General features: G+C 65.5%; 54 protein-coding genes, 1 pseudogene and 1 riboswitch (2 of these 56 only partly in view). Of the genes and pseudogenes, 27 read left to right on the top strand and 28 right to left on the bottom strand.

Annotated elements, in window-relative coordinates; all coding sequences use genetic code 11:
* The 4 genes in view from BMY03_RS22500 to BMY03_RS22485 are tightly spaced (at most 8 nt apart) and all read right to left on the bottom strand, a layout consistent with a single transcriptional unit that may run on beyond the window.
* Positions 1–22, bottom strand: partial view of a DUF3299 domain-containing protein gene (locus BMY03_RS22500; RefSeq protein ID WP_371041537.1) — the beginning only. It extends 533 nt beyond the left edge of the window; only the first 22 of its 555 coding nucleotides appear in the window; it begins with the start codon at positions 20–22; its stop codon lies off the left edge, out of view.
* An 8-nt stretch (positions 23–30) separates the two neighbouring features.
* Entirely contained in the window at positions 31–1,296 is a 1,266-nt protein-coding gene (locus BMY03_RS22495) for an ABC transporter permease (protein ID WP_094012313.1), read from the bottom strand.
* Complete coding sequence (locus tag BMY03_RS22490; RefSeq protein ID WP_046857325.1) at positions 1,296–2,006, bottom strand: ABC transporter ATP-binding protein; 711 nt, start codon at positions 2,004–2,006, stop codon at positions 1,296–1,298. Before BMY03_RS22490 ends, BMY03_RS22495 begins: the two co-directional genes overlap by 1 nt.
* Positions 2,007–2,570, bottom strand: coding sequence for a DUF2796 domain-containing protein (locus tag BMY03_RS22485; RefSeq protein ID WP_023632922.1), 564 nt, complete (start codon positions 2,568–2,570; stop codon positions 2,007–2,009). It lies immediately after the preceding gene.
* Positions 2,571–2,704: 134 nt separating this feature from the next.
* Between BMY03_RS22485 and BMY03_RS22480 the strand changes: the two genes are divergently transcribed.
* Positions 2,705–3,049, top strand: coding sequence for a hypothetical protein (locus BMY03_RS22480; protein WP_023632921.1), 345 nt, complete (start codon positions 2,705–2,707; stop codon positions 3,047–3,049).
* A gap of 26 nt (positions 3,050–3,075) precedes the next feature.
* Here the strand turns inward: BMY03_RS22480 and trxA are convergent, their stop codons facing one another.
* From trxA to BMY03_RS22465, 3 genes are read right to left on the bottom strand one after another with little or no spacing between them, the layout of a single operon-like run.
* On the bottom strand, positions 3,076–3,948 hold the full coding sequence (gene trxA / locus BMY03_RS22475; protein WP_038707255.1) for a thioredoxin: 873 nt from the start codon (positions 3,946–3,948) through the stop codon (positions 3,076–3,078).
* A gap of 31 nt (positions 3,949–3,979) precedes the next feature.
* Positions 3,980–4,639, bottom strand: coding sequence for a class I SAM-dependent methyltransferase (locus tag BMY03_RS22470; protein WP_094012312.1), 660 nt, complete (start codon positions 4,637–4,639; stop codon positions 3,980–3,982).
* Positions 4,640–5,092 carry a YbaY family lipoprotein gene (locus tag BMY03_RS22465; RefSeq protein ID WP_094012311.1) on the bottom strand — a complete coding sequence of 151 codons (453 nt, stop codon included), beginning with the start codon at positions 5,090–5,092 and terminating at the stop codon, positions 4,640–4,642. It lies immediately after the preceding gene.
* 105 nt (positions 5,093–5,197) lie between these two features.
* On the opposite strand from BMY03_RS22465, the gene nrdR reads away from it, so the two are divergent.
* From nrdR to BMY03_RS22405, 12 genes are all read left to right on the top strand, one after another.
* On the top strand, positions 5,198–5,662 hold the full coding sequence (gene nrdR / locus BMY03_RS22460; protein WP_009685710.1) for a transcriptional regulator NrdR: 465 nt from the start codon (positions 5,198–5,200) through the stop codon (positions 5,660–5,662).
* Positions 5,663–5,664: 2 nt separating this feature from the next.
* Positions 5,665–6,792, top strand: coding sequence for a bifunctional diaminohydroxyphosphoribosylaminopyrimidine deaminase/5-amino-6-(5-phosphoribosylamino)uracil reductase RibD (gene ribD, locus BMY03_RS22455; protein ID WP_094012310.1), 1,128 nt, complete (start codon positions 5,665–5,667; stop codon positions 6,790–6,792).
* Positions 6,793–6,834: 42 nt separating this feature from the next.
* Entirely contained in the window at positions 6,835–7,500 is a 666-nt protein-coding gene (locus BMY03_RS22450; RefSeq protein WP_023632720.1) for a riboflavin synthase, read from the top strand.
* 18 nt (positions 7,501–7,518) lie between these two features.
* On the top strand, positions 7,519–8,610 hold the full coding sequence (gene ribBA, locus BMY03_RS22445) for a bifunctional 3,4-dihydroxy-2-butanone-4-phosphate synthase/GTP cyclohydrolase II (RefSeq protein WP_038707258.1): 1,092 nt from the start codon (positions 7,519–7,521) through the stop codon (positions 8,608–8,610).
* A 91-nt stretch (positions 8,611–8,701) separates the two neighbouring features.
* Positions 8,702–9,178, top strand: coding sequence for a 6,7-dimethyl-8-ribityllumazine synthase (gene ribH / locus BMY03_RS22440; RefSeq protein ID WP_023631199.1), 477 nt, complete (start codon positions 8,702–8,704; stop codon positions 9,176–9,178).
* Positions 9,175–9,675 (top strand): transcription antitermination factor NusB, encoded by a 501-nt coding sequence (gene nusB, locus BMY03_RS22435; RefSeq protein ID WP_023631200.1) that lies wholly within the window; start codon positions 9,175–9,177, stop codon positions 9,673–9,675. Before ribH ends, nusB begins: the two co-directional genes overlap by 4 nt.
* Before the next feature lie 18 nt (positions 9,676–9,693).
* Positions 9,694–10,650: a thiamine-phosphate kinase gene (gene thiL / locus BMY03_RS22430; protein WP_094012309.1), complete on the top strand. Its 957-nt coding sequence runs from the start codon at positions 9,694–9,696 to the stop codon at positions 10,648–10,650.
* Positions 10,647–11,150, top strand: coding sequence for a phosphatidylglycerophosphatase A family protein (locus BMY03_RS22425; RefSeq protein WP_023632630.1), 504 nt, complete (start codon positions 10,647–10,649; stop codon positions 11,148–11,150). Before thiL ends, BMY03_RS22425 begins: the two co-directional genes overlap by 4 nt.
* A gap of 46 nt (positions 11,151–11,196) precedes the next feature.
* Complete coding sequence (locus tag BMY03_RS22420) at positions 11,197–11,913, top strand: substrate-binding periplasmic protein (protein ID WP_371041539.1); 717 nt, start codon at positions 11,197–11,199, stop codon at positions 11,911–11,913.
* Between the two features lie 149 nt (positions 11,914–12,062).
* Positions 12,063–12,680: a GTP cyclohydrolase II gene (gene ribA / locus BMY03_RS22415; RefSeq protein WP_023631163.1), complete on the top strand. Its 618-nt coding sequence runs from the start codon at positions 12,063–12,065 to the stop codon at positions 12,678–12,680.
* Positions 12,677–13,096: a hypothetical protein gene (locus tag BMY03_RS22410; RefSeq protein WP_023631164.1), complete on the top strand. Its 420-nt coding sequence runs from the start codon at positions 12,677–12,679 to the stop codon at positions 13,094–13,096. The genes ribA and BMY03_RS22410 overlap by 4 nt, the downstream gene beginning before the upstream one ends.
* The gene (locus BMY03_RS22405; RefSeq protein WP_094012307.1) at positions 13,096–13,908 is read left to right on the top strand and encodes a cobalamin-binding protein; all 813 of its coding nucleotides are present in this window, start codon (positions 13,096–13,098) and stop codon (positions 13,906–13,908) included. Before BMY03_RS22410 ends, BMY03_RS22405 begins: the two co-directional genes overlap by 1 nt.
* Here BMY03_RS22405 and BMY03_RS22400 read toward each other — a convergent pair.
* From BMY03_RS22400 to BMY03_RS22385, 4 genes are all read right to left on the bottom strand, one after another.
* On the bottom strand, positions 13,886–15,736 hold the full coding sequence (locus BMY03_RS22400) for a TonB-dependent receptor domain-containing protein (RefSeq protein ID WP_094012306.1): 1,851 nt from the start codon (positions 15,734–15,736) through the stop codon (positions 13,886–13,888). The two genes, BMY03_RS22405 and BMY03_RS22400, sit on opposite strands and share 23 nt — an antisense overlap.
* A gap of 117 nt (positions 15,737–15,853) precedes the next feature.
* Positions 15,854–17,749: a 1-deoxy-D-xylulose-5-phosphate synthase gene (gene dxs, locus BMY03_RS22395; protein WP_094012305.1), complete on the bottom strand. Its 1,896-nt coding sequence runs from the start codon at positions 17,747–17,749 to the stop codon at positions 15,854–15,856.
* 134 nt (positions 17,750–17,883) lie between these two features.
* The gene (gene ispA / locus BMY03_RS22390) at positions 17,884–18,771 is read right to left on the bottom strand and encodes a (2E,6E)-farnesyl diphosphate synthase (protein WP_094012304.1); all 888 of its coding nucleotides are present in this window, start codon (positions 18,769–18,771) and stop codon (positions 17,884–17,886) included.
* Entirely contained in the window at positions 18,768–19,010 is a 243-nt protein-coding gene (locus BMY03_RS22385; RefSeq protein WP_011531978.1) for an exodeoxyribonuclease VII small subunit, read from the bottom strand. Before BMY03_RS22385 ends, ispA begins: the two co-directional genes overlap by 4 nt.
* Positions 19,011–19,226: 216 nt before the next feature.
* Between BMY03_RS22385 and BMY03_RS22380 the strand changes: the two genes are divergently transcribed.
* From BMY03_RS22380 to BMY03_RS22370, 3 genes are read left to right on the top strand one after another with little or no spacing between them, the layout of a single operon-like run.
* A complete protein-coding gene (locus tag BMY03_RS22380) occupies positions 19,227–20,642 on the top strand; it encodes an MBOAT family O-acyltransferase (RefSeq protein ID WP_052062238.1) in 1,416 nt (471 codons plus the stop codon).
* Positions 20,629–21,792: an SGNH/GDSL hydrolase family protein gene (locus BMY03_RS22375; protein ID WP_232888215.1), complete on the top strand. Its 1,164-nt coding sequence runs from the start codon at positions 20,629–20,631 to the stop codon at positions 21,790–21,792. Before BMY03_RS22380 ends, BMY03_RS22375 begins: the two co-directional genes overlap by 14 nt.
* A gap of 1 nt (position 21,793) precedes the next feature.
* Complete coding sequence (locus BMY03_RS22370) at positions 21,794–22,987, top strand: SGNH/GDSL hydrolase family protein (RefSeq protein ID WP_094012303.1); 1,194 nt, start codon at positions 21,794–21,796, stop codon at positions 22,985–22,987.
* Between the two features lie 88 nt (positions 22,988–23,075).
* Here the strand turns inward: BMY03_RS22370 and ribB are convergent, their stop codons facing one another.
* Together ribB and rtcR are read right to left on the bottom strand one after the other, a co-directional pair.
* Entirely contained in the window at positions 23,076–23,726 is a 651-nt protein-coding gene (ribB, locus tag BMY03_RS22365; RefSeq protein ID WP_094012302.1) for a 3,4-dihydroxy-2-butanone-4-phosphate synthase, read from the bottom strand.
* A gap of 80 nt (positions 23,727–23,806) precedes the next feature.
* Positions 23,807–23,948, bottom strand: a riboswitch (FMN riboswitch).
* A 36-nt stretch (positions 23,949–23,984) separates the two neighbouring features.
* Positions 23,985–25,568, bottom strand: a complete 1,584-nt coding sequence (gene rtcR, locus BMY03_RS22360) for an RNA repair transcriptional activator RtcR (protein ID WP_094012301.1) — start codon at positions 25,566–25,568, stop codon at positions 23,985–23,987.
* A gap of 1,225 nt (positions 25,569–26,793) precedes the next feature.
* Between rtcR and BMY03_RS22355 the strand changes: the two are divergent.
* From BMY03_RS22355 to BMY03_RS22345, 3 genes and pseudogenes are all read left to right on the top strand, one after another.
* Positions 26,794–27,702, top strand: a pseudogene (locus BMY03_RS22355) (slipin family protein); the annotation flags it as partial.
* Between the two features lie 39 nt (positions 27,703–27,741).
* The gene (locus BMY03_RS22350) at positions 27,742–28,947 is read left to right on the top strand and encodes an RtcB family protein (protein WP_038707268.1); all 1,206 of its coding nucleotides are present in this window, start codon (positions 27,742–27,744) and stop codon (positions 28,945–28,947) included.
* A 216-nt stretch (positions 28,948–29,163) separates the two neighbouring features.
* A complete protein-coding gene (locus tag BMY03_RS22345) occupies positions 29,164–30,618 on the top strand; it encodes a hypothetical protein (protein ID WP_094012300.1) in 1,455 nt (484 codons plus the stop codon).
* A 321-nt stretch (positions 30,619–30,939) separates the two neighbouring features.
* On the opposite strand, the gene BMY03_RS22340 is transcribed toward BMY03_RS22345, so the two are convergent.
* Positions 30,940–31,869: a FecR domain-containing protein gene (locus BMY03_RS22340; protein WP_094012299.1), complete on the bottom strand. Its 930-nt coding sequence runs from the start codon at positions 31,867–31,869 to the stop codon at positions 30,940–30,942.
* A complete protein-coding gene (locus BMY03_RS22335) occupies positions 31,862–32,401 on the bottom strand; it encodes a sigma-70 family RNA polymerase sigma factor (protein ID WP_023629462.1) in 540 nt (179 codons plus the stop codon). The genes BMY03_RS22340 and BMY03_RS22335 overlap by 8 nt, the downstream gene beginning before the upstream one ends.
* A gap of 170 nt (positions 32,402–32,571) precedes the next feature.
* Between BMY03_RS22335 and BMY03_RS22330 the strand changes: the two genes are divergently transcribed.
* Complete coding sequence (locus BMY03_RS22330; protein WP_094012298.1) at positions 32,572–35,511, top strand: TonB-dependent receptor; 2,940 nt, start codon at positions 32,572–32,574, stop codon at positions 35,509–35,511.
* Between the two features lie 253 nt (positions 35,512–35,764).
* On the opposite strand, the gene BMY03_RS22325 is transcribed toward BMY03_RS22330, so the two are convergent.
* The 9 genes from BMY03_RS22325 to exaC all read right to left on the bottom strand — a co-directional run bounded on the left by BMY03_RS22325 (position 35,765) and on the right by exaC (position 45,028).
* Positions 35,765–36,463, bottom strand: coding sequence for a LexA family transcriptional regulator (locus BMY03_RS22325; RefSeq protein ID WP_023629649.1), 699 nt, complete (start codon positions 36,461–36,463; stop codon positions 35,765–35,767).
* A gap of 184 nt (positions 36,464–36,647) precedes the next feature.
* Positions 36,648–37,175 (bottom strand): inorganic diphosphatase, encoded by a 528-nt coding sequence (gene ppa / locus BMY03_RS22320; protein WP_003255365.1) that lies wholly within the window; start codon positions 37,173–37,175, stop codon positions 36,648–36,650.
* A 91-nt stretch (positions 37,176–37,266) separates the two neighbouring features.
* Complete coding sequence (locus BMY03_RS22315) at positions 37,267–38,082, bottom strand: M90 family metallopeptidase (RefSeq protein ID WP_094012297.1); 816 nt, start codon at positions 38,080–38,082, stop codon at positions 37,267–37,269.
* Between the two features lie 7 nt (positions 38,083–38,089).
* A complete protein-coding gene (locus BMY03_RS22310) occupies positions 38,090–38,737 on the bottom strand; it encodes a DedA family protein (RefSeq protein ID WP_094012296.1) in 648 nt (215 codons plus the stop codon).
* Between the two features lie 309 nt (positions 38,738–39,046).
* On the bottom strand, positions 39,047–39,505 hold the full coding sequence (locus BMY03_RS22305) for a GNAT family N-acetyltransferase (RefSeq protein ID WP_023629652.1): 459 nt from the start codon (positions 39,503–39,505) through the stop codon (positions 39,047–39,049).
* Between the two features lie 107 nt (positions 39,506–39,612).
* Entirely contained in the window at positions 39,613–40,431 is an 819-nt protein-coding gene (gene eutC, locus BMY03_RS22300) for an ethanolamine ammonia-lyase subunit EutC (RefSeq protein ID WP_094012295.1), read from the bottom strand.
* A gap of 8 nt (positions 40,432–40,439) precedes the next feature.
* Positions 40,440–41,834 carry an ethanolamine ammonia-lyase subunit EutB gene (locus BMY03_RS22295; protein WP_038707272.1) on the bottom strand — a complete coding sequence of 465 codons (1,395 nt, stop codon included), beginning with the start codon at positions 41,832–41,834 and terminating at the stop codon, positions 40,440–40,442.
* A gap of 49 nt (positions 41,835–41,883) precedes the next feature.
* Entirely contained in the window at positions 41,884–43,332 is a 1,449-nt protein-coding gene (gene eat / locus BMY03_RS22290; protein WP_023631529.1) for an ethanolamine permease, read from the bottom strand.
* 175 nt (positions 43,333–43,507) lie between these two features.
* Entirely contained in the window at positions 43,508–45,028 is a 1,521-nt protein-coding gene (gene exaC, locus BMY03_RS22285; protein ID WP_023631530.1) for an acetaldehyde dehydrogenase ExaC, read from the bottom strand.
* A 267-nt stretch (positions 45,029–45,295) separates the two neighbouring features.
* Here exaC and BMY03_RS22280 point away from each other — a divergent pair, with 267 nt between their 5' ends.
* From BMY03_RS22280 to BMY03_RS22265, 4 genes are all read left to right on the top strand, one after another.
* Entirely contained in the window at positions 45,296–47,215 is a 1,920-nt protein-coding gene (locus BMY03_RS22280) for a sigma-54-dependent Fis family transcriptional regulator (protein ID WP_094012294.1), read from the top strand.
* Between the two features lie 66 nt (positions 47,216–47,281).
* On the top strand, positions 47,282–48,631 hold the full coding sequence (mpl, locus tag BMY03_RS22275) for a UDP-N-acetylmuramate:L-alanyl-gamma-D-glutamyl-meso-diaminopimelate ligase (RefSeq protein ID WP_038707274.1): 1,350 nt from the start codon (positions 47,282–47,284) through the stop codon (positions 48,629–48,631).
* Positions 48,628–49,257: a flavin prenyltransferase UbiX gene (gene ubiX / locus BMY03_RS22270; protein WP_011532009.1), complete on the top strand. Its 630-nt coding sequence runs from the start codon at positions 48,628–48,630 to the stop codon at positions 49,255–49,257. The genes mpl and ubiX overlap by 4 nt, the downstream gene beginning before the upstream one ends.
* A complete protein-coding gene (locus BMY03_RS22265) occupies positions 49,254–49,541 on the top strand; it encodes a YceK/YidQ family lipoprotein (RefSeq protein WP_038707275.1) in 288 nt (95 codons plus the stop codon). The genes ubiX and BMY03_RS22265 overlap by 4 nt, the downstream gene beginning before the upstream one ends.
* Positions 49,542–49,643: 102 nt before the next feature.
* On the opposite strand, the gene BMY03_RS22260 is transcribed toward BMY03_RS22265, so the two are convergent.
* The 3 genes from BMY03_RS22260 to BMY03_RS22250 form a co-directional block, all read right to left on the bottom strand.
* Entirely contained in the window at positions 49,644–50,288 is a 645-nt protein-coding gene (locus BMY03_RS22260) for an oxidoreductase (protein ID WP_023631663.1), read from the bottom strand.
* 27 nt (positions 50,289–50,315) lie between these two features.
* Entirely contained in the window at positions 50,316–52,049 is a 1,734-nt protein-coding gene (locus tag BMY03_RS22255; RefSeq protein WP_094012293.1) for a C13 family peptidase, read from the bottom strand.
* Between the two features lie 106 nt (positions 52,050–52,155).
* Positions 52,156–52,611 (bottom strand): MaoC family dehydratase, encoded by a 456-nt coding sequence (locus BMY03_RS22250; protein WP_023631661.1) that lies wholly within the window; start codon positions 52,609–52,611, stop codon positions 52,156–52,158.
* A 151-nt stretch (positions 52,612–52,762) separates the two neighbouring features.
* On the opposite strand from BMY03_RS22250, the gene BMY03_RS22245 reads away from it, so the two are divergent.
* The 3 genes from BMY03_RS22245 to BMY03_RS22235 are packed head-to-tail and all read left to right on the top strand — an operon-like array spanning position 52,763 to position 54,438.
* The gene (locus tag BMY03_RS22245; protein WP_023631660.1) at positions 52,763–53,125 is read left to right on the top strand and encodes a CidA/LrgA family protein; all 363 of its coding nucleotides are present in this window, start codon (positions 52,763–52,765) and stop codon (positions 53,123–53,125) included.
* Positions 53,122–53,838, top strand: a complete 717-nt coding sequence (locus BMY03_RS22240) for an LrgB family protein (RefSeq protein ID WP_023631659.1) — start codon at positions 53,122–53,124, stop codon at positions 53,836–53,838. The genes BMY03_RS22245 and BMY03_RS22240 overlap by 4 nt, the downstream gene beginning before the upstream one ends.
* Before the next feature lie 9 nt (positions 53,839–53,847).
* The gene (locus BMY03_RS22235) at positions 53,848–54,438 is read left to right on the top strand and encodes an LON peptidase substrate-binding domain-containing protein (protein ID WP_094012292.1); all 591 of its coding nucleotides are present in this window, start codon (positions 53,848–53,850) and stop codon (positions 54,436–54,438) included.
* Positions 54,439–54,484: 46 nt separating this feature from the next.
* Here BMY03_RS22235 and BMY03_RS22230 read toward each other — a convergent pair whose 3' ends face one another.
* Positions 54,485–55,309: the 3' portion of a bifunctional DedA family/phosphatase PAP2 family protein gene (locus BMY03_RS22230; RefSeq protein ID WP_094012291.1), read on the bottom strand. 492 nt of this gene lie beyond the right edge of the window; only the last 825 of its 1,317 coding nucleotides appear in the window; the start codon falls outside the window, past its right edge; the stop codon is at positions 54,485–54,487.

The raw sequence follows: 55,309 nt of genomic DNA, 5'->3' as shown, positions 1-55,309 counted from the left end.
TGTCCATGGACGTCGCGCTCATGAAGGTTCTCAAAGATGAATCGACAGGCCATCGGCCAGCGACTGTCGGTAGGCGCGCCAGGCCGGCACGCTGCCCATCAGCAGCGCCGCGCCAAGGATGATAGCCAGCAGCGTCCACTCATGGGCGCTTGGCCAGGCCAATGGCAGGTACAGCCCGTAATTGGCCTGCACATAGCCCTGTGCCAGGGCTATGCAGGCATACAGCAAGCCAAGCCCGGCGGCGATGCCCGACAATGCCAGGGCCAGTGCCTCGAGCACCAGCAGCCCGGCGATGTGCCAGGGACGGGCCCCCACCGAGCGCAGGATGGCCATTTCCCGGCGGCGTTCGTTGAGGCTGGTGAGAATCGCGGTGAGCATGCCGATCAGGCCGGTGAGCACGACGAACAACGACACCACGAACAGTGCCTGCTCGGCCGTGCCCATCAGGCTCCACAGCTCCTGCAGGGCCACACCGGGCAGGATCGCAAGCAGGGGCTCGGCACGGTACTCGTTGATCTCGCGCTGCAGGCTGAAAGTGGCGATCTTGCTGTTGAGCCCGAGCATGAAGGCGGTGATGGCGGTGGGTTGCAGGTCCATGGCGCGGGCCTGCTCGGCACTGATGCGTCCGGCGCCACGGGCCGGGACGCCGTTGTGCCAGTCGATGTGAATCGCCTCCATCCCTGCCAGGCTGATGTGCAGGGTGCGGTCCACCGGGGTGCCGGTGCGCTCGAGCACGCCGACCACGGTGAATGGCTTGTCGTCATGCTTGACCAGGCTGATGGCGGCCACGCCGTGCGCCAGCACCAGCTTGTCACCCAGTTTGTAGTGCAGCGCCTCGGCGACTTCGGCACCCAGCACCACTTCGAACGGATCGTCGGCGAACGCCCGGCCCTGGTCGAGTGCCAGGTGCTGGCGGCGACCGAACTGGTAATGGCTGAAGTAGTCGGCGCTGGTGCCCATCACCCGGTAGCCGCGGTGCGAATCGCCCAGGGAAATCGGGATCGCCCACTTCACCCGTGGATCCTTGGCGTAATGCTCGTAGCTGTCCCAGCGGATATTGTTGGTGGCATTGCCGATGCGGAACACCGAGTACAGCAGCAGATTCACCGACCCCGAACGGGCGCCGACGATCAGGTCGGTGCCGCTGATGGTGCTGGCGAAACTGGCGCGGGCTTCGGTGCGTACCCGCTCGACGGCCAGCAGCAAGCACACCGACAGGGCGATGGCGAACGCGGTGAGCAGGGCGGTGAAACGGCGGTTGGCCAGGCTGGCCAGGGCAAGGCGAAGCAGGTACATCAGGCCTCCCGGGGCTTGGCGGCGCGATTGAGCTCGGCCAGGGACAGATGGCGGTCGAACAGCGGCGCCAGGCTCTGGTCATGACTGACGAACAGCAGGCTGGCGCCGGCGTCGCGGCATTCGTCGAACAACAGGCGGATGAACGCCTCGCGGGTGTCGGCGTCGAGGGCCGAGGTCGGCTCGTCGGCGATCACCAGCTCGGGCTGGCCGATCAGCGCCCTGGCCGCGGCGACTCGCTGCTGCTGCCCGATCGACAGGCTGTCGGCGCGGCGGGCGAGCAGGGCCGGGTCGTCCAGACCCAGGTGGGCGAGCAACTGGGCAGCGGCCTGGTCGATGCTGCCGTGGCGCTGGGCGGCGCGAGCGGCACGGCTTTTCGAGAAGCGGCAGGGCAGCTCGACGTTTTCGCGCACCGAGAGGAACGGCAGCAGGTTGAACTGCTGGAAGATGTAGCCGGTGTGATCGACCCGGAAGCGGTCGCGCGCGCCCTGGCCCAAGGTCGCCAAGTCCTGGCCGAGCAGGCGGATGCTGCCCTGGCCTGGGCGGTTGACCCCGCCCAGCAGGCCGAGCAGGGTGGTCTTGCCACTGCCGCTGGGGCCCTTGAGGAACAACGCCTCGCCGGGCTCCAGGCGAAACGCCGGGATCTCCAGCAGCGGCGCCTGGCCAGGCCAGGCGAACACCAGGTCATGCAGTTCGATCAGCGGCTGGCTCATTCAGAACTCGACCACGGCCTTGGCGGGGGTGGCTTCCACGCCTTTCTGGCCATTCGGGCCGATCAGTTGCACGTTGATCTTCTGGGTTTGCGGGAAGGTTTTGAACAGGCGGCCGAGGTCGATCTGGGTGAGTTTGCCCGGGGTGGCGCAGGTCAGTTGGTAACGGGCATTGATGTCGGCGTGCTGGTGCGCGTCGCCGCCAGCCTCGGGGGCATTACCGAACAGCGGGCTTTCCAGGTCCTGGGCCTCCTCCTTGCAACCGGCGGCCTGGGCGATGGCGAACAACTTCAGGGGTTGTTCTAGCTGCTGGCGGGCGGCGGCGACCTTGGCTTTGTCGGCGTCGCTGCTGGCGGCGTGTTCGAAGCCCACCAGGTTCATTGCCGGGCTGTCCAGCGCCAGCTCGAGGACGTTGCCGTCGAGTACCGCGTTGAGCTTGGCCACGCCGTGCTCATGGGCGCCGAGGGTGCCATGGGCGTGATCGTGATCATGGTCGTGATCGTCGTGGGCATGGGCCACGGCCAGGGGAAGCAGGGCAAAGGGCAGGGCGAGCAACAGACGACGCATGGACGGCTCCACAGGCGGCTTAGGATGAATTTGTGATGTTATAACAATTTGCATTTGCCCCGCCAGCCTGCCTGGCACAGGTTTCATGTTCGTGGGAGCATGGCGTAATCGAGCCTGGAAACAAGGAAATAATCGTGAGAATTCGTGGGCAGATCGGCGCGTGGCCGGTGGACCTGACTGTCGAGCTGGAGCCGCATGAGTGGGCGCAGCTGGGGCGTAGGATGGATGTCCAGGCCCCGGTGGAAGCTGCGCCGGTCAGCGCCAGCCCCGTACCCCGACAGGATGACGGACAGTGGGTGGCGGCGCGTGAAGTGCTGCGTCAGGCGGGGCAGATGGGTGGTCCGGAACTGCTGGAGCGTCTGGAAGGTTTGGCCGGAAGCGTGGCGGCAGGCAAGCGGCTGCTGGTGCGGTTGCGCCATAGCAGTGAGGTGAAGGTGGAAAGTGGCGTGGATGCGCCGGTGTATCGCTGGGTGGGATGAGGGGCTGCATAGCAGCCCCAGCAGCCTCAGAACAACGCTGAGGACAGCTTGCGGCGGTACACACTGACCAGCGGATGCTCGTTGCCCAGCAGCTCGAACACCTGTAGCAGCGCCTTCTGCGGCAGGCCGTTCTCGTAGGCGCGGTTGCGCTGAAACAGCTTCAGCAATCCATCCATTGCGGCCTCGTACTGCTGGCGTGCCAACTGTTGGATGCACAGCTGGTAGGTTGCTTCGTCATCCTGCGGATTCTGCGCCAGGCGGCTCTTCAGCTCCGCGGCTTCCGGCAGGCTGGCGGCCTGGCGCAGGAAGGTCAGCTGGGCCTTGGCGCCGGCCAGTGCGGCCTTGTGCTCGTCGGTCTTGACCGCGTCGAGCACCACCTGGGCCTCGCCCAGCTCGCCACGCTCGGCCAGGCAGCGGGCGTAGAGGATCAGCGCCTCGGCATTGCTGTTGTCTTCACCCAGCAGCACCTGCAGCAGGGCCTCGGCCTCGCTGAAGCGACTTTCGGCGAACAGCGCCTTGGCCTGCTCCAGCGGCGCGGCGGCGGGCGGCGCGGGCATCTGCACATGGGGTTCGAGCATGGCGCGGATGGCCGACTCGGGCTGCGCGCCGGCAAAGCCGTCGACCGGTTGGCCATCCTTGAACAACACCACGGTCGGCAGGCTGCGGATGCCGAACTGGGCGACGACCTGCTGCTCGACGTCGCAGTTGATCTTGGCCAGCAGCAGCTCGCCCTGGTAGCCCTCGGCGATCTTCGCCAACAGCGGCATCAGCGCCTTGCACGGCGCGCACCATTCGGCCCAGAAGTCGACCAGTACCGGCTTGTGGAAGGAGTTCTCGATGACCAACTGCTGGAAGGTGGCATCGGTGGCATCGAAGATAAATGGTGTTTCCTGGCTCATCGTGACTCTCGCAAATCCGTGAATGCCCCCACTATAAGGGCTCGCGGCTGGCGTGGTACAGGCTGACCCGGCGGAATTCGTGCGGCTCGGCCAGATCCGGCAGGGTCAGCGCCTCCAGCACGCCGAGCGGACGGTACAGCGGGTGGCTGAAATCGCGCACCCGCGAGTCGGCCACCAGCGCCTGGCGGCCACGGCCGAGGAATGCGTCCAGCAACGGCAGGTTGGCGCGGTCGTAGAGCACATCGGCGACCAGGATCAGGTCGAAGCGGTCGGCCTCGGCGAAGAAGTCGCTGCTGTAGCCCAGTGTCACGTTGTTCAGTGCGGCGTTGGCGCGGCAGGCGTCCAGGGCCAGCGGGTCGAGGTCGCAGGCCACCACCTCCAGCGCGCCGGCCCGGGCGGCGGCGATCCCGGCGATGCCGGAGCCGGCGCCGAAGTCCAGCACGCGCTTGCCACGCACCCAGTGCGGTTGCTCGGCCAGGTAGCGCGCCATGGCCAGGCCGCTGGCCCAGCAGAAGCTCCAGTAGGGAGGCTCTTCGAGAATGCGCCGGGTTTCCTCGCTGCTGAATGCGCGATCCATGTTCTGGTCGTCGATCAACCAGAGTTTCAGGTCGCACTCGGGCAGTTCACTGACGATCAGGCGTGCTTCGCCGATCAGGCCGCTCAAGGCCTGTTGCAGGGCCAGCGGGGCCATCTATGGTGCCTTTTCGAAACGCAGCGGGCCGGTGGCCTGGGTCTGGGCCTGGGCGATGGGTACCGGAGGCAGGTGCAGGATCAACTGGCCGGAGCGGCTGGCGCGGCCGCGCAGTTCGACCCGCGCGCCGGCCGGGAAGGCTTCGGGGTTGAAGCGCAGTCGGTAGGGCAAGGCCTGGCCGGTGCCGCTCAGGGTGCTGCTGGCCAGCAGTTGCTGCGGGCGGCCACGCTCGTCGATTACCAGCAGGGCCAGCTCCACATCGGCACCTGCCGGGATTTCCATCAGGGTACCGCTCAGCTCGCGCTGGTAGGCCGGCAGCGGGCCCAGGGGTTCGGTCTTCTTTGCCACCTTGGCCGGCACCGGGGCCGGGGCTTGCTCCGGATTTGGGCGGTCGCTGCCGCAGGCGGCGAGCAGGGCGGCGCAACACAGCACGACGAGCGCTCGAGGGTACATGGGGTCGTCCTTCACGGGCAGATTTGCATGGATGGTAACCCCTTTGGCTTGTCTTGCCAGTGCAATGCGCTACCATGGCCCTCCCTTTTTTTGTTGCCTGTCACCATGCACTGTCCGTTTTGCGGGGCCAACGACACCAAGGTCATCGACTCGCGCCTGGTCGCCGAGGGCGAACAGGTGCGTCGCCGTCGCGAGTGCGTCGCCTGCGGCGAACGTTTCACCACCTTCGAAACCGCCGAGCTGGTGCTGCCGCGGCTGATCAAGCAGGACGGCACGCGCCAGCCCTTCGATGAAGACAAGCTGCGCGCCGGCATGCAGCGCGCGCTGGAAAAGCGCCCGGTCAGCGTCGAGCGCCTGGAAGCGGCGTTGGCGCACATCAAGAGCCGCCTGCGTGCCACCGGCGAGCGCGAAGTGAAATCGCTGGTGGTCGGCGAGATGGTGATGGCCGAGCTGCGCAAGCTCGACGAAGTGGCCTACATCCGATTCGCCTCGGTCTACCGACGTTTCCAGGACCTCGACGAATTCCGCGAAGAAATCGACCGCCTGGCCCGCGAGCCAGCCAAAGAGTAAGCATGTCCAGCCAAGCCATTCTCGACGCCCACTACATGGCCCGGGCCGTGGAACTGGCCCGCAAGGGCCTGTACAGCACCCACCCAAACCCCCGCGTGGGCTGCGTGATCGTGCGCGATGGCGAGGTGGTCGGCGAGGGCTGGCATGTGCGTGCCGGCGAGCCGCACGCCGAGGTCCATGCCCTGCGCCAGGCCGGCGAGCGCGCCCGAGGCGCCTGTGCCTACGTCACCCTCGAACCCTGCAGCCACCATGGCCGCACGCCGCCGTGCGCCGAAGCCCTGGTCAACGCCGGGGTGGCGCGGGTGGTCGCGGCCATGCAGGACCCCAACCCGCAAGTGGCCGGCAATGGCCTGCGCCGTCTGCGCGAGGCCGGCATCGAGGTCGCCAGCGGGGTGCTCGAAGCCGAGGCTCGCGCCCTCAACACAGGCTTCTTCAAGCGTATGGAGCACGGCCTGCCATTCGTGCGCGCCAAGCTGGCGATGAGCCTGGACGGTCGCACCGCCATGGCCAGCGGCGAGAGCCAGTGGATCACCGGCCCCGCCGCTCGTGCCGCGGTCCAGCGCTTGCGCGCCCGGTCCAGCGTGGTGCTGACCAGCGCCGAGAGCGTGCTGTTCGACAACGCCCGCATGACCGTGCGTGGCGAGGAACTTGGCCTGGATGAGGCGCTCACCGCCCTGGCCGTGTCGCGCCCGCCGCTGCGCGTGCTGATCGACGGGCGCCTGCGCCTGCCACTGGACGCGCCGTTCTTCCAGGCCGGCCCGGCGCTGGTGGTGACCGCCACCGGCGAGGACCCTCGTTATGCCGCCGCCGGCCATGAGTTGCTTGACCTGCCCGGCAGCGACGGCCGCGTCGACTTGCCGGCCCTGCTGCGGGTGCTGGCCGGGCGGGGCGTCAACGAAATTCTCCTGGAAGCCGGCGCCGGTCTGGTCGGCGCCTTCGCCCGCCAGGGCCTGGTCGACGAGTACCAGTTGTTCGTCGCCGGCACCTTCCTCGGTTCCGACGCCCGTCCGCTGCTGGACTGGCCGCTGTCGAAAATGAGCGAGGCACCGCGGCTGAAGATCACCGACATGCGCGCGGTCGGCGATGACTGGCGAGTCACTGCCATCCCCCTGCCGGCCCCCGGCGTATAATGCCTGGCTTGCTTCGCGCAGCCCGTACTTGAGGAGAACAGTATGTTCACCGGCATCATCGAATCCATCGGCACCATCCGCAGCCTCACCCCCAAGGGCGGTGATGTGCGCGTCTACGTTGAAACCGGCAAGCTCGACCTGGCCGACGTCAAGCTTGGCGACAGCATCGCGGTCAACGGCGTGTGCCTGACCGCCGTCGAGCTGCCTGGCGACGGCTTCTGGGCCGACGTCAGCGTCGAGACCCTCAAGCGTACCGCCATGGTCGACCTCAAGAGCGGCAGCCGGGTCAACCTGGAAAAGGCCCTGACCCCGACCACTCGCCTGGGCGGACACCTGGTCAGCGGCCACGTCGACGGTGTCGGCGAAATCGTTTCGCGCGCTGATAACGCCCGCGCCATCCAGTTCCGCGTGCGTGCGCCCAAGGAGCTGGCCAAGTACATCGCCCACAAGGGCTCGATCACCGTCGACGGCACCAGCCTGACGGTCAACGAAGTCGATGGCGCCGAGTTCGAGCTGACCATCGTCCCGCACACCCTGTCTGAAACCATCATGGCCGACTACCGCGCAGGGCGTCGGGTGAACCTTGAGGTCGACCTGCTGGCCCGTTACCTGGAGCGTCTGCTGCTGGGCGACAAGGCCGCCGAGCCGAGCAAAGGCAGTGGCATCACCGAAAGCTTCCTGGCCGCCAACGGCTTCTTGAAATCCTGATTGAGAAGGGGGTGCCGCGTGGCGCTCAACAGCATCGAAGAACTGGTCGAAGACATCCGCCAGGGCAAAATGGTCATCCTCATGGATGACGAAGACCGCGAGAACGAAGGCGACATCATCATGGCGGCCGAGTGCTGCCTGCCCGAGCACATCAATTTCATGGCCAAGCACGCCCGCGGCCTGATCTGCATGCCGATGACCCGCGAGCGCTGCGAAACCCTGAAGCTGCCGCTGATGGCGCCGCGCAACGGTTCGGGCTTCGGCACCAAGTTCACCGTGTCGATCGAAGCCGCCGAAGGCGTCACCACCGGCATCTCCGCCGCCGACCGCGCCCGCACCGTGCAGGCCGCCGCGGCCAAGGACGCCAAGGCCGAAGACATCGTCAGCCCTGGGCATATCTTCCCGCTGATGGCCCAGCCCGGCGGCACACTGGCCCGCGCCGGCCATACCGAGGCCGCCTGCGACCTGGCGCGCATGGCCGGTTTCGAGCCGAGCGGAGTGATCTGCGAGGTGATGAACGACGACGGCACCATGTCGCGCCGCGCCGAGCTGGAAGTGTTCGCTGCCGAGCATGGCTTGAAGATCGGCACCATCGCCGACCTGATCCACTACCGCATGATCCACGAGCGCACCGTGCAGCGCGTTTCCGAGCAGCCGATCGAGAGCGAGCTGGGCGAATTCAACCTGGTCACCTACCGTGACGCGGTGGAAGGCGACGTGCACATGGCCCTGACACTGGGCAAGATCTGCGCCGAAGAGCCGACGCTGGTGCGGGTGCACAACATGGACCCGCTGCGCGACCTCCTGCTGGTCAAGCAGCCGGGGCGCTGGAGCCTGCGCGCGGCCATGGCCGCGGTGGCCGAGGCCGGCAGCGGCGTGGTCCTGCTGCTGGGCCACCCGCTGGACGGCGACGTGCTGCTGGCGCACATCCGCGAAAGCGCGGGCGATGCGCAGCCCAAGGCACCCACCACCTACAGCACCGTCGGTGCCGGTTCGCAGATCCTGCGCGACCTCGGTGTGCGCAAGATGCGCCTGATGAGTTCGCCGATGAAGTTCAATGCGATATCCGGATTCGATCTGGAAGTTGTAGAATACGTGCCCTCCGAGTGACTTGAGGCGGCCTGATCGCCCCTAAGCTCGAGTCAAAACCCTCCCGAGGCCGCCACAGCGCGGCCTCGCTCTTGAAGATGAGAACTCCGGAATGACCCTGAAGACCATCGAAGGTACCTTCATCGCCCCCAAAGGTCGCTATGCTTTGGTGGTTGGCCGCTTCAACAGCTTCGTCGTCGAAAGCCTGGTAAGCGGTGCAGTCGATGCCCTGGTACGCCACGGCGTCAGCGAAAGCGACATCACCATCATCCGTGCCCCGGGCGCGTTCGAAATCCCGCTGGTGGCACAGAAAGTCGCCCAGCAGGGCGCTTATGACGCGATCGTCGCCCTGGGCGCGGTGATCCGTGGCGGTACCCCGCACTTCGAATACGTGGCGGGCGAGTGCACCAAGGGCCTGGCCCAGGTGTCCATGGAGTTCGGTGTTCCGGTGGCCTTCGGCGTACTGACCGTCGACTCCATCGAACAGGCCATCGAGCGTTCCGGCACCAAGGCCGGCAACAAAGGTGCCGAAGCTGCCCTGTCCGCTCTGGAAATGGTCAGCCTGCTGGCGCAGTTGGAGGCCAAGTGATTAGCGACGAAAGCGATCGTTTCAACCCGCGCGATCCAAAACCCGCGGATGCCGGCAAGCCCTCGAAGAGCGCCAAGCGTCGCGAAGCCCGCAAGCTCGCCACGCAAGCGCTCTACCAGTGGCACATGGCCAAGCATTCGCTGAACGAGGTCGAAGCGCAGTTCCGGGTCGACAACGATTTCACCGATATCGACGGCGCCTACTTCCGCGAGATCCTGCACGGGGTCCCAGCGAAGAAGGCCGAGATCGACGAGGCGCTCAAGCCTTGCCTGGACACGCCACTGGAAGAGCTCGACCCGGTCGAACTGGCCGTGCTGCGCCTGTCCACCTGGGAGTTCATGATGCGCGTCGACGTACCGTACCGCGTGGTCATCAACGAAGGTGTGGAACTGGCGAAAGTCTTCGGTGCCACCGACGGGCACAAGTTCGTCAACGGCGTGCTCGACAAGCTGGCTCCGCGTCTGCGTGAGGCGGAAGTCAAGGCGAACAAGCGCTGATCGCGGCGCTGACCAGCCATGGGTGAGTTCGAGCTGATCCGTCACTACTTCGCCGCCGCGCCCTGTGCGCAGGGCGGCGTGGGTGTGGCCCTGGGGATCGGCGACGACTGTGCCCTGCTGGACCTGCCTGCCGGCGAGCAGCTGGCGATCTCCACCGACACGCTCGTGGCCGGTGTGCATTTCCCCGCAGTCTGCGACCCGTTGCTGCTCGGCCAGCGCGCGCTGGCCGTGGCGGTCAGTGACCTGGCGGCCATGGGCGCCACGGCCATCGGCTTCACCCTTGCCCTCACCTTGCCCCAGGTCGGCGCGCAATGGCTTGCCGGCTTTGCCGACGGGCTCGGCCGCATGGCCGCGCGCTGCGCTATCAGCCTGATTGGTGGCGATACTACACGCGGCCCGTTGAGCATTACCGTGACCGTGTTCGGCCGGGTGCCGACCGGCCAGGCGCTGCGCCGTAGCGGCGCGCAGCCGGGCGACCTGCTGTGTGTTGGTGGTTTCCTTGGTAATGCGGCAGGGGCCTTGCCGTTGGTGCTGGGCGAACGCGAGGCGGCAGCCGATGTGGCCGGGCCATTGCTCGAGCATTACTGGTCGCCCGTGCCGCAACTGCAACTGGGCGAGCGCTTGCGCGGCCTGGCCACGGCGGCGCTGGATATTTCCGATGGCCTGCTGGCGGACTGCGGGCATATCGCCAAGGCGTCCGGCGTGGCGCTGCAGGTGAACCTGGCGCAGGTCCCCGTGTCTGCTCCTTTACAGGCTTTCCTCGGTCGAGAAGCGGCCTTGCATGCAGCGCTCACTGGTGGTGACGACTACGTGCTGGCGTTCACCGTGCCGGAAAGTGCACTGACGACCCTGGCCCGCGAGGTGCACGTCATCGGTCGTGTATTGGAAGGCCAGGGCGTGACCTTGCGTGACCCGCAAGGCCAGGACATCACCCCCGTGCAACGGGGCTATCAACATTTCAGGGAGACACCGTGACCGACCACCCCAACCAGGTGCCTGCGGAGTTCGTTCCGCCTTCGGTCTGGCGCAACCCGTGGCACTTCATCGCCTTCGGCTTCGGCTCGGGCACCCTGCCCAAGGCACCGGGGACCTGGGGTTCGCTGGTGGCGCTGCCGTTCATCCCGCTGTGGCAGATGCTGCCCGACTGGGGCTATTGGCTGTTGCTGGGCATCAGCATGCTGTTCGGCGTGTGGTTGTGCGGCAAGGTGGCCAACGACTTGCGCGTGCACGACCATGAGGGCATTGTCTGGGACGAGATCGTCGGCATGTGGATCACCCTGTGGCTGGTGCCGGAAGGTTGGCAGTGGCTGCTGGCGGGGTTCCTGATGTTCCGCTTCTTCGACATCCTCAAGCCGTGGCCGATCCGCTGGGTCGACCGCCATGTGCATGGGGGGTTCGGGATAATGCTCGACGATATCCTGGCCGGCGTGTTCGCCTGGCTGGGCATGCAGGTTCTGGTGTGGGCGGTGGCCTGATACAGGGAGCGTTGCGATGGGCCTGAAGGCTGTGGTGCTGGCATCGATGCTGTTGGTCACGGGGCCGGGTGCGATGGCCCAGGAGGCGCCGGCGCAGGTGCGTCTGGTCAGCGAGGCGTGGGTCGACTACACCAATGCCGATGGCACCGGGCTGGCCTGGGACGTGTTGCGCAAGGTGTTCGAGCCGGCCGGGGTCAAGGTCGTGGTCAAGAGCGCGCCCTACAGCCGCGCCGTCGGGCTGGTGAAGCGCGGCGAGGCGGATGCCTGGGTCGGCTCCTACAAGGAAGAGAACGCCGACAACCTGTATCCGCAGTGGTACTTCGACCAGGACCATATCTATGCCCTGGGCCTGGTCGACAAGCCGGTGCCAACGCTCGAGACCATCGGCCAGTACCGGCTGGCCTGGGTGCGCGGGTACGACTATGCCAGCTATCTGCCCGAGGTCCACAACTTCCGCGAGATCCAGCGTCGCGAGGGCATCCTGCCGATGCTCGAGCATGACCGGGTCGACTTCTACATCGATGCGCTCGCCGAGGTCGACTATGTGCTTGGCCAGGCGCCCGATGCCACGCGCTTTCGCCGCACCCACGTCGCCGAGCTGCCGTTGTACCTGGCCTTCACCCACAGTGAACAGGGCAAGGTCCTGCGCGACCTGTTCGACCGGCGCATGGAGCAACTGGTGCGCAGCGGCGAGCTGAAGCCGATCTTCGAGCGCTGGAAGCAGCCTTACCCGTTTACGGTTGATCACCTGCCTCATCAGTAAGTACCCGCAGTCTGCTCCCGCAGGGGCCGGTGTGGGGCCATATGCATCTAACTTTTCGATCTTAAGCCACGATATTCCTCCTGCGCACCTGCGCCGGGCTGCTGATACAATCGGCCGATCTGAAAAAACCTACTGCCCAGGAGCACAACGTGCCCGTCGTCTTTGTTGCCGCCTCGAAACTCCCGACTCCCTTTGCGACCTTCACCATGCATGGCTTCCTCGACGAAGCCACTGGCCGCGAGCACGTGGTGCTCAGCCTGGGTGATATCGCCGACGGCGAGCCGGTGCTGGGGCGTCTGCACTCCGAATGCCTGACCGGCGATGCGCTGTTCAGCCAGCGTTGCGACTGCGGCTCGCAGCTGGAGGCTGCATTGCAGGCCATCGCCCGTGAAGGCCGTGGCGTACTGCTGTACCTGCGCCAGGAAGGCCGTGGCATCGGCCTGCTGAACAAGATCCGCGCCTACGAGCTGCAGGACGGCGGTGCCGATACCGTCGAGGCCAACGAGCGCCTGGGCTTCGCCGCTGATCAGCGTGACTACGCCATGTGCCTGCCGATGCTCGAGCACCTGGGCGTGAAGTCGCTGCGTCTGATGACCAACAACCCGCGCAAGGTAAAGGCCCTGACCGACATGAGCATCAAGGTCGCCGAGCGCGTGCCGCTGCACACTGGCCACAACCCGCACAACCGCCTGTACCTGGCCACCAAGGCCGACAAGCTCGGCCACATGATGGGCAACAAGCACCAGGGCGAGGTGCCCCAGGCGTGACGCGCACAGAGGTGAAGCGGCGGCTGGCGCTGGCCTGGTGGCAGTACCTGGCCGTGGGATTGCTGCCGCTGCCGGTGATGGCCTGGGCCTTCGGTGGCGGCGAGGCGCTGATCCCGGTGTTGGCCATGCCGCTGTTCATCGCCGGTGCCGCCAGCATGTTCCTCAGCCTGCCGCGCTTCAGCGCGTACAAGCGGGCGTTGATCGCCACCGACAAGGCGCTGGGCAGCGCCGAAGAGCCGGCCGCCTGGATCGAGCTGGCGCGGGTGCGCCGCCTGGCCATGCTGTTCGCCTGCTTCCCGGCCTGGGTTGCCGCGCTGTCGGTGCTGGTCGGGCTGGAGGCAGTGCCGCAGATTCTCCTCGCCCTGTCCACCGTGGTGCTGCTGTACCTCTATCGCATCCCGCGCCAGCTCGGTTGATGCGGGCGCTGCTCGCCGGTTTTTCGCTGTTGTGCCTCGGTGCTTTGGCCGAGGCTGCGCCGCGGGTAGTCAGCCTGGCGCCATCGATGACCGAGATCGTTCTGGAACTGGACGCCGGCGAGTTGCTGGTCGGTGTGCTCGATGGCGGCGAGCGTCCGCCGGCGCTGGCCCGGTTGCCTTCCGTCGGCCGTCATGGCCAGCTCGACATGGAGCGTCTGTTAAGCCTCGAGCCCGACCTCTTGCTGCTGTGGCCCGGCAGCGTGCCTCCGGCCCAGCGCGACCAGCTCAGGCGCCTGGGCATCGCCACGTTCAGCGGCGAGCCCGGCAACCTCGACCAGTTGATCGACCAGATCGAAGCCATCGCCCAACGTATTGGCCGTGACCAGCAAGGCCGCGCCTATGCCGCCAGCCTGCGTGAGCGGTTGCAGGGGCTGCGTGACCGCTACCGGCGGGAGGCGCCGCTACGGGTGTTTTACCAGGTCTGGGACAAGCCGCTGTACACCTTGGGTGGCCGCCAGGTGGTCAGCGACGCCTTGCGTGTGTGTGGGGCACGCAATGTGTTCGACGACCTGGCCCAGCCCGCCCCGCAGGTCAGCGTGGAGTCGGTGCTGCTGCGCGACCCCGAGGTGATCCTGGCGGGCGATGAGGCGCAACTGGCGAGTTGGCGCAACTGGCCGCGGCTGAGCGCGGTGAAGGGCGAGCGCTTACTGGTGGTGCCGGACAAAGGCCTGGAGCGGCCCAGCGGGCAGATGATCGAGGCGACTGCTCGGCTGTGCGCGTTGCTCGATGCTAAAGCGCCGGTGTCCAGGTAAGGCTCAACAGCCAGGTGCGTCCTTCTTCGCGGTAGCCGTAGTCATTGCCCTGGTAGTTGTAGAGGTTGCGGCTGTAACGCTTGTCCAGCAGGTTGTCGAGCTTCAAGTCGAGCCTCAGCTCGCGAGTGGCAGCCCAGCCACCGCGAACGCCCAGCAGCCCGTAGCCGCCGATGGGGGCGTTGTTGGTTTCGTCGTTGTAGCTGCTGCTCACGGCCTGCCAGCTGGCGCCAACATTGAAGCGGTCGTATTGACGGTCGATATCCAGGCTCAGCGTACGCCGCGCGCGCCGGGACAACGTGTGGCCACTCTTCCGGTCACGCGGGTCGATCAATGCCAGGCCCAACGTCGATGTCCAGGCCCCCCATTGCTGGTCCAGCGCCATCTCGAAGCCGTTGATACGGGCCTGGGCAACGTTGCCCATGGTATTGGCATCTGCGTCGTAGCTGATGGCGTCTCGCAAGTCGGTGCGATAGAGCGAGGTCTCCAGGCGGCTGCTGTCGGTCAGTTGACTGCGCCATTGCACCTCATAGGATTTCGAGTGTTCCGGCTTGAGATCGGGGTTGCTGAAGCCGGGGTAGTACAGGTCGTTGAACGTGGGGGCGCGGAACCCCTCGCTGTAGGAAAACAGCAAGTCATTACGGGCGTTCAATGGCAGGGTCAGGCTGCCGCTCCAGGTGGTCTGGCCGCCGAACTGCTGGTTCTCGTCGTGGCGTACGCCCAGTTCGGTCGAGAAGTGCTCGTTGTGGAAGCGATGCTGGGCGAACACTGCGCGGTTCCAGCGGCTGTCCTCATTGAAATCGGTACTCGAATGCACCCGGTCCTCGTACCACTCGCCACCCAGTAGCACGCTGTTGTCGTCATCGATGGTCAGATCGTTCTGCCAGGTGACTTGGTCGCGGTAGGTGTTGAATGGCGAGCTTTGGTGCGTGAGCTTGTCGCGGCTGTCGTCGCGGTTCTCGCTGTGGGCCATCTCCAGTCGGGAATGCCACAGATCGGTAAGTTGGGCATCGAAGTAACTGCCCAGGCTGCTGACGGCGAAGTTCGAGTAGGGCACTTGCGGGCTGCTACCACGAGGTTCGTCGAACTCACGACGCCCACGGCTGTCGAGCAGGTTCAGGCCCGCTTCGAAGCGCTCGTTGAAGCTGTGGCTCAAGCTCAGGTTCAGCGAGCGGTTGCGATAGGCGTCATGGTCGCCATCGCTGGCATACGACGGCCCGGTCGAATCGATGCCGGCCGTCTCGTCCAGGCTGGCGCCGAGGTTGAAGCGGGTCGCGCCATCGCCACCGGACAGGCCCAGGCTGCGCTGCCAGGTCTGGTTGCTGCCGGCCGCCAGGCGCAGGCGCGGTTGCAGGCCCTGGCCCTCGCCACGCCGGGTGAAGATCTGGATCACCCCGCCGATGGCGTCGCTGCCGTAAATCGCCGAGCGCGAACCGCGCAGCACTTCCACCCGTTCGATCTGGTCGATGCCGAGAAACTGCAGGCCGCTGTCGCCGGATGTGGCGTTGGCGATGCGCACGCCATCAACCAGCACCAGGGTCTGGGCGGCCTTGGTGCCGCGCACGAAGATGCCCGGCAGACTGCCGCGACCGCCGGTGGGCGCGACCTGCACGCCGGGCACGCGGGCGAGCAGATCGGTGACGCTGCTGGGTTGCAGGCGGTCGATGTCGGCACGGGTGAACACCGTATTGGCCGCACTGGTGGCGGTACGCGACTCGACCTGGCGATTGGCGCTGATCAGCACGTCGGGAAGCTTCAGGGCGTTGTCGCGTTCAGCGGCCATTAGCGGGAGGGGCAGGCAGAGCAGGGTGGTGAGGCTTGGGAGTTTCATGGCTAGTTCCAGCGCAATCGCCGGCAAGCCGGCTCCCACAAGGGACTGCGATCCCTGTGGGAGCCGGCTTGTCGTGGCGACGAACCGCGGCGATGGGCCGCAAAGCGGTCCCAGGGATTACAGGCCGAGCTTGGCCATTCGGGCTTTGACGGAGGCTTCGATCCCTGCCACATCGAGCCCGCACTCGGCCAGCATCTGCGCAGGCTTGGCATGCTCGACATAGATATCCGGCAGGCCCAGGTGCAGCAGCGGCTTGACCACCGCTTCGCGGGCGAGGAACTCGCCCACCGCTGCGCCGGCGCCACCCATGATGGCATTCTCTTCGATGGTCACCAGCAACTCATGGTTGGCGGCCATTTCCAGCACCAGCGCCTCGTCCAGAGGCTTGACGAAACGCATGTCGACCACGGTGGCATCGATCTGCTCGGCTACCTGCAGGGCTTCGGCCAGCTGTACGCCGAACACCAGCAGGGCGACCTTGCCACCCTGGCGGCGGACCACGCCCTTGCCGATCTCCAGTGGCTCCAGGTCGCCGCTGATCGGCGCGTTGGGGCCGGTGCCGCGTGGATAACGCACGGCGGCCGGGCCCTTGTAGTGGTGGCCGGTGCTGAGCATCTTGCGCAGCTCGTTCTCGTCGCTAGGGGTCATCACCAGCATGCCGGGGATGCAGCGCAGATAGGACAGGTCGTAGGCACCGGCGTGGGTCGGGCCGTCCTCGCCGACCAGGCCGGCGCGGTCGATGGCAAACAGCACATCGAGGTCCTGCACCGCCACGTCATGGATCAGCTGGTCATAGGCGCGCTGCAGGAAGGTCGAGTAGATCGCCACCACCGGCTTGGCACCCTCGCAGGCCATGCCCGCGGCCAGGGTGACCGCGTGCTGCTCGGCGATGGCGACGTCGAAGTAGCGCTCCGGGTAGCGTTCGCTGAAGTCGATCAGGTCCGAGCCTTCCTTCATCGCCGGGGTGATGCCCACCAGGCGATTGTCGGCGGCGGCCATGTCGCACAGCCACTGGCCGAACACCGAGGCGTATTTCGGGCCGCTGGCCTTCTTCGGCGCGACCGGCTTGTCGGCCGGCTCCAGCTTGGTGATGGCGTGGTAGCCGATCGGGTCGACCTCGGCCGGGGCGAAGCCCTTGCCCTTCTTGGTCACCACGTGAAGGAACTGCGGGCCCTTGAGGTCGCGCATGTTGCGCAGGGTGGCGATCAGGGTCGGCAGGTCGTGGCCGTCGATCGGGCCGATGTAGTTCCAGCCCAGCTCCTCGAACAGCGTGCCCGGCACCAGCATGCCCTTGGCGTACTCTTCGGTGCGGCGGGCGATTTCCCAGGCACCGGGCAGGCGCGACAGCACTTTCTTGCTGCCTTCGCGCATGCTCGCGTAGGTGCGGCTGGAAAGGATCTTGGCCAGGTAGTTGGACAGGCCGCCGACATTGCGCGAAATCGACATGTCGTTGTCGTTGAGGATCACCAGCATGTCGGCGTTGACTTCCTGGGCGTGGTTCAGCGCCTCGAAGGCCATGCCGGCGGTCAGCGCGCCGTCGCCGATCACCGCGATCGACTTGCGCGGGTCGTTCTGCAGGCGGGCGGCGATGGCCATGCCCAGCGCGGCGCTGATCGAGGTGCTGGAGTGGCCGACGCCGAAGGTGTCGTACTCGCTCTCGCTGCGGCGCGGGAAGGCGGCGATGCCGTCTTTCTGGCGCAGGCTGAGCATTCGCTCGCGCCGGCCGGTGAGGATCTTGTGCGGGTAGGCCTGGTGGCCGACGTCCCACACCAGCCGGTCATCCGGGGTGTCGAAGACGTAGTGCAGGGCGATCGTCAGCTCGATGACGCCCAGGCCCGCACCAAAATGCCCACCGGTCTGCCCAACGGTATAGAGCAGGTCCTGGCGCAGCTCGTCGGCCAGGGTCTCCAGGTCGGCTTCGGCCAGCCGGCGCAGGCCGGCGGGCGTGTCGGCGCGGTCCAGCAACGGCGTGACCGGGCGTTCGCGGGGGATCTCTTGAAACGTCGTGGGCATCAGGCGAGTCGTTATAGGTGTGAAGACGCGGCAGTTTACCCCATTGTAGGAAAAGCTGCCCATTCAGTCGGGTGTGGTGAAGGTGTCGTTGATCAACGTGGGAGCGGCGGTGCGCCAATGCTCCCACGGGTGCCTCAGTGGCGGCGCTCGACGATGTAGCGAGCCAGCGCCCGCAGTGGCTCGGCATTGTCGCCAAAGCCTGCCAGCGCGGCCAGCGCCTGGTCGCGCAGCTCCAAGGCATAGGCTTTGGCCGCCTCCATCCCGAGCAGCGCTGGGTAGGTTGGCTTGTCGCGGGCGATATCGGCCCCCTGGCGCTTGCCCAGGGTGGCGGTGTCGCTCTCCACGTCGAGGATATCGTCCTGCACCTGGAACGCCAGACCAATGGCCTGTGCATAAGTCTGCAGCAAATCGAGTTGGACCTGCCCGGCGCGGGCGCTGGCCAGGGCGCCGAGGCGCACGCTGGCTTCGATCAGCGCGCCGGTCTTGTGCCGGTGCATGTACTCCAGGGCTTTTTGGTCGAGCTTCAGGCCCACCGAGCCGAGGTCGATGGCCTGGCCGCCGACCATGCCCGCGGGGCCGGCCGCCTTGGCCAGGGCCTGGACCATCTGCAGGCGGATGGCGTCTGGCTGCGGGCTCAGGCGCGGGTCGAGCAAGGCGTTGAAGGCCAGGCTTTGCAAACCGTCGCCGGCGAGGATTGCGCAGGCTTCGTCGAAGGCCTTGTGAGTGGTGGGCTGGCCGCGGCGCAGGTCGTCGTCGTCCATGGCCGGCAGGTCGTCGTGTACCAGCGAGTAGGCGTGGATCAGCTCCACTGCGCAGGCAGCGCCGTTGGCCTGCTCCGCCGGCACGCCGAAGGCCTCGCAGGCGGCGTAGGCCAGCAGCGGGCGCACGCGCTTGCCGCCGTTCATCACGCTGTAGCGCATGGCCGCGTAGAGGCGCTCGAGCTCCTTGGAGGGGGCTTGGAACAAGGGTTCCAGGGCCGCGTCGACCCGAGCCTGGGCACTTGCCTGGTACTGGGCGATCATGCCTCGGGCTCCGCGTCGAACGGCTGCGCGGCCAGCTCGCCGTCACGCTCCAGGAGGATCTGCACCTTCTGCTCGGCCTGGGCCAGGGCGCCCTGGCAATCGCGGGTCAGGGCAATGCCTTGCTCGAAGGCGGCCAGCGACTCTTCCAGCGACAGTTCGCCGTTCTCCAAGCGCTCGACCAGGGCTTGCAGGTCGGCGAGGGATTGTTCGAAATCGATGGAGGCTTTTTTGCGGGCCATGGCGACAGTCTCGGTGGTGTCCAGAACGGCGCGACACTAGCAGAGCGGGGCAGGGGGAGCAAATTGCAGGGGGAGTTCGTCGCATTTTGTTGCACTTGTCCCCAGCGGCCCGTCTTGCAATCTGCGGAGCAATCGAATTGTGGGGGTGGCGGCCCTCTGCCATAATCCGCGCGCTCTGGCCCGCGGGCCAGCGGCTTCCCTCCCCGACGTCATGTAATGGACTACGTTGTGAGCTTCCTCTCGATCGAATTCGGCCTCTGTTTCACGCTGTTCTTCCTGCTTTATTGGAGCCTGTGCTGGAGTGTCCGGCTGCAGAACCTGCTGCTGCTGACGGCCAGCTATGGCCTGGTAGCCAGTTTCAGTCTGCAGTCGCTCTACATCCTGCTGGGCTACAGCGTGTTGGTGTACTTGCTCGGCCTGCTGGCGGGGCGCTACCCCGGGCGCTGGTTCAGCCGCGTGCTGCTGTTGACGCTGGTGCTGGGCTGTTTCTACCTGTTCAAGTACCAGGCGTTCTTCGTCGAAGGCGCGCAGGCCGCGCTGGCCACCGCCGGGTTCGACGTGGCGCTGCCGCTGCTGGAAGTGCTGGTGCCGATCGGGCTGTCGTTCTATACCTTCCATTCGGTCAGCTACCTGGTGTCGATCAACCGGCGCGAGCTGGCGCCGTCGGCGCCGCTGGACCTGGCCTTATACCTGGCGTTCTTCCCCAGCCTGGTGGCCGGGCCGGTCAACCGCGCCCTGCACATGCTGCCGCAGATCCGCCCGCCAGCCATGCGCCAGGTGCTGGAGCCGCAGCGGGCACTGGGGTTGATCGCGATGGCGGTGGTCAAGCTGTTCTTCCTCAGTGCCTGGCTGGGCAGCGAGTGGGTGGACCCGGTGTTCGACACCCCGGGCAGCGCCACCCCCGAGCAGGTGCTGCTGAGCGTGTACGGCTACAGCCTGCTGATCTACTTCAACTTCAGCGGCTACACCAACCTGGTCACCGGCATCGCCCTGTTGCTGGGGTTCCGTCTGCCGGACAACTTCGACGCGCCATATGCCGCGCACAACCTCAAGGAATTCTGGGGGCGCTGGCATATCAGCCTGTCACGCTTCATCCGCGACTACGTCTATATCCCGCTGGGCGGTAACCGCCAGGGGGTATGGCGCGGCAACCTGAACATGCTGCTGGCGATGCTGGTGTCCGGGCTGTGGCACGGGGCGAGCGTGAATTTCATCATCTGGGGCGCGCTGCACGGCGTGGGCCTGGCCATCTCCAAGCTGTTCAGCCAGTGGTGCCCGGGGTTTGCCCGCCTGCCGGGATCGGGCTTGCTGGCGCGGTTGATGACCTTCCACTACGTGGCGTTCGCCTGGATCTTCTTCCGCAGCCCGACGCTGGAGGGCGCGCTGGAGATGCTCGGTGACATCGCCCAACTGAGCCTGGCGGGCCTGAACAGTGCCACGGGCCTGATGCTGCTGGCCTGCGTGCTGTTCGTGGCCAGTTATCCACAATGGCTGGTGCTGCTGCGCCAGAGCGGCGCGGCCTTCCAGCGCCTGCCGTGGCAGCTGTACCCGATCCCGCTCGGGGTCGGCGTGTCGCTGGTGATTTTCGCTTCGCAGTCGGGCGTGCCGGGGTTCATCTATGCAAGCTTCTGATAGCAAACAGCTGTTCCAGGTGCAGATGGGCGCCGCCCGTGGCCTGTACGCGATCGTGGTCACAACCGCGCTGTTGTTCTGGCTGAACCAGGATTCGATCAAGCTCTACTGCCAGCAGAAGTACCACCAGAGCTGCGAAATCCCGCTGCTGGGCCAGATGCCGGCCTGGCGCACGGGCGCGCAACTGACGGCACTGCTCGAGGCGCGCCGCGACGACCTGCTCGAGCGCCTGCAGCCAGCGCCGCAGGTGGTCGAAGCGCCGCTGCCCGAGGTGCTGCCCGCACCGATACCGGTGGTCACGGTCGACCTGCAGACCCCGGCGGCACTGGCCAAGCCGCTGCCGCACGGTGCGGCACACACGCCGGCGCCGGCTACTGTGCCCGCGCCCGTCGCTGTCGCCCAGCCCGTCGCGGCAGTGCCGGCGTCAGCGCCAATGCCAGCGGCAACTCCGGCACCAGTCCCGGCGCCGGCATTGCTGCAACCCGGCACCGTGGCCTCCCTGGCCGCCGGTGACGAGGTGTTCCTGGTCGGCGATTCGCTGATGCAGGGCGTTGCCCCGCACCTGGCCAACAGCTTGCGCAAGCGCTACCAGATCCGCACCGTCAACCTCAGCAAGCAGAGCACCGGCCTTGCCTACCCGGGCTTCTTCAACTGGCCGAAGACCGTGGCCGAGACCCTCGACCACGAACCGAACGTGCGCCTGATGGTGGTGTTCCTCGGCCCCAACGACCCGTGGGACATGCCTCAGGGCAAGGGCAAGCCGTTCCTGCGCTTCAAGTCGCCGGAATGGGAGGTGGCCTATCGCGCGCGGATCGATTCGATCCTCGAACAGGCCCGCTCGCATAACGTGCAGGTTATCTGGGTCGGGCCGCCGAACATGGAGAAGGCGCGGCTGTCCACCGCCATGGGCTACCTCAGCGGGCTCTATCAGGAGCAGACCGCGCTGTACGGCCAGCACTACGTGTCGGCCAACCCGATCCTCGGCTACGCCGACGCCAGCTTCTCGTACACGGTGCAGACCGCGCAGGGCAAGCGGGTGAAGGTGCGGGTCGACGACGGCATTCATTTCACCATCACAGGCCAGAAGATGATCGCCGAACAGGTACTGTCGCTGATCAGCTTCCCTGGCCTGACCGTAACAGGACATTGAGATGCGCCAATGGCATCACCTGCTGGGCCTGGCCCTGCTGATCAGCGCCGCGCCGGGTTGCAGCACCGGCGCCAACAGCGTGAGCGCCCAGCCCGCGGCGCGGCCCACCGCCACGCCCGTCACTCGCCAGGACGGCAACGTCGCCCTGCTCGCGAGCAAGCTGCGCAATGCCAGGCGTGCCCCGGTCGGCATCGTCCAGCTGGGTGACTCGCATACCGCCGCCGACCTGTTTAGCGGCGAACTGCGCAAGCTGTTACAGGCGCGCTACGGCGATGGCGGCATCGGCCTGGTGCCAGCCTCGCCGGTGCCGGGGATTCGCAACGACCGGGTGATCATCAAGAGCGAGAAGCGCCAGTGGGAGCTGGTGTCGGCGCGCAACCAGCAGAGCCAGCAGTTTCCCCTGGGTGGCTACCTGTCGCTGCCGCAGGCCAACCGCTCCAGCGTGATGCTGCAGGCGCGTGACGAGGACCGCCAGCGCTACAAGGTCTCGGCGCTGTACCAGTCCAGCGGGACTGCCAGCCTGCTGGTCAATGGCGGCCAGCGTCGGGTGCTGCCGGCCAGCAATGGCCAGTGGCGCTTCAGCCCGGCGTTCGCCAATGTCGGCCTGCCGGTGCACCTGACGATGGAGGGTGGCCGTGGCGTCGCCTTGGGTGGCTGGTACCTGCAGGGGCAGAAGAATGCCGGTGTGACCTATTCGACGCTGGGCATCAACGGCGCGCGCCTGGAGGTGGTGGACAAGTGGCAGGCGGGTTGGCGCGACAGCCTCAAGGCCGTGCGGCCGGACCTGGTGATCCTGGCCTACGGCACCAATGAGGCGTTCGACGACAAGCTCGACCTGGCGCTGTACCAGACGCAGTTGGAGGCGACCCTCACGGGCTTGCGCAAGGACCTGCCGCAGACGGCGATCCTGCTGGTCGGCCCACCGGACTCGATCAAGCAGCGCAAGGCGCGCAGTTGCGCGGCGCGCCAGCCGCAACCGCTGGCCTCGGTGATCCGTATCCAGAAGCAGATGGCGCGCAAGCACAAGGCGCTGTTCTGGGATTGGCAGGGGTTCATGGGCGGGCCGTGCTCGATCGCCGGCTGGCAGGCGCAGGGGCTGGCGCGGCCTGATCTTGTCCATCTGACAGCCGATGGCTATCGCAAGAGTGCGGCGGGCTTGTATGAGTTTCTGAAGGGACCGTTGGGGTTGCGTTGAGGCCTGGCCTGATCGCGGGGCAAGCCCGCTCCCACGAAGCACCTTGGTACTTGGCGTGGGAGCGGGCTTGCCCCGCGATGCCTTTGGATCAGGCCGGCTCGGCCTCCAGCTCAACCATCGCCTCGCGATAGCGCGCCAGCTCCTCGATGGTTAGCACCGGCAGGTTGTACTGCCGCGCATACACCGCCACCTGTTCGCCGCGGGCCATGCTGCCATCGGGGTTCATCAACTCGCACAGCACCGCCGCCGGGCGCAGGCCGGCCAGGCGGGCCAGGTCCACCGAGCCTTCGGTGTGGCCGCGACGGATCAGCACGCCGCCGTCACGGGCGCGCAGCGGGAATACATGGCCGGGGCTGACGATGTGGCGCTGTTGCGCGGTGGAGCGCAGCGCGGCTTCGATCGTGGTGATGCGGTCCTGCGCCGACACGCCGGTGCTGACGCCCTCGGCGGCTTCGATGGTGACGGTGAAGCCGGTGCCGTGGCGGGCCTGGTTGTTCTGCACCATCGGCGCCAGCTGCAGGGCGTCGACGGTGGCTTCGTCCAGGCACAGGCAGACGATGCCGCTGCAATCGCGGATCATCATGGCCATGGTCTGCAGCGACAGGTTCTCGGCGGCAGCGACGATGTCGGCTTCGTCCTCGCGGTCGTCGTCGTCGAGCAGCAGCACCGGGCGCCCGGCCTGGAAGGCGGCGATGGCGGCACTGACGTTGGGGAATTGCTTGTTAAGCGGGGTGGACATGAAACGCTCCTCGTGAATGATCGATGAACGTCTCGGGGCGAACAAAATGCGCGCGCAAGGGCGCCTGGGCGGCCCCTGCCAAACGCCTTCTTTCATCCGGACTATGACCGTCGGCCCTGGAATCTCACCAGATCTGCTGACCCCCGGCATGGCCGGGGCGCTCGCGGGCTCATCTTTCGATTTACCGCCGGTGGGGACTTTCACCCCGCCCTGAAGACCGGGCAAGCATACCCCACGGTGGCGGACTGCTGGCAAGCCCTACGACTTTAGTTGCTGCCAGTCGAGTCCGAACCGCGCCAGGTACTTGCGCAGGCGGTCGGCGTCGTTGGGGTTGGCCTTCTCCTGCCGCGACACCGCGAACAGCTGGCGCCCGGCCTCGGACAGGCTAGGGGTGCGGCGGCACACATCGATCACCGCCTGCAGTTGCACCTGGTCGAACAGGTCCAGTTCGCGGCCGTCCAGCAGCGGCTCGGTTGCCGATTCCAGGCCCCAGGCATAGCGCAGCCGTTCGATCTCTTCCTCGACCAGTGCCTCGTCGATGCGCCCGCTGTCGGCCAGGGTCGCCATGCGCGTGATCGATGCCGACAGCTCGCGGAAGTTGCCGGCCCAGCGTGCTTCGCTGGCGTGGGCAAAGGCCAGGTAGCGGCGCTTGGCTTCGAGGTTGAAGCGCACCTGGCGGCCTTGCTCACGGGCGTGGCGCTGCAGCTCGAAATCCAGGTTCGGCTCGATGTCTTCGCGCCGCTGGGCCAGGCCCGGCAGGGCGAAGGTCCACAGGTTGATGCGGGCGAACAGATCTTCGCGGAACGAGCCGTCGGCGACCTTGGCGCGCAGGTCGCGGTGGGTGCCGGCGATCAGTTGGAAGTCGCTTTCCACCTCACGGTCGGCGCCCAGCGGGAAGAAGCGCTTTTCTTCGATGGCCTTGAGCAGCATGGCCTGTTCGTCGGCGCCCAGCTCACCTATTTCGTCGAGGAACAGCATGCCGCCGTCGGCGGCGCGCAGCAGGCCGTCGCGGGCGTTCTGCGCGCCGGTGAAGGCGCCTTTGGCGTGGCCGAACAGGGTCGACATGGCGCCGTCACCGCGCAGGGTGGCGCAGTTCACCTCGATGAAGCGACCGCCCAACTGGTGACGACCGCGCTTGAGCTCATGGACGCGCCGGGCCAGGAACGACTTGCCGGCGCCGGTCGGGCCGACCAGCAGCATCGGCGCCTTCGAGCGCAGGGCGACCCGTTCGATCTGCTCGATGGTGCGGTTGAAATCCGGGTTGCGCGTGGCGATGCCTGACTTGAGCAGCGACTGCCCCTCGACCTGTTCGCGGCGAAAGCGCGAGGCGATCGGGTCGTAGCGCGACAGGTCGAGGTCGATCAGCGTGGCGATGCCGGCCGGGTCGCTGTTTTCGTCGTGCTTGCGCGAGGGCGAGGTCTGCACCAGGCGCGCCGGCAGGTAGCGCGCCTCGGTGAGCAGGAACCAGCAAATCTGCGCGACGTGGGTACCGGTGGTGATATGCACCAGGTAGTCCTCGTGCTCGGTGTCGAAGCTGTAGCCGCTGGCGAAGTCGTGCAGGGCGCCGTAGACCTCCTCGAAATCCCACGGGTTGCGCAGCGCCAGCGGGTGCAGGCGCACCTCGGTGCCGGGCGAGACCTGCTGGATGTCGGCGCGGATGCGCTCGGCCAGGCCGAGGTCGCGTGCGTCGGGGCCGTGGATAAGTTCCAGGCGGTCCAGGGGCAGGTCGGATTGCTGGCACAGGCCGATGGTTGGCCGCCACCTGTTCCAGCGCGCCGCACCCTTGCCGTTGCGGTCGAGGGTGGTGCCGAGAAAACCGATGGCAACGAGGGGCTTGGTCATCCGTGATTATCCAAAAAGATAAATATGTATCTCAGGATATACGAAAAGTGAAATAGGTATGACACGTTGCAATGTGCAGCTTAACGCGCAATAAAAAATAAATTCTTATAAATCAGATAATTAAAAGATTTTTCAAGAACGAATGAAAACCTGGCACGCCGCTCGCTATATCCCTCTCGACCGCATCGCCAGGCAGGCCCTCGGGACAGGGGAACCCCCCGCCGGTGCACGTACCCACCTTCAGGTGTCGGTGTCGTGCATGCCGCCGCCGCAACGACCGGTCATTGCTGCGCTGGGCCCCTGGAAAGGCCGGCGCAGACGCTCGCCGGGCAAAGCCCCGGCACTACCCTCCTAAGGTAGCTGTAACCGCAACACCCGCCGGGTGGGCACAGGCAACGCAAGCAGGGCCAGGACGGCCCGTCACTGCGAAGGACGCCTGGCCCGCCGCTGGCCCACCCGGCTCGCCGGCCGGGCCTGGCGCAACGATGGTGGCCGCTGGAGCAATGCTCCCGGCCCCGGACTCCGCCAGGCTTCGCTCGCGACGCCCGATGGGTTGGCGACCCCGGCAACCAAGGACATTGAACAAAGGATGAGCAAGATGAACATGTTGAAGCGCTTTGTAGTGAAGAAGAACGAACACGGCCTGTTGCTGAACGATGGCGATTTCGAGGCGATCCTCGAGCCGGGCCAGTACAAGCGTTTCGATTGGCAGGGGCGGCTGACGCTGAAGACCTGCCCCCAGGATTCCCCGCTGCACGACTATCCCCTCGAGCGCTATCTGCGCCAACATGAGCCGGCGTTGGTCGAGCAGTATTTCCTTACCCTGGACATGGCCGAAAACGAAGTGGGCCTGCGTTTCGAGGATGGTCAGTTGAAGGAACTGTTGGCAACTGACAGCCGCCGCCTGCAATGGAAAGGTCAGACCCGGCAGAGCCTGACGCGGATCGATCTGGCCCAGGGGCGGCGCCTGGACGCCGAGCTGCTGGCACGCCTGAACAAGCCGGGAATCGCCGGCATGGACAACGTGCTGCTGGTGACGGTGCCGACCTTCAGCGTCGGTGTGCTGCGCATCGATGGTGTCGTGGTCGACCTGCTGCTGGCCGGGCAGCATGGATTCTGGCGCTGCGGCGCCCAGGTAGTGGTGGACACGGTGGATACGCGTCGCCCTGTTTCGGACGTCAACGTCCGGGAGTTGCTCGCCCGTGGCATGGACCAGCACCTGGTGTGCATGGACCTGAGCGAGCATGAGGTCGGGCTGCGCTTCGAGGACGGCAAGCTGGTCGAAGTGCTGCCGCCGGACAGCCGCCGTGCCTACTGGAAAGACCAGGCCAGGCACGAGCTGCAACGTCTCGACCTGACCCATGGCCAGTGCCTGGACGCCGAGTTGGTGACCCGCCTGAATCGCCCGGGTATCGCCGGCATGGACCATGTGCTGCTGGCGCTGGTGCCGGCCTTCCATGTCGGCGTGCTGAAGATCGACGGCGTGGTGGCCGGGGTGCTCGAGCCCGGACAGCATGGCTACTGGCGTTGCGGCAGCCAGGTAGCGGTGGAGATGGTCGACACCCGCCTGCAGGCACTGGAGGTGAGCGGCCAGGAGATTCTCACCCGCGACAAGGTCAACCTGCGCCTGAGTCTGGTGGCCAACTGGCGTTATACCGACGTGCTCGGTGCCCATGGGCAGATGAGCAAGCCGGTTGAGCACCTGTACCGCGAGCTGCAGTTCGGCCTGCGTGCGGCGGTGGGCACCCGGACCCTCGATGAGCTGTTGGAGAACAAACAACTGATCGACGACAGCGTTACCGAGCACCTGCAGGCGCAGTTGCCGGGCAGTGGCTTGGAAGTAGGTAGCCTCGGGCTGCGCGACATCATCCTGCCGGGCGAAATGAAAACCCTGCTGGCGCAGGTGGTGGAGGCAGAGAAGGCAGCCCAGGCCAACGTGATCCGGCGGCGTGAGGAAACCCAGGCGACCCGCTCGCTGCTCAACACTGCCAAGGTGATGGAAGGCAACCCGACGGCCCTGCGCCTGAAAGAGCTGGAAACCCTGGAGCGGGTGGCCGAGCGCATCGACCGGATTTCGGTGTTCGGTGGCCTGGATCAGGTATTGAATGGCATGGTCAGCCTCAAGGCGGGTTGACCCTGTGCGACACGACGTAACGCAACAAGGAACAAGGTAATGAACATACTCGAAGTGGCGGGCGGCAAGCCGATCAAGCTGTGGACCGACGGTGTGCCGGTCGAGGACGACGCCCGCAAGCAACTGATGAACACGGCGAAGATGCCGTTCATCTTCAAGCACCTGGCGGTGATGCCGGACGTGCACCTGGGCAAGGGCTCGACCATCGGCAGCGTGATCCCCACCGTGGGCGCGATCATCCCGGCGGCGGTGGGCGTGGACATCGGCTGCGGCATGATCGCCGCGCGTACCTCGCTGCATGCCCGTGACCTGCCGGACAACTTGCATGGCCTTCGTACAGCCATCGAGAAGGCCGTGCCCCATGGCAAGACCTTCGGCCGTCGCGACCAGGGGGCCTGGGACAACGTGCCGAACCAGGCCGACCAGGTCTGGAGCGGCCTGGCCGGGCGCTTCAAGGCAATCACCGACAAGCATCCGCGCCTGGAGAAGACCAACAACCGCCAACACCTGGGGACACTGGGCGGCGGCAACCACTTCATCGAGGTCTGCCTGGACGAGGCCGACCGCGTCTGGTTCATGCTGCACAGCGGCTCGCGTGGCGTCGGCAACGCAATCGGCAACCTGTTCATCGAACTGGCGCAGGCCGACATGCGTCAGCACATGGTCAACCTGCCGGACCGTGACCTGGCGTATTTCGAGGAAGGCAGCCGGCACTTCGCCGACTATGTCGAGGCGGTGGAGTGGGCGCAGGACTTCGCCCGGCACAACCGCGAACTGATGATGCAGGCGGTGGTCGCCGCCACCCGCAAGGTGCTGGGCAAAGCGTTCGAGGCCAGCCTCGAGGCGGTCAACTGCCACCACAACTATGTGCAGAAAGAGCAGCACTTCGGCCGCGAGGTACTGGTGACCCGCAAGGGCGCGGTGTCGGCGCAGAAGGGCCAGCTGGGCATCATCCCTGGCTCCATGGGCGCGAAGAGTTTCATTGTGCGTGGGTTGGGCAACGAGGAATCGTTCTGCTCGTGCAGCCATGGTGCGGGGCGGGTGATGAGCCGCACCAAGGCCAAGAGCCGCTTTACGGTCGAAGACCAGCAGCGCGCCACTGCCCACGTGGAGTGCCGCAAGGACAAGGATGTGATCGACGAGATCCCGATGGCCTACAAGGATATCGATGCAGTGATGCAGGCCCAGCGTGAGTTGGTCGAAGTGGTGCACACCCTGCGGCAGGTGGTGTGTGTGAAAGGTTGAAGCGGGCGACTGGGCTGCTCTGGAGCAGCTGTTCGAGTGCTCGACCGAGTGTCACAGGCGTATTGCCGACTCAAACGGATTGCGGTATTCATGATGGCGCTTTGATATCTATTTGCTTTCCGGTCAGCCGTTCACGGCCCGACCGTGCCACTCGAACCCCAGCAGTTCACGATTTTCCGCACCCACCCGGTTGATTGAAGTGACACAGGAGTCGTCATGCAGGCAGCGAAAGAGCTCGATCAGGTCACCAACGTGAGTTTCCTCTTTGGCATTGCCAAAGTGCAGGCCGAGGCGCCCCCGGACTATGCCCGTCAACACCTGCTGCGTTACCTCGCACAGTATGGCGAGCAGGACGTGGATGAAGAGCGTCTGCAGCAGATGACCAGGCTGATGTCCGCTATCCCGCTCACCTCGGCCGATACCTTGCCGACGTTGCGCGATTCGGTGCTCAGGCAGCATGCCGCGCGTACTGCCTGTATCCGCCAGGCTGTGGAGCGTCAAACGCCATTGCTGGAAGGCGAAACCTTGCAGGAGGAGAGCTTTGCGTTTCTCGGCAAACCGTACAACGGCTGTCGTGTCCGTTCGGTGGCACTGTTGCGCACTACCAACTACGGGCAGCTGGTGTACCTGTTCAAGGATGTGGTGGTGGGGCAGGATGGCCAGCTGCTGTTCATCGAGGCAGTTGGCCAGGTGAACTCTCCAGCAGCGGATCTGGAACTGAGCTCGACGGATGTCGTTGCAGCGGCATTCGGTGAGCTCGGTGGCAAGCTTGCCTCGTCACTGGCCTCCGCTGTTGGTGGTGCAATTGGCAAGGCACTGTTCGAACAGGCCTTTCCGCCAGGCGTGCCGAGCTACTTCGACCAGGTCTATGTTGAGCTCAAAAGGATTGTCGGTGGTGAATTGCAGCAAAGCCTGATCGATAGCATCGACGGCTCGATCAAGAGCATCCAGCAGCACCTGGAGACCGAATACCTGCCGGCCAAGGAATCACTCGATCTCACGCTGCCGGAAGATCGCCAGCAATTGTACGCGCTTTTGCAGAAGTACGAGACCACTTACCTCTCGGGCCCGGGGGGAATGCTGGGCACGCTGATGAACGAGAAGTACGCCAAGCTCGGTTTCGGCGTGTTCCTGATTGCTGCCGGTGTACAACTTGCGTTGTTCCAGGAGATGGCTTTTGTCGATCCGAAGGGCCTGGGACGCGATGGCACGCTACGCAGCCCGCTGCAGTCCAGTTATGGCCAGCCTGGGACCGGCACAGTTGCCAGGGCCGCGAAGATGTACGCCGATTTCGCCGCCGAGCTGTGGCAGCGGATCATCAAGGACCGTGAAGCGAAGATCAGCCATGATGTGCGCGATATGTGCGCCCCGGGGGATACCGGGGGTACCAGCTGCCACCGCTATGGGTGGCTCGACGATGAACTCGAGCGTAACGTGCTGCTGCCGTGCACCCGGAAAACCAAGGTTACGCTGTACCGCGTCTGCGATGGTGACAAGAGTGGCAAGAATCCCAACCTCGACTTCATGAACGAGCGTTTCGCGAATTACCCGGTGGAGCGTGTAGAGGCGCTGCGCAAGTCGTTGGGTGTGCCGGAAACCATCATCGAGCATTGGAGAAGCCTCATCGAGACGCCGGTCCGGCCAGCGTCCGAGCCCGCTCGCCAGGCCTGATGCGTGAGGCGCGGGCCAAGTGATTGGCCGGCGCCTGCGGGCGGCCCTTGCTGTACATCCCTTCCACCACCCTATGCAGCGAGGCTGCCAGCATCGGGCCGTGTCCCAGCCTCGGGAAGCGTTCATAGCGAGCCTGCGCCAGTGTGCCGGCGAGGCTCTGCCACTATCGTCGGCCGGTGAGGAAAAGCTTGGGGGCATGGGATTGCCTTGATGAGAATTCATTGCAATACGAACACTCCGATTGGCGGCGGTGCCGGGGCAATAGCCAGGTGCTGGCATTTCTTCGCGTTACACGGTATCTGCTGGGGGGCTTGCGGGATGTCAGCGGCTGATGAATATCCCGCCGGCCTCGCTGCGGGTACGCAGCTTATGGCTCTGGGCCAACATGGCCAGGGCCAGGGGCAGGTCATCGATCGGGAAACTGCCCGAAACCCGCAACTTGGCCAACGCCGGGTCGCAGACCAGGCGCTGGTCGCTGTAGCGCATCAGTTCCTGGGTCCATTGCAACAACGGCATCTCGTCGATTATCAGCAGGCCATTGCGCCAGGCCAGCTGGGCGTCGCGTGCATCCTCCAGTGGATCGAATCGATCACGGCTGAAGCGCAGCTGCGAGCCTGCCTGGACGATGACACCGCCGGCGGCTTCGGGCTGGACCTGTACGGCGCCTTCGTACACCGCGAGCAGGGTCTCCTGGGGAAACTGGCGCACGCTGAAGCGGGTGCCCAACGCCTGCATGAGGCCTTGCCCGGTCCGCACCCGCAAAGGCCGCGACGGGTCCGCCGCAGTGACGATGTATATCTCGCCCCGGCGCAAGTGCAGCAGGCGCTGCTCGGCCGTGAAGCGCACCCTCAGCTCGCTGTGGCTGTTGAGGGAAACCTGGGTGCCGTCGGCCAGCAGCACATCCCGGCGTTCGCCCAAGGCGGTCAAGTACTCGGTGCCACCTTCATTGCGCCGCCATGCCCACCAGCCCAGTGGTGCCGCGCCCAGCAACACCAGCAGGCTGCGCAGCACGGTGCGCCGGCTGCTGTCGGGGCGCACCAGCGTCTGTCGGGCCAGGGTGGGAGGCAGGGTGCCGAGGCGGGTGAGCAGGCGCTGTGCCCGGTTCCAGGCACGTTCGTGCTCGGCGTCGCGGTATCGCCAGTGCTCCAGTTCGAGCTGTTGTGCCGGCGTCAGCGGCCCTTCCTGCATCAACAGCAGCCAGGCGGCGGCCTGGGCGAGAATGGCCTGGGCGATGGGGGGCTGGTCACTCATCGGGCATCTGGCTCAGGCAGGCGACGTAGCCCTCGTGAATATATTTCTTCACCGTCGGCAAGGCGATGTTCAGTGCCTGGGCGATGTCTTTCTGCTTCATGCCGTCCAGTGTTGCCATCAGGAAGGCTTGCCTGACCCGTGGCCGCAGGCTGTCGAGCACGGCATCGATCTCGTGCAGGGTCTCGAGAATCACGCTCTGCTGCTCGGGCGCCGGATGTTCGACTTCGGGCACCAACGCCAGGGCCTCGAGCCAGGCCTGCTCAAGGGAATGCCGCCGACGCCAGCTGACCAGGACGCAATTGGCGATACGGGCCAGGTAGGCACGTGGCTGGCGCAGGGTATCGGGCTGGGTGGTGTCCCGGCTGGCCAGCACGCGCACGAAAATGTCCTGGGCCAGGTCATCGGCCACGCCACGCCCCCAGGAGCGCAAGCGATACGCCAGCCAGCCGCGCAACCAGGCGTGGTGCTCGACGTACAGCGCGGTCACGGCGCAGTGCTGGATGTGCCGTGGTGGGTTCTTGAAGAGGGTCATGGGCAGCGGGGTCAAGGGCGTAAATGCAAACAATTATCACTAGATTTGGCTAAATCACAAGATCAAGTGAAAATGCGAATCGCACGCATATACCTTTTTCGCTGTCGTGCGACAGAAGAGGTGCAAGCCCGCATCGAGTGCCGGGCACTGACCTCACGAGCGAGAAAAACATGCCCGCCAGCTATCGGCTTCCCCCTGTTTCGCGCCCATCGCAACGCTTGTCCCCGATCAGCTTCGCCGTGCGCTGCGCGGTGCTCGGCTGTTTGCTGGGCTCTGGCGCAAGCCTGGCCCAGGCCGCCCCGGCGGCAACCGAGAACAGCCGACCCGACGACGCCACGCGCCGCGACTACGATATCGCCCAGGGGCCGCTGGGCACTTCGCTGGGCGTGTTCGCCAAGCAATCGGGGCTGTTGCTGTCCTACGATCCCGACCTGACCCGCGGCCGCGCCGCGCCAGCGCTCAAGGGCCGCTACACCGTGCAGGAGGGCGCCCGCCGCCTGCTGGCCAATACCGGCCTGCAACTGCTGCCCACCTCACGGGGGGCATACATCCTCATCCCGCAGGCCCAGGCCCAGGCCCAGGCATCGGCGACGGCAACCGAGCTGACACCGACCGTGGTCGCCTCCAGCGAAATGGTCGACCCGCAGCGTGACACCTACCGCGCGCCGCGTTCGACGGTGCACCTGTCGCGTGAAGACCTCGACCGCTTCAGCACCGTGTCGGTGGGCGACATGCTCAAGGGCGTGGCCGGCGTGCAGGTGGGCGACAGCCGCAACGGCGGCGCGCTGGACGTCAACATTCGCGGCATCCAGGGGCAGAGCCGGGTGGCGGTCAGGGTCGATGGCTCGGAGCAGGCGGTGGATGTCTACCGGGGCTACGGCGGCACCCAGCAGCGCAGCTACATCGACCCCGACCTGATCAGCAGCGTCACCGTGAACAAGGGCCCCAGTACCCGATCGGGGGCTATTGGCGGCTCGGTGGAGATGAAGACCATCGGCGTGGATGACATCCTGGTCGATGGCAAGGACGTCGGCGTGCGCCTGACCGGCAACCTGTGGAACAACGGCGTCGAACCCGAGCACCGCAACCGCCATTCCCGCGACGAGGACCTGAGTGCGGCGCCGCGTGATGAGCGCGGCAGCCTGTTCGGCTCCAAGGCCGAGTCCGGCAGCGCCGCCTTCGCCTATTCCCACGAGCGCTTCGACCTGGTGGCGGCCTATGCGCACCGCAACCAGGGCAACTACTTCTCCGGCAAGAAGGGCCAGGACCGCTACCGCCTCTATGATCGCTGGGGCGAGGAGCAGGCCAGTGTCGCCAACACCTACAATGCCGGCGAGGAAGTGCTCAACTCGTCGTTCGAGACCGACTCCTACCTGCTCAAGACCACCTGGCGGCTGGCCGACGACCACACCCTGGACCTCGGCTACCGGCGCTTCGACGGGCACATGGGCGAGATCATGCCGTCGGACATCTTCCGCTACGGCACCGCCGGCATCTACCAGTACCCCACCAGCGAAATCGAGATCGACACGTACACCGCGCGCTATCACTACCTGCCCGAGGGCAATCCGTGGGTGGACCTCACCAGCAACCTGTGGATGACCGACTCGAAGACCAGCACCTTGAGCGCGGCCTGGATGGCTCCCAAGTCGCAGCTGTTCCGCACCGACCGCGCCTGGTCGCGCCAGGACAACCGCCGCATCGGCGGCGACCTGAGCAACGTGTCGCGCTTCACCACCGCCCATGGCGATTTCAAGCTCGACCTGGGCGGTGCCTTCCAGCTCGAGGACCTGCAGCCGCAGAAAAGCGTCGTGGCCACCCAGCACGACATCAACGCCAACCGCATGTTGCGCGATGCCTCGCGTCAGGAGTTCAGCTTCAACGGCAACCTGGAGTACAAGCCTGTCGAGACGGTGACGCTGTGGGGCGGCGGCCGCTATGCCCACTACCGAACCAAGGACAACACGGTGCTGGCCGAGGCGCGCCGCGAGGAGCGCGAAATGCGCTGGATCACCGCCAGCAGCCCGGGGCACTGGGGCAGCATGATATGGTTCCCGGACCAGAACGGCCAGTACACCGACGCCACCGACCCGCGCCTGAACAACGGCATTGTCTTCGAAAACAGCAACGAGCCGTTCAATGGCGTGCCGTTCAATGAGTCCGGCGCGACCAATGTGGTTGTCCATCCTGAAGGTGTAAACCGAGTGGTCACCGGCTATGACTACACCCCACAGGGCAAGAGCAGCGGCGGTGGTTTCTCGCCGGCCTTCGGCATCAATGTCGAGTTCCTCCCCGACACTTTCGTGTACGCGTCCTACACCCAGGGCCTGCGCCTGCCTTCGCTGTTCGAGACCAGCCAGGGTACCCAGCAGGTCTCCCCGGGCAAGCACCTCAAGCCCGAGCGCTCACGCAGCTGGGAAGTGGGCGTGAGTGCCTTGCGCAGCGACCTGCTGACCGCGGGTGACGAGGCGTCGGCCAAGCTGGCCTGGTTCGACAACGACATCAAGAACTACATCACCCGCTACTATGACCCAAGCCCGGGGCTGTGGGGGCAAATGACCTTCAGCAACACCGACAGCTTCCACACCCGCGGCCTGGAGTTGCAGTCGCACTACGATGCCGGACGGGTGTTCGCCGACCTGTCGGCCACCTACTACCTGATGACCGAGACCTGCGACGCGGCCTTTGCCGGCAAGCTGCGCGCCAGCGCCAATCAGTACCAACGTACCCACGACACCCCGGACTGCACGCCGGGCAGCTACATGGGCTCATACACCAACACGCAGAACCCGCCACGCTTCTCGGCCAATCTGCTCACCGGCTTGCGCTTCTTCGACGAGGCGCTGACCGTGGGCGGGCGCATGACCTATACCTCGGGGCCCACCGCGCAGATGGACAAGCCCTGGCAGACCGGCGCCACCACACCGCAGATCGACTATCGCTCGGTGGCGCTGTTCGACCTGTTCCTCAAGTACAAGGTGCTGGAGCACACCGAACTGAACGTGTCGGTGCAGAACCTGACGGACCGCTACTACCTGGATCCGCTGGCGCAGAGCTTCATGCCGGCACCTGGACGGACTTGGCGGGTGGGGATGGTGGCGCGATTCTGAGGGGTGCCTTGCTTGTCGACAGGCATTAAAAAGCCGGCTTGTGGCCGGCTTCTCGGGGACGGTCTTGGCTCATTTTTGATAAGCCGCAACCGCCTTAAACGGTTGGCAACATGGCCGGAAAAAGATGGCGGACGGCTGTGTGAGGCGTCGCCAGGCCCTCTGGAATGCGGCTTGCACCATCAGGGGGCATGATGTGCCGCGTAGCATACCCGTGTGCGGGGTCCCTGCCCAGCAAAAAGTGGTGCGAGGTGTTTCAGCCCGGACGCACAGGGCGCAGGCATGACCACCAGAACACCCAGCCGAGGATTTCCAGCTTCTGCACGCGACGTTGATAGGCTGTGTAGCGTTCGCTGGGGTGGTTGAGGCGGTCATGGCTGTGCAGGCACAGCGTGCCGTTGTGGCCAACGGAGAGACGCTGCACTCGCAGACGGCCATTGTGCAGCAGCGCATAGCACTCGCCCTCCACGACCCGGGTAAAGCCGCAGTCGATAGCAAGCAGGGCGCCTTCGGGCAGCAGGGGGGCCATGCTGTTGCATGGCATGCCGAGGCAGATGGCGTTTGCCGTTGTGACCTCCAGGGCCTCCAGGGCCCGGCGGGGGACCGGCTGGTAGTGCCCGGGCAGAACTTGCAGACGGCCCTGCTCCAGGTGATGCAGGGGCAAATGCGCCATGTCCGTGTCCAAGGCCAGCAGTGGCGGCGGCAAGGGACTGGCAGAACAGGTGGATCGGACGGGGCGAAGCGGGGTCGGATGCTTCGGGCCTTCTCCACTGCGCAGCCAGCGCATGCGGACGCAGAACAGATCGGCTATCTCCTCGAGTCGGGCTTGGGGCACGCCGCGTTTGAACCAGTTGTTGACGTGCTGCGGCGTGATCTTGCGCTGGGCGGCAAAGTCTGAAGGGGTCAGGTTGCACTCCAAAAGGAGGGCTTTGAGACGGTCGCCGGATGTTTTCATGACAGCGAGTCTATAGTTCCTTGAAGTGCGTGGAAATCAACCCGATGTCGAAGTGATCTGTAGGAAACGTGTTGAATTGTAGGGTGCGCCTTAGGATTGCGTAGGATAAGTCGATAGGCCGCCAGGCTGCGGCGAATGTCCATAAAAAAAACCCTGCCGGAGCAGGGTTTTCTTCGTGTCAGGTTCAGCCCTTGTAGGCTGCGACCGATTTGGTGATCGCGGCGCGGGCGGCGTCTGCGCCTTCCCAGCCTTCGATCTTGACCCACTTGCCCTTCTCGAGATCCTTGTAGTTCGCGAAGAAGTGCTCGATCTGCTGGATCAGCAGGGCAGGCAGGTCGGTGTATTCCTTCACGTCGACATACAGCTGCGACAGCTTGTCGTGAGGAACGGCGATGACCTTGGCGTCGCCGCCACCGTCGTCGGTCATGTTCAGCACGCCAACGGGACGGGCGCGGATCACCGAGCCTGGGGCGACCGGGTACGGGGTCACGACCAGCACGTCCAGCGGATCACCGTCGTCGGCCAGGGTGTTGGGGATGAAGCCGTAGTTGGCCGGGTAGAACATAGGGGTGGCCATGAAACGGTCGACGAACAGGGTGTCGCTGTCCTTGTCGATCTCGTATTTGATCGGCGCGTGGTTGGCCGGGATCTCGATGGCGACGTAGATGTCGTTCGGCAGGTCTTTGCCGGCTGGAATCTTGCTGTAGCTCATTGGGCAATGCCCCCGTGTTTGATCAAAAAAGTGGCGGCGATTATAGGCACATTCCCACAGTGGGTGCCACGCCCGGCCTGATGTGCGGCTTTCAGCCGTGGCTGGCGCGGTAGTCCGGGTGCTCGGCCTGCAGACGTGCCAGGCGGCCCAGCGGATCCTGGCGGTAGAACAGCGACAGCTGCTGGTAGACCTTCGGGTAGGCCTCATGCAGCAGGTCGGGTGCGCTGAAGAAGTATTCGCTGGTGACGGCGAAGAACTCGGCCGGGTTTTCCGCGGCATAGGGGTCGATGGCCGTCTCGGCGTCGGGGTTGGCGTCGAGCTGGCGGTTCAGGTCGTCGTAGGCCTGCTGCATGGCCTGGGCCCAGTCCTCCACGCGCATGCCGCTGTGCAAGGGCGGCAGGCCGTTGGCATCGCCGTTGAGCATGTCCAGCTTGTGCGCCAGTTCGTGGATGACCAGGTTGTAGGCTTCCCAGCCGCCGCTGCTCAGGACGCCGGGCCAGGCGAGGATCACCGGTCCCTGCTGCCAGGCTTCGCCGCTGTGCTCGGCGTCCCAGGCATGCTCGACCCCGCTGCTGTCGCGGTGGCGCTGAGGGCTCTTGAAGTCGTCGGGGTAGAGGATGATCTCGTGGAAGCCCTGGTACCAGTTCAGCTCGCCCAGGTGCAGCAGCGGCAACTGGGCCTGGGCGGCGAGGAACAGGCGCTGCTCGTCGTCCAGCTCGACGCCGGGCAGGGTGGTCAGGTGCTTGTCGTGCAGGAACAGCACGCAGGCGTCACGCAACCAGCGGTCTTCTTCGTCGCTGATGCCGTCGAGCAGCGGCAGGCGATCACGGATCACCTGCCACAGCTGTGGATCGACCGGATAGCGGGCCAGGGTGCGCCGGCGCCGCCAGGCGCTGAACGACCACATGCCCAGGTCAGTGGGCCTTGGCCGTGCGACCGAAACGGCCGCGCAGCAGTCCAAGGATCATCGGTATCAGCGACAGCAGGATGATCGCCACCACCATCAGCGACAGGTGCTGCTTGATGAACGGCACGTTGCCGAAGAAGTAGCCCAGGGTCACCAGGCCGCCCACCCACAGCAGCGAGCCGGCTACGCTGAAGGCCAGGAAGCGCGGGTAGTGCATGTGGGCGATACCGGCGACGAACGGCGCGAAGGTACGCAGGATCGGCAGGAAGCGCGCCAGGGTGACGGTCTTGCCGCCATGGCGCTCGTAGAACTCGTGGGTGCGCTGCAGGTAGTCCTTGCGGAAGATCTTCGAGTTGGGGTTGCGGAACAGGCGTTCGCCCGCCGTGCGCCCGATCACGTAGTTGGTGCTGTCGCCGAGGATTGCCGCGGCCATCAGCAGGCCGGCCAGCAGTACCGGGTCCATCCCGCCACCGGCGGCCACGGCGCCGGCGATGAACAGCAGCGAGTCACCCGGCAGGAACGGCATGATCACCAGGCCGGTCTCGCAGAAGATCACGGCGAAGAGTATGGCGTAGATCCAGGGACCGTAGTTGTTGACCAGCAGATCGAGGTAGGCATCGAGATGCAGGATGAGGTCCAGCGGGTTGAAATCCATGTACAGCACCTGTGTTCTTGACCCGCTTCTACGGGCACGCGATGACGGACAGTGCCATGGTTGGGGAGGTTTACCGGTTGTGCCGGTAACTTTTCGCACATGACAGGAGGGGGATTATACGGCGAAGTCCGGATTGTGCCCGGAGAGTTTGTAGCGGGGGGTTACGACAATATGGGGGCATACGGTTTCGTGGGAGCGGGCTTGCCCTGCGATAGGGGCGTCCTGGCAATCGCGGGGCAAACCCGCTCCCACACTGCACGATATGCCGACGTATCGATCAGGCTCTGTGCGAAATTTTCCGTACGGACTTCAATCCTGGCTGATCGGCAGGATGTAGTTCTCGAACTCGGTGTCCTTGCGAAAGCCCATGGATTCATAGGTCTTGCGCGCCACCTCGTTGTCGCTGCTGGTGGACACGCGCATGCGCACGGCGTTGGATTTCTTGGCCATCTTCTTGGCCTCGCGCATCAGGTTGTCGGCCACCAGCATGCGCCGCGAGTCTTCGGCCACATAGATATCGTTGAGGATCCACACGCGCTTGAGCGACAGCGATGAGAAGCTCGGGTAGAGCTGGCAGAAGCCCATCAGGCGGTCATCGCCATCATCCGGCAGGGCCAGGTAGATGATCGATTCCTTGCGCTTGAGGCGTTTTTCGAGAAAGGCCCGCGAACTGTCCGGGTAAGGCAGTTGCCCATAGAACTCGCGGTATTTCACGAACAATGGGGTGAGCAGGTCAAGGTGTTCCAAGGTTGCCTGGATGATGCGCATGGGCGGGCCTCTGAGTCCATTGGGAATACGGCGGATTGCCAGCAGCGTCCACTGGCATGCTGCCTAAAGCAGGCTAGAAGCGCAATCCGCCTTCGGTGACATGTTTTTTACCCTTCACCGAGCAGGAAGTTTCCGTTTTTCCCGGCAGAATCTTCGCTGTCGATACTAGGGACCTCGGCTTCGTCCTTCAGATTCACCCCCGACAGCTGGCGCCTGCAGGCCTCGCGCATCAGGTACAGCAGGCGATGAGCGGCCATGCCGTAGCTCAGGCCTTCGAGGCGCACATTGGAGATGCAGTTGCGGTAGGCGTCGGTCAGGCCGACCTTCGGCGCGTAGGTGAAGTACAGGCCCAGGCTGTCGGGTGAACTCAGGCCTGGGCGTTCGCCGATCAGCATCACCGTCATGCGTGCGCCGAGCAGCTCACCCACTTCGTCGGCCACCGCGACCCGGCCTTGCTCCACCAGGATTACCGGGGCGCTGCTCCAGCCATCGGCGGCGGCCTGTTCCTCGAAGCGGCTCAGGAAGGGCAGGGTGTGGCGGTGCACGGCCAGCGCCGACAGGCCATCGGCAACAACGATGGCCAGGTCGACGCCGCCAGGGTTGGCCTGGGCGTGCTCGCGCAGACACTGGGCCGAGCCCTCGTGCAGGCGTCGGCCCAGGTCCGGGCGTTGCAGATACTGGTGGCGGTCGCTGGCGGCGCTGTGCAGCAGCATGCTGTCGCGCCCGCGCTCGCTGAGTTGCTGGCGCAGGCCGACGTGGTCGAAGGGCAGGTGCACGGCGTCGCGGGCCTGGGCATGGGCGAACTGGAAGTCCAGTTGGGCGCCGGTCGGCAGGCTGATGCCGGTGCGGCCCAGGGCGATGCGTGCCGGCGTCAGGTTGCGCAGGGCCAGCCAGGGGTTGTCGGGGGTGGGGGTGTGTCGTTCCATGCTCACCTCTAGGCCAGCTGTGCCAGGGCCTGGCGGAAGGCCGCCGGCAGGTTGTCGCCGAAGCGGATACGGCCATCGGCCTGGGTGAAGATACCGGTACGTTCCAGCCACGCCTCGAATTCCGGCCCGGGCTTGAGGCCCAGGGTCTGGCGGGCATAGAGCGCGTCGTGGAACGAGGTGGTCTGGTAGTTGAGCATGATGTCGTCGGAGCCGGGGATGCCCATGATGAAGTTGATCCCGGCCACGCCCAGCAGGGTCAGCAGGGTGTCCATGTCGTCCTGGTCGGCTTCGGCGTGGTTGGTGTAGCAGATGTCGCAGCCCATCGGCACGCCCAGCAGCTTGCCGCAGAAGTGGTCCTCGAGGCCGGCGCGGATGATCTGCTTGCCGTTGTACAGGTACTCCGGGCCGATGAAACCGACCACGGTGTTGACCAGGAACGGCTTGAAGTGCCGGGCCACCGCATAGGCGCGGGTTTCGCAGGTCTGCTGGTCGACGCCGTGGTGGGCGTTGGCCGACAGGGCGCTGCCCTGGCCGGTCTCGAAGTACATCAGGTTCTGCCCGACCGTGCCGCGCTTGAGTGACAGGCCGGCCTCGTAGCCCTCCTGCAACACGTTAAGGTTGATGCCGAAGCCGGCGTTGGCCGCTTCGGTGCCGGCAATGGACTGGAACACCAGGTCCAGCGGCACGCCGCGGTTGATCGCCTCGATCGAGGTGGTGACGTGGGTCAGCACGCAGGACTGGGTGGGGATGTCGTAACGCTGGATGATCGCATCGAGCATTTCCAGCAGCGCGCAGATCGAGGCGATGCTGTCGGTGGCCGGGTTGATGCCGATCATCGCATCACCGTTGCCGTACAGCAGGCCGTCGAGAATGCTCGCGGCGATACCGGCCGGCTCGTCGGTGGGGTGGTTGGGCTGCAGGCGCGTCGATAGCCGCCCGCGCAGCCCCATGGTGCCGCGGAACGCGGTGACCACGCGGATCTTCTGCGCCACCAGCACCAGATCCTGCACGCGCATGATCTTCGACACTGCGGCGGCCATTTCCGGCGTCAAGCCGGGGGCCAGGGCCCTGAGGCTGTGTTCGTCGGCCTGGTCGCTGAGCAGCCAGTCGCGCAAGCCGCCGACGGTCAGGTGGCTGACCGCGGCGAAGGCCGCGGCATCGTGGGTGTCGATGATCAGGCGGGTGACTTCGTCCTGTTCGTAGGGGATCAGCGCTTCGCTGAGAAAGTGCTTGAGCGGGATGTTGGCCAAGGCCATCTGCGCGGCCACCCGCTCGCCGTCGTTGCTGGCGGCGACGCCGGCCAGGTAGTCCCCCGAGCGTGCCGGGCTGGCCTTGGCCATCACCTCCTTGAGGCTGTCGAAGCGGTAGACCTGGTGGCCCACGGTATGCGTGAAACTTGCCATACAGAATCTCCAGGGCGCCGCAGGGCTGGCCTGCGGCGCAAGTCGGCAATCAGTGCAGGGCCTCTTCGGCCTTCTGGATCGCGGCGAATTCCTCTTCCGGTGTACCGGCCACCAGGTGGTGGCGGCTGTAGAACGCAAAGTAGGCAATTAATACTGCATAGATCACCGCGGCGCCAATCACCACCCGCGGATCGACCAGGAAGCCGGCGACCACGGCGATACAGGCCAGTACCAGGGCCACGCTCGAGGTAAAGATGCCGCCGGGGGTGCGGTACGGACGCTCCATTTTCGGGCGGCGGATACGCAGGGTGATGTGCGCGGCCATCATCAGCACGTAGGACAGCGTGGCGCCGAACACCGCCACCAGGATCAGCAGGTCGCCCTGGCCGGTCAGCGACAGGGCGAAGCCGATGATCCCGGGGATCACCAGGGCCAGTACCGGGGCCTTGCTCTTGTTGGTCTCGGACAGTTTGCGTGGCAGGTAGCCGGCGCGGGAAAGCGCGAAGATCTGCCGCGAATAGGCATAGATGATCGAGAAGAAGCTGGCGATCAGGCCGGCCAGGCCCACCAGGTTGACGAAGCCGCCCATCCAGGTCGAACCGCCGTAGGCCTTCGACAGCGCCTCGACCAGCGGGTTGCCTGAGGCCTTGAGGGCTTCGGAACCGGCGCCACCGGGGCCGACCACCAGGATCAACAAGGCGAAGGCCAGCAGCACCAACATCGCGCCGATCAGGCCACGGGGCAGGTCACGCTTCGGGTTCTTGGTCTCTTCGGCGGCCAGTGGTACGCCTTCGACCGCGAGGAAGAACCAGATCGCGTAGGGGATCGCCGCCCAGACACCGACATAGCCGAAAGGCAGGAAGCTGCTGGCGCCGACGGCGTCGGTCTTGGCGATGTCGAACAGGTTCGCTGCATCGAAATGCGGCACCATGCCGATCAGGAACACGGCCAGGGCGATGGCGGCAACCGCGGTGATGATGAACATCAGCTTCAGCGCCTCGCCGACGCCGAAGATGTGGATGCCGATGAACACGATGTAGAAGGCCAGGTAGATCATCCAGCCGCCGATGCCGAACAGCGACTGGCAGTAGGCACCGATGAACACGGCGATGGCTGCGGGCGCGATGGCGTACTCGATGAGGATCGCCGTGCCGGTGAGGAAGCCGCCCCAGGGGCCGAAGGCGCTGCGGGCGAAGCCGTAGCCGCCGCCGGCCGTGGGGATCATCGACGACAGTTCCGCCAGGGAGAAGCACATGCACAGGTACATGGTGGCCATCAGCAGGGTGGCGAGGAACATGCCGCCCCAGCCGCCCTGGGCCAGGCCGAAGTTCCAGCCGGCGTAGTCGCCGGAGATCACGTAGGCCACGCCCAGGCCCACCAGCAGCACCCAGCCGGCGGCACCTTTTTTCAGTTCACGTTGCTGGAAATACTCGGAATTGACCTTTTCGAAGTCGACGGAGGAGCTTGCCGGCGCGCCGGCGGAATGATCGCTTGGCATGGATTCACCTGTTTTTCTTCTTGGTGGCCGGAAGGGTTCCGGGCCGATGGTGATAGGTACTGCAGGAAGCGAGCCAGAGCGGTTGCTGCACGGCAACCGCGCTTGGTTGATCGGCCTCATCGCGGGGCAAGCCCGCTCCCACGTGGGAGCGGGCTTGCCCCGCGATGATTCGTGCTTAGAAGAAGCCCAGCGGGTTGATGTCGTAGCTCACCAGCAGGTTCTTGGTCTGCTGGTAGTGGTCGAGCATCATCTTGTGGGTTTCACGGCCGACGCCGGACTTCTTGTAGCCACCGAACGCGGCATGCGCCGGGTACAGGTGGTAGCAGTTGGTCCACACGCGGCCGGCCTTGATTCCGCGGCCCATGCGATAGGCGCGGTTGATGTCGCGGGTCCACACGCCGGCGCCCAGGCCGAATTCGGTGTCGTTGGCAATCGCCAGGGCCTCGGCTTCGTCCTTGAAGGTGGTGACGCTGACCACCGGGCCGAAGATCTCCTCCTGGAACACGCGCATCTTGTTGTTGCCCTTGAGCAGGGTCGGCTGGATGTAGTAACCGCTGGCCAGCGCGCCTTCGAGCTGCTCCACCTTGCCGCCGGTAAGCAACTCGGCGCCCTCTTCCTGGGCGATCTTGAGGTAGGACTGGATCTTCTCGAACTGCTGCTGCGAGGCCTGGGCGCCGACCATGGTGTCGGTGTCCAGTGGATCGCCGCGCTTGATCTGCAGCACCTTCTTCATCACCACTTCCATGAACTGCGGGTAGATCGATTCCTGCACCAGGGCACGCGACGGGCAGGTGCACACTTCGCCCTGGTTGAAGAAGGCCAGCACCATGCCTTCGGCCGCCTTGTCGATGAAGCTCGGCTCGGCCTGCATGATGTCCTCGAAGTACACGTTCGGCGACTTGCCGCCCAGTTCGACGGTGGAGGGGATGATGTTCTCGGCGGCGCATTTCATGATGTGCGCGCCGACCGGGGTAGAGCCGGTAAAGGCGATCTTGGCAATGCGCTTGCTGGTGGCCAGGGCCTCGCCCGCTTCACGGCCGTAGCCTTGCACCACGTTGAGCACGCCCTTGGGCAGCAGGTCGCCGATCAGTTCCATCAGCACGGTGATGCCCAGTGGAGTCTGTTCGGCGGGCTTGAGTACCACGCAGTTGCCGGCGGCCAGGGCCGGGGCGAGCTTCCAGGCGGCCATCAGCAGTGGGAAGTTCCACGGGATGATCTGCCCGACCACGCCCAGCGGCTCGTGGATGTGGTAGGCCACGGTGGTTTCGTTGATCTCGGCGGCGCCGCCTTCCTGGGCCCGGATGCAGCCGGCGAAGTAGCGGAAGTGATCGACCGCCAGCGGGATGTCGGCGTTGAGGGTTTCGCGGATCGGCTTGCCGTTGTCCCAGGTTTCGGTGATGGCCAGCAGCTCGAGGTTCTGCTCGATGCGGTCGGCGATGCGCAGCAGGACGTTGGATCGGTCCTGCACCGAAGTGCGGCCCCAGGCATCGGCGGCCGCGTGGGCCGCGTCGAGGGCCTTTTCAATGTCTTCGGCGGTGGAGCGGGGGAACTCGGCGATCAGCTTGCCGTTGACCGGGGAGGTGTTCTCGAAATACTGCCCCTTCACCGGCGCCACGAACTCACCACCGATGTAGTTGCCGTAGCGGCTCTTGAAGTTGACCTTCGCGCCTTCGGTGCCGGGATGTGCATAACGCATGATGTGTCTCCTGGTCGTTGTGATTGTTGCGGAGTTACCAAGCGTAGAGCAAAGGTCGGGCCAGCGCCTGGAGGCCCTTGTTTATCAATGACTTGGGTCAAGTGCGGCGCCGCGATTGAAATGACCTGTGCCAGCCTCGGCACGGCCAGGGTGACATTTTGTACCCGTTGCGACACAGGCCGTGACCGCAGGGTCGGTGCAACGTTGCAAAGCGTTCACGCCTGGAGGATGCTGACGGCACGCTCTATCTGCGGAGAACAACAAGAAATGCAGAGCAATCCGTTCAGCCGCCATGCCCAGCAAGTGCTCACGGTCGCCCAGGGCCAGACCAGCGGGCCGGGCAGCGACCCGTCCATCGCCCGCTCCTGGCTGCGTTGCCTGGAGGACTACCACCTCGACCCCGCGCGGGTCCAGGCACCGGTGGTGCTCGAACACGGCCGCCTGCTGGAGAGCCGCGAGCGCCTGCGCCAGGTGCTGCAGATCGCCGACAACGAGATGAACAGCCTGCACCAGCAGTTGTCCGGTGCCGGGCACGCGGTGCTGCTGACCGATGCTCGCGGGGTGATCCTCAACTGCGTCACCGCGCCCAGCGAGCGGCGCATCTTCGAGCGTGCCGGGCTGTGGCTCGGCGCCGACTGGAGCGAGGCCCGCGAGGGCACCAACGGTATCGGTACCTGCCTGGTCGAGCGCCAAGCCCTGACCATTCACCAGGACGAGCACTTCCGTGGTCGCCATACCGGGCTGACCTGCTCGGCCAGCCCGGTATTCGACCCACACGGCGAGTTGCTGGCGGTACTCGATGTGTCGTCGGCGCGGCCCGATGTCTCGCGCCAGAGCCAGTTCCACACCATGGCGCTGGTCAACCTGTCGGCGAAGATGATCGAGAGCTGCTACTTCCTGCGCCACTTCGAGCAGCAATGGCTACTGCGTTTTCACTTGCAGGCCGAGTCGGTCGGGTTGTTCAGCGAGGGCCTGCTGGCCTTCGATGGCGACGGGCGGATCTGCGCCGCCAACCAGAGTGCTTTGAACCTGTTGGGGACCATCCGCGGCGGAGTGCTGGGCAAGCCATTGGACAGGTTCTTCGCCTGCAGCCACGATGAAATGTTCAGCCGCGCCACTCTCCAGGGCAGTACTGCCTGGCCGCTGCACACCCGCGACGGTCGCCAGGTATTCGCCAGCCTGCGCGGCCAGGCACGGGCGCCGGTGTGGTCGGTGCCGGTGGCCTTGCCCCAGACCGCTGCGCCGGGCATCTGCCTGCTCGATCCGGCCTTGCGCGAGGACTTCCGTCGCGCCGTGCGGGTGTTCGAGCGTGACGTGCCGCTGCTGTTGCGCGGCGAAACCGGTTGCGGCAAGGAGGCTTTTGCCCAGGCGGTGCACCAAGCCAGCGCACGCCGTGACAAGCCGTTCGTGGCGATCAACTGCGCATCGATCCCGGAGAGCCTGATCGAGAGCGAGCTGTTCGGCTATCGCGGTGGCAGCTTCACCGGTGCGCGCAAGGAAGGCATGCGCGGCAAGCTGCTGCAGGCCGATGGCGGCACCTTGCTGCTGGACGAGATCGGCGACATGCCGTTGGCGCTGCAGACTCGCTTGCTGCGGGTACTGGAAGAGCGCCAGGTGGTGCCGATCGGTGGTGAGCCGCAGGCGGTGGATGTGCGGATCATCAGCGCCACCCACCGTGACCTGCTGGAGCGGGTGGCGCACGGCGGGTTCCGTGAAGACCTCTATTACCGCCTCAATGGCCTGGAGGTGGCCCTGCCGGCGTTGCGCGAACGCAGCGACAAGGCGCCGCTGCTGGACTTCCTGCTGGCGCAGGAGGCCGAAGGACAGGTCATCGAAATCGAACCGAAAGCACGACAAGCGTTGCTGGACTTTGCCTGGCCAGGGAACGTGCGGCAGTTGCGCAATGTGCTGCGCACGTTGGTGGCGTTGTGCGAGGAGGGGCGGATCGAGTATCCGGACCTCCCGCAAATGGTGCGCAATGTGGGAGTGGGTCCTGCCAACGCCATCGCGGGGCAGGCTCGCTCCCACGATGGTCGTGTGTGTCTTGGCGATGCCGAGCGCCAGGCCTTGCTCAGCGCCCTGGAGGCAAACCACTGGCACATGACCCGCGTCGCCGAGCACCTGAGCATCAGCCGCAATACCTTGTATCGAAAACTGCGCAAACATGGCATAGCCAGGGCCTGCTGAGCGAAACAGCGGGTGCGATTTCCCTCGCCCTGGGCTACCCTGCCTCGACGTTTTGCGAGGTCGATCATGCACATTCATATTCTCGGTATTTGCGGCACTTTCATGGGTTCGCTGGCGGTGCTGGCCAAGGACCTTGGCCACCGTGTCACCGGCTCCGACGCCAACGTGTATCCGCCGATGAGCACCCAGCTCGAAGCCCAGGGCATCGAGCTGACCCAAGGCTACGACCCGGCCCAGCTGGAGCCGGCACCGGATCTGGTGGTGATCGGCAACGCCATGTCGCGGGGCAACCCGGCGGTGGAGTATGTGCTGAACAAGGGCCTGGCGTACGTATCGGGCCCGCAGTGGCTGGCCGACCATGTGCTGCAGGGCCGCTGGGTACTGGCCGTGGCCGGTACCCATGGCAAGACCACTACCAGCAGCATGCTGGCCTGGGTGCTGGAACACGCCGGCATGAGCCCGGGCTTCCTGATCGGCGGCGTGCCGCAGAACTTCTCGGTGTCGGCGCGCCTGGGCGATACGCCGTTCTTCGTGGTAGAAGCCGACGAATACGACAGCGCTTTCTTCGACAAGCGCTCCAAGTTCGTGCACTACCATCCGCGTACTGCGATCCTCAACAATCTCGAGTTCGATCACGCGGACATCTTCCCCGACCTTGCGTCCATCGAGCGGCAGTTCCACCACTTGGTTCGCACCATTCCCAGTGAGGGCCTGGTCATTCACCCGACCACCGAGCAGGCGCTGGAGCGCGTCATCGGCATGGGCTGCTGGACCCCGGTGCAGACCACGGGCGAGGGTGGCCAGTGGCAGGCGCGCCTGCTCAGCGCCGATGGCTCGCGCTTCGAAGTGCTGTTCGAAGGTCAGGCGCAAGGAGTGGTGGATTGGGCGCTGACCGGCCAACACAACGTCGCCAATGCCCTGGCCACCCTGGCTGCCGCCCGCCATGTCGGCGTGGCGCCGGCCATGGGTATCGAAGGCCTGAGCGCCTTCAAGAGCGTCAAACGCCGCATGGAACTGGTTGCCGAGGTTCAGGGCGTGACCATCTATGACGACTTCGCCCACCACCCGACCGCCATCGCCACTACCCTCGATGGCCTGCGCAAGCGCGTAGGCGAGGCGCCGGTGATCGCGGTGATCGAGCCGCGCTCCAACTCCATGAAGCTGGGCGCGCACCGCGACGGCCTGCCGGAAAGCGTCAACGACGCCGACCAGGTCATCTGGTACGCGCCGCCCAACCTGGGCTGGGATCTGGCCGGCACCGCCGCGCAGTGCAAGGTGCCGAGTGTGGTCGCCGACAGCCTCGAGGCGATCATCGAACGGATCAAGGGCCAGGCCCGCCCGGGTACCCATGTGGTGATCATGAGCAACGGCGGCTTCGGCGGCCTGCACGGCAAGCTGGCCGAGGCGCTGAAGTGAGCGGGCCGGAACGCATCACCCTGGCCATGACCGGCGCCTCCGGGGCGCAGTATGGCCTGCGCCTGCTCGATTGCCTGGTGCGCGAAGACCGCGAGGTGCATTTCCTCATCTCCAAGGCCGCGCAACTGGTAATGGCTACAGAGACCGACGTGGTGTTGCCAGCCAAGCCCCAGGCCATGCAGGCGTTCCTGACCGAGTACACCGGCGCGGCCGACGGGCAGATCCGCGTGTATGGCAAGGAGGACTGGATGTCGCCGGTGGCCTCGGGCTCCGGCGCGCCGGCGGCGATGGTGGTGGTGCCGTGTTCCACCGGCACCCTGTCGGCGATTGCCACCGGTGCCTGCAACAACCTGATCGAGCGGGCGGCCGACGTGACCCTCAAGGAGCGTCGTCAGTTGATCCTGGTTCCGCGGGAGGCGCCATTCTCGACCATCCACCTGGAGAACATGCTCAAGCTGTCGCAGATGGGCGCGGTGATCCTGCCGGCGGCACCGGGCTTTTACCACCAGCCGCAGACCATCGACGACCTGGTCGACTTCGTCGTGGCACGCATCCTGAACCTGCTGAATATCCCGCAGGACATGCTGCCGCGCTGGGGCGAGCATCATCATGGGGTCGATGATTGAGGCGGTTTGTGCTGGGGCTGCTGGTGTTGGCCCAGCTCGGTGGCTGCGCCACGGTCCGCACGTTGGATGCCAACAAGCCCGGGGCACCGGTGGTGTATGCCGGGACACGGCTTGACCTGTACGTGATCAATGGTGGGTGCTGTCCAGAAGATCGGTTCGGGGCCGAGGCGCCGGCCTATCCGGGGCTGGACCTTCCTGGGAGCGCGTTGCTCGATACGCTGCTGCTGCCGTTGTCGTTATTGACGGCGGCGGGGGTGGGGTTCAACGCTACCGGTGGGTTGTAACAGCATCGCGGGGCAAGTCGCAGCGGCGAACCGCCGCTCCCACGTCCTTGAGCGATAGCCCGTAGCGTGGGAGCGGGCTTGCCCCGCGATGGGCTTGATGCCTTACTTCTTGCCTAGCTTGCGCAGCTCGTCCGACTCGACCACGCGAATTCCATCCTCCTCCTCCAACGCCAGCCGCCACAGCGCCCGGGCCAGGGTGCAGGCCTCGATGCCGCGGTACTTGCCCGGTATCAGGCGGGCGAAGGGTGCGGCCATGCGCTCACCCAGCCGTGGCTGGATCCGCTCGCCCAGCAATAGCGAAGGCCGCACGATGGTCAATTGCGGCCAATCCTGCTGCTTTAGCGCTTCCTCCATCTCGCCCTTGACCCGGTTGTAGAAGATCGAAGACTTCGGATCGGCGCCGAGCGCGCTGATCACCAGTAGATGGCGGGCGCCCATCTCCCTGGCGCGCTTGCTGAAGGCCACGACCATATCCAGGTCCACGGCGCGGAAGGCCGTTTCAGATCCGGCCTGCTTGAGGGTGGTACCCAGGCAGCAGAACGCTATGTCGACACGGCCAGCCAGTTGCGGGAGAAACATGGCCGGGTCACCCACTGGGTTTTCCAGGTGCGGATGCTCGGCCAGCGGGCGGCGCGTTGGCGCCAGCACGCGGCTGATAGTGGGCTCGTTGAGCAGGCGGTCGAGCAGGTGTTCTCCTGTCAGACCCGTGGCACCGGCAAGCAGGACATGCTGAGGCGTCAGGTACATGGTGTTTCTCCCTCGTTACTACACAGCTTAGTGGGCGCCAGGTGTTTTTGCCTGTTCCTCCGAAGCTGGCTGGGCTTCATTGCGCAAGGCTTGCTCGGCTTGTTGGCGGCGCAGGCGCTGCCAATGGCTGATTACCGCCGGCGGCGCCCAGAGCTGCGGCTCAGAGGCTTCGAAACCTTCCCTTCGTTCTCGTTCGGCAACGCTTTGCCGCGCCAGTTCAAACGCCTGTTTCAGATCGTCGGTCTGGTTCAACGCTTGGGCGAACAGGGCGTCGCCGAAGTAGGTGAAGTCGGCTTCTTCCGAACAGCCGAATGACACCCGGTCTGGCCGGGCGGCGGTCATGACCAGGGTGCGGTCGTCCTTGAGCGGGGCGATGTAGCCACCGGAATAGCAGGCGGAGATGACGATCACCTTGTCGCGGTCCTTCAGCGGGGCGAGGGCGCTGGCCAGCTCGTCGGCGGAGAGGTCGGCCAGTTGCAGGCGTGGTTGGTCGAGCACCAGTTGGTGGTCGTGGCTGCCATGGCTGGTCAGGTAGATGAACACCAGGTCCTCGGGGCCGCTGCGCTCGGCCAAGGTGCGGGCAGCGCGGGTGATGCTCTCACGGGTGGCCATGGGCCGGTCGGCCAGATGATCGCGATGGTTGACCAAGGTGATCTGGCCGAGGGCGCCGAAACGCACCTTGAGCATATTGCTGACATAGTCGGCCTCACGCAGGAACACACTTTGCTGGCCGTCGCCGGCCACCACAAGGCTGTACAACTGCACGGGTGGGACCGACGCAGGCACCTTGGCCAGCGCATCGGCCAGCAGTTTGCCCTGGTTGAGCAGGGCCAGGTCGAGCGGGTCGGGCAAAAGCTTGCCCTGGGCGTCGCGCACGCGCACGCCGTTGACCCAGGTACCGGCTTCGCTGCGACCGTCCGGGTGGGTCAGCTTGCCACGCCCGTGGTAGGCATCGTCGGCGAAACCGCCGATATACTGGCTACCGTCAGCCAGTTGCAAGGTGCCGGTGCCAGCGAAGCGCCAGTCACGGAAACCGCCCTTGTAGCGGCTGCCATCGCTACCCAGCAGTTCGCCCTGGCCGGCCAGCGATCCGTCCTTGAAGTCGCCGATCCAGACGTCGCCGTCGGCGCTCTCGTAGCGGCCACGGCCCTCGAGGCGATTGTCCTTGAACTCGCCGATGTACTGTTCGCCGTCGGCGCTGTCGTAGGTGCCGGCTCCCTGTAGCTGGCCATCGATGAAGTGCCCGCTGAACTGGTTGCCGCTGGCATCGCTGCGCACCCCGGCACCGTTCGGTTTGCCCTTGGCGAACAGGCCCTGGTAACGGCTGCCGTCAGCCAGTTCCAGTTGCCCCGCGCCATCGTACTGGTCGTCCTTGAACTGGCCGCGGTAGGTCTGGTCGTTTTGCTTGAGGGTGCCTTCGCCATCGCGGCGGCCATGCTTGAAGGTGCCGGCGTAGTGGCTGCCGGGCGTGGTCAGGTCACCCAGGCCCTGGAACAGGCCTTCACTGAACTGGCCACGGTAGACCTCGCCGTTGCTGCCATGCCACTCACCCTGGCCGTGCCATTGGCCATCCTTGAAGCTGCCGGCGTACCAGCTGCCGTTGGGATAGTCGATGCGCCCCTCGCCCTGTAGCAGGCCATTCACCACCTGGCCACGGTAGCGGCCGCCATCGGGCAGGCGCGCGTCCGGCGGAGACAGGGATTCGCCTTCGCCACAGGCGGCGAGCAGCAGGATCAGGGTCAGGGGGAGCAGGGGGCGCATGGCGGCTTCCGCGGAAAACGATGCGCCGAGTATGCCGCAGAATACGCCAGGCCGTGAATTGGGGCGCTGCGCGCCCCGTGCGTCTGCTCCAGGCGCGGCGTGGTGGTCAGACGAAGCAGAGTGACAGTGGTTCGGCTATGTAGGCCGGTTTCTCTTCGCCTTCGATTTCAAGGGTTACCGTGGCCTTGAGCAGCCATTGCCCGGGCTTTTTCTCGGTGGCGTCGGTCAAGTCGACCTTGAGTCGTACCTGGCTGTCGACCTTCACCGGCTGGATGAAGCGCACGCTGTCCAGGCCATAGTTGACCACCATCTTCAACCCCTCGGGCAGCACGAGGATGTCCTCCATCAACTTGGGGATCAGCGACAGGGTAAGGAAACCATGGGCGATAGTGCTGCCGAACGGGGTCTTGGCCGCTTTCACAGGATCGACATGGATGAACTGGAAATCGCCGGTGGCTTCGGCGAACAGGTTGATGCGTTCTTGGTCGATCTTCAGCCATTGGGAACGGCCCAGCTCCTTGCCAACGTACTGCGAAAGCTCTGTAACGGGTACATAGGGCATCGCGACATCTCCAGATTGTCATTTGGTACGAATGTTCAAGATCAGCACGCAGCACCGTTTCAGTCAAGTTGCCCGCTTTTCGCCGAATATCGCCTTATAGGCAATTGCTTAGCGTGCTTATAATGACCGCCATGTTCTGACGGAGGTCCCTATGCTGTTGCGTGGTCTGACCTGGCTGGTGCTGTTCCAGTTGCTGGGAACGGCGATCAACCATTTGTTCCTGCACATCCTGCCCGGGCCCATCATCGGCCTGTTGCTGCTGCTGGTGTTCCTGATGGTTCGTGGCGAAGTCGGCCAGCCGCTCAACGAGGCCGCCGGCAGCCTGCTGCGCTACCTGCCGCTGCTGCTGGTGCCGCCGGCGGTGGGGGTGATGGTCTATGCCAGGGACATCGCCGCCGACTTCTGGGCGATCGTCGGGGCGCTGTTGATCTCTTGCCTGGCGACCCTGGTGTTCGTGGGGGTGCTGATGCAGAGACTGATCCACCGCCAGGGCAAGCAAGAGGAGCAGCCATGACCCTCGATTGGCACGGCGCGCTCGACGCGGTCATCCACCATCCCCTGTTCGGTATCGGCATCACGCTGGCCGCCTACCAGCTGGTGCTGGCAGGGTATGAAAAAACCCGCTGGATCTTCCTGCAACCGGTGCTGGTGTCGATGCTGGTGGTGATCGGCATCCTGCTTGTCTGCGGCATCGACTACGCCGAGTACCGCAAGAGCACCGAGATCATGAACATCCTCCTGGGCCCCGCCACCGTGGCCCTGGCGGTGCCGCTCTACCTGAACCTGCGGCGGATCCGTCAGCTGTTCTGGCCGACATTTACTACGCTGGTAGTCGGAGGCCTGTTCGCCACCGTGGCATGCCTGGCGCTGGGCTGGTGGTTTGGCGCCGAGCACATGATCCTGATGACCATGGCGCCGAAGTCGGTCACCTCGCCGATCGCCATGCTGGTGGCCGAGCAGATTGGTGGTGTGGCGGCCCTCGCTGCGGTGTTCGTGCTGATCACCGGGGTGATCGGCGCGATCTTCGGCCCGGCGCTGCTGAGCCGCTTCGGCGTACTCAGCCCCGAGGCCCGGGGCATGGCGCTGGGCGTCACCGCTCACGCGGTGGGCACGTCGGTGGCCTTGCAGGAAAGTGACGAATGCGGCGCCTTCGCCGCGCTGGCGATGAGCCTTATGGGGGTGGCCACGGCGGTGTTCCTGCCGTTGGCGGTCAGCCTGGTGGCTTGAGGAATCGAGATGACATTACCGCTGTTTCCCCTCAATACCGTGCTGTTCCCCGGTTGCCTGCTCGATCTGCAGATCTTCGAGGCGCGCTACCTGGACATGATCGGCCGTTGCATGAAGCAGGGTGAAGGCTTCGGCGTGGTATGCATCCTGGAAGGCGAGCAGGTGGGCAAGGCGGCGCCGGTAGTGGCGTCGGTCGGCTGTGAGGCACTGATCCGCGACTTCGTGCAGCAGGACAACGGCCTGCTGGGTATTCGCGTCGAAGGCGTGCGGCGTTTTCGTGTCGAGAGTACCGAGGTGCAGAAGGACAAGTTGATGATCGGCGAGGTGCAGTGGCTGTCGGAGCTGGCGGACGGACCGCTGCAGGAGCAGGACGATGACCTGCTGGCGCTGCTGCTGGCCCTGGGCGAGCACCCGATGGTCGAGGCGCTGGACATGCCGCGGGATGTCGACGGGCGACAGGCGTTGGCCAACCAGTTGGCCTACCTGTTGCCGTTCGTGGAAGAGGACAAGCTCGACCTGCTGGCCATCGACTCGCCGCAGTTGAGGCTGGAAGCGATCCAGGCATTGCTGGAGCGGATCCAGGGCGAGTTGTTCGCCTGAACCATCCAGGCCCGCTCCGATGGAGCGGGTTGCCCAGTGATGGCCGTCAGTATTGGTAGCGCAGCAACGCCTTGGGCAGCGCGTGCAGGGCAAAGAATGTCAGCAACGCGATGCACGCTGGCAATACCAGCCACCATACCCGCTGCGGCAGCGCGGTGAGTGGCTGGCGATATTGCACCAGGGTCAGGCTCAGCGCGCACACGCAGCATGCCAGCAGCGCGCCGGCGAGGATATCGGTCGGCCAGTGCGCGCCCAGGTATACCCGCGACAGCGCGATGGCCAGGGCCGGAATGCATCCCAGCAGCACCCAGGTCAGGCGCATGCGCGGCGGCTGGCCACGCCCGGCCAGCACCGCCAGCACCAGGAAGAAGGCGAACGATGCCGAGCTATGCCCGCTGGGCATGCTGTAGCTGGTCAGCGGGTCGGTCAGCACCTCGGGGCGGGCGCGGGCGAACAACCATTTCAGCGTGCCGTTGGCCAGGGCTGTGCCGATCAGCGTCGCGCCGGCGAACAGCGCATGGCGCCATTGCCGGGCCAGCAGCAGCAGGCCCGTGAGCAAGCCGCCGAGGAAGAACTGGGTGCGGAAGTCGCCCAGGCGGGTGATCACCACCACGGCGCCGTCGATGGCCTGGCTGCGGTGCTCCTGGACCAGGGTCATGACGCCCTGGTCGAATTCGCTCAAGTAGCGCCAGCCGATGAACAGCGCGGCTACCGCCAGGCCGCTCAGGGCAGCGATCAGGCGGGTGCCGTGACGCTGATCGCGGATGCTGGTGCTCAGGCTCAGGCCGATCAGCACCGCCAGGGTGCCCATGACAATCCCCGCGTCCAGCCAGAAGCCTTCCGGCAGTGGCAGGCGCATCGCCGCGCCGGT

Source organism: Pseudomonas soli, assembly GCF_900110655.1.
Taxonomy (GTDB): domain Bacteria; phylum Pseudomonadota; class Gammaproteobacteria; order Pseudomonadales; family Pseudomonadaceae; genus Aquipseudomonas; species Aquipseudomonas soli.
The sequence above is the reverse complement of the archived record's forward strand: the minus strand, read 5'-3'. Positions and strand labels throughout refer to the sequence as shown.

Coding starts and splice junctions, on each gene's coding strand:
- BMY03_RS22495 (WP_094012313.1), bottom strand. CDS start 1,296: ATGTACCTGCTTCGCCTTGCCCTGGCCAGCCTGGCCAACCGCCGTTTC.
- BMY03_RS22490 (WP_046857325.1), bottom strand. CDS start 2,006: ATGAGCCAGCCGCTGATCGAACTGCATGACCTGGTGTTCGCCTGGCCT.
- BMY03_RS22485 (WP_023632922.1), bottom strand. CDS start 2,570: ATGCGTCGTCTGTTGCTCGCCCTGCCCTTTGCCCTGCTTCCCCTGGCC.
- trxA (WP_038707255.1), bottom strand. CDS start 3,948: ATGAGCCAGGAAACACCATTTATCTTCGATGCCACCGATGCCACCTTC.
- BMY03_RS22470 (WP_094012312.1), bottom strand. CDS start 4,639: ATGGCCCCGCTGGCCCTGCAACAGGCCTTGAGCGGCCTGATCGGCGAA.
- BMY03_RS22465 (WP_094012311.1), bottom strand. CDS start 5,092: ATGTACCCTCGAGCGCTCGTCGTGCTGTGTTGCGCCGCCCTGCTCGCC.
- nrdR (WP_009685710.1), top strand. CDS start 5,198: ATGCACTGTCCGTTTTGCGGGGCCAACGACACCAAGGTCATCGACTCG.
- ribD (WP_094012310.1), top strand. CDS start 5,665: ATGTCCAGCCAAGCCATTCTCGACGCCCACTACATGGCCCGGGCCGTG.
- BMY03_RS22450 (WP_023632720.1), top strand. CDS start 6,835: ATGTTCACCGGCATCATCGAATCCATCGGCACCATCCGCAGCCTCACC.
- ribH (WP_023631199.1), top strand. CDS start 8,702: ATGACCCTGAAGACCATCGAAGGTACCTTCATCGCCCCCAAAGGTCGC.
- thiL (WP_094012309.1), top strand. CDS start 9,694: ATGGGTGAGTTCGAGCTGATCCGTCACTACTTCGCCGCCGCGCCCTGT.
- BMY03_RS22420 (WP_371041539.1), top strand. CDS start 11,197: ATGCTGTTGGTCACGGGGCCGGGTGCGATGGCCCAGGAGGCGCCGGCG.
- BMY03_RS22405 (WP_094012307.1), top strand. CDS start 13,096: ATGCGGGCGCTGCTCGCCGGTTTTTCGCTGTTGTGCCTCGGTGCTTTG.
- BMY03_RS22400 (WP_094012306.1), bottom strand. CDS start 15,736: ATGAAACTCCCAAGCCTCACCACCCTGCTCTGCCTGCCCCTCCCGCTA.
- dxs (WP_094012305.1), bottom strand. CDS start 17,749: ATGCCCACGACGTTTCAAGAGATCCCCCGCGAACGCCCGGTCACGCCG.
- ispA (WP_094012304.1), bottom strand. CDS start 18,771: ATGATCGCCCAGTACCAGGCAAGTGCCCAGGCTCGGGTCGACGCGGCC.
- BMY03_RS22385 (WP_011531978.1), bottom strand. CDS start 19,010: ATGGCCCGCAAAAAAGCCTCCATCGATTTCGAACAATCCCTCGCCGAC.
- BMY03_RS22380 (WP_052062238.1), top strand. CDS start 19,227: ATGGACTACGTTGTGAGCTTCCTCTCGATCGAATTCGGCCTCTGTTTC.
- BMY03_RS22375 (WP_232888215.1), top strand. CDS start 20,629: ATGCAAGCTTCTGATAGCAAACAGCTGTTCCAGGTGCAGATGGGCGCC.
- BMY03_RS22370 (WP_094012303.1), top strand. CDS start 21,794: ATGCGCCAATGGCATCACCTGCTGGGCCTGGCCCTGCTGATCAGCGCC.
- ribB (WP_094012302.1), bottom strand. CDS start 23,726: ATGTCCACCCCGCTTAACAAGCAATTCCCCAACGTCAGTGCCGCCATC.
- rtcR (WP_094012301.1), bottom strand. CDS start 25,568: ATGACCAAGCCCCTCGTTGCCATCGGTTTTCTCGGCACCACCCTCGAC.
- BMY03_RS22350 (WP_038707268.1), top strand. CDS start 27,742: ATGAACATACTCGAAGTGGCGGGCGGCAAGCCGATCAAGCTGTGGACC.
- BMY03_RS22345 (WP_094012300.1), top strand. CDS start 29,164: ATGCAGGCAGCGAAAGAGCTCGATCAGGTCACCAACGTGAGTTTCCTC.
- BMY03_RS22340 (WP_094012299.1), bottom strand. CDS start 31,869: ATGAGTGACCAGCCCCCCATCGCCCAGGCCATTCTCGCCCAGGCCGCC.
- BMY03_RS22335 (WP_023629462.1), bottom strand. CDS start 32,401: ATGACCCTCTTCAAGAACCCACCACGGCACATCCAGCACTGCGCCGTG.
- BMY03_RS22330 (WP_094012298.1), top strand. CDS start 32,572: ATGCCCGCCAGCTATCGGCTTCCCCCTGTTTCGCGCCCATCGCAACGC.
- BMY03_RS22325 (WP_023629649.1), bottom strand. CDS start 36,463: ATGAAAACATCCGGCGACCGTCTCAAAGCCCTCCTTTTGGAGTGCAAC.
- ppa (WP_003255365.1), bottom strand. CDS start 37,175: ATGAGCTACAGCAAGATTCCAGCCGGCAAAGACCTGCCGAACGACATC.
- BMY03_RS22315 (WP_094012297.1), bottom strand. CDS start 38,082: ATGTGGTCGTTCAGCGCCTGGCGGCGCCGGCGCACCCTGGCCCGCTAT.
- BMY03_RS22310 (WP_094012296.1), bottom strand. CDS start 38,737: ATGGATTTCAACCCGCTGGACCTCATCCTGCATCTCGATGCCTACCTC.
- BMY03_RS22305 (WP_023629652.1), bottom strand. CDS start 39,505: ATGCGCATCATCCAGGCAACCTTGGAACACCTTGACCTGCTCACCCCA.
- eutC (WP_094012295.1), bottom strand. CDS start 40,431: ATGGAACGACACACCCCCACCCCCGACAACCCCTGGCTGGCCCTGCGC.
- BMY03_RS22295 (WP_038707272.1), bottom strand. CDS start 41,834: ATGGCAAGTTTCACGCATACCGTGGGCCACCAGGTCTACCGCTTCGAC.
- eat (WP_023631529.1), bottom strand. CDS start 43,332: ATGCCAAGCGATCATTCCGCCGGCGCGCCGGCAAGCTCCTCCGTCGAC.
- exaC (WP_023631530.1), bottom strand. CDS start 45,028: ATGCGTTATGCACATCCCGGCACCGAAGGCGCGAAGGTCAACTTCAAG.
- BMY03_RS22280 (WP_094012294.1), top strand. CDS start 45,296: ATGCAGAGCAATCCGTTCAGCCGCCATGCCCAGCAAGTGCTCACGGTC.
- mpl (WP_038707274.1), top strand. CDS start 47,282: ATGCACATTCATATTCTCGGTATTTGCGGCACTTTCATGGGTTCGCTG.
- BMY03_RS22260 (WP_023631663.1), bottom strand. CDS start 50,288: ATGTACCTGACGCCTCAGCATGTCCTGCTTGCCGGTGCCACGGGTCTG.
- BMY03_RS22255 (WP_094012293.1), bottom strand. CDS start 52,049: ATGCGCCCCCTGCTCCCCCTGACCCTGATCCTGCTGCTCGCCGCCTGT.
- BMY03_RS22250 (WP_023631661.1), bottom strand. CDS start 52,611: ATGCCCTATGTACCCGTTACAGAGCTTTCGCAGTACGTTGGCAAGGAG.
- BMY03_RS22245 (WP_023631660.1), top strand. CDS start 52,763: ATGCTGTTGCGTGGTCTGACCTGGCTGGTGCTGTTCCAGTTGCTGGGA.
- BMY03_RS22240 (WP_023631659.1), top strand. CDS start 53,122: ATGACCCTCGATTGGCACGGCGCGCTCGACGCGGTCATCCACCATCCC.
- BMY03_RS22235 (WP_094012292.1), top strand. CDS start 53,848: ATGACATTACCGCTGTTTCCCCTCAATACCGTGCTGTTCCCCGGTTGC.